At 69.2% G+C, this 57,671-nt stretch carries 38 protein-coding genes and 2 pseudogenes (1 of these 40 running past the window's edge); 14 read left to right on the top strand and 26 right to left on the bottom strand.

Features of this window, described 5'->3' with window-relative positions; all coding sequences use genetic code 11:
- From FV227_RS05360 to bcsN, 7 genes are all read left to right on the top strand, one after another.
- Nucleotides 1-1,191: the end of a response regulator gene (locus FV227_RS05360; RefSeq protein ID WP_147858488.1), read on the top strand. Its footprint begins 1,257 nt before the window's first position; only the last 1,191 of its 2,448 coding nucleotides appear in the window; the start codon falls outside the window, past its left edge; it ends in the stop codon at nucleotides 1,189-1,191.
- Nucleotides 1,192-2,062: 871 nt separating this feature from the next.
- Nucleotides 2,063-2,815 carry a cellulose biosynthesis protein BcsS gene (gene bcsS, locus FV227_RS05355; RefSeq protein ID WP_147725596.1) on the top strand — a complete coding sequence of 251 codons (753 nt, stop codon included), beginning with the start codon at nucleotides 2,063-2,065 and terminating at the stop codon, nucleotides 2,813-2,815.
- Nucleotides 2,816-2,925: 110 nt separating this feature from the next.
- Nucleotides 2,926-5,349, top strand: a complete 2,424-nt coding sequence (bcsA, locus tag FV227_RS05350; RefSeq protein ID WP_147858487.1) for a UDP-forming cellulose synthase catalytic subunit — start codon at nucleotides 2,926-2,928, stop codon at nucleotides 5,347-5,349.
- Nucleotides 5,350-5,352: 3 nt separating this feature from the next.
- Nucleotides 5,353-7,947, top strand: a complete 2,595-nt coding sequence (locus FV227_RS05345) for a cellulose biosynthesis cyclic di-GMP-binding regulatory protein BcsB (RefSeq protein ID WP_147858486.1) — start codon at nucleotides 5,353-5,355, stop codon at nucleotides 7,945-7,947.
- Nucleotides 7,944-9,074: a glycosyl hydrolase family 8 gene (locus tag FV227_RS05340; RefSeq protein ID WP_147727198.1), complete on the top strand. Its 1,131-nt coding sequence runs from the start codon at nucleotides 7,944-7,946 to the stop codon at nucleotides 9,072-9,074. Before FV227_RS05345 ends, FV227_RS05340 begins: the two co-directional genes overlap by 4 nt.
- Nucleotides 9,059-10,999 (top strand): hypothetical protein, encoded by a 1,941-nt coding sequence (locus FV227_RS05335; RefSeq protein WP_147858485.1) that lies wholly within the window; start codon nucleotides 9,059-9,061, stop codon nucleotides 10,997-10,999. The genes FV227_RS05340 and FV227_RS05335 overlap by 16 nt, the downstream gene beginning before the upstream one ends.
- 161 nt (nucleotides 11,000-11,160) lie before the next feature.
- Complete coding sequence (gene bcsN, locus FV227_RS05330) at nucleotides 11,161-12,006, top strand: cellulose biosynthesis protein BcsN (protein ID WP_147858484.1); 846 nt, start codon at nucleotides 11,161-11,163, stop codon at nucleotides 12,004-12,006.
- 61 nt (nucleotides 12,007-12,067) lie between these two features.
- Here the strand turns inward: bcsN and FV227_RS05325 are convergent, their stop codons facing one another.
- Nucleotides 12,068-12,346, bottom strand: a complete 279-nt coding sequence (locus FV227_RS05325; protein ID WP_147858483.1) for a hypothetical protein — start codon at nucleotides 12,344-12,346, stop codon at nucleotides 12,068-12,070.
- Nucleotides 12,347-13,463: 1,117 nt separating this feature from the next.
- On the opposite strand from FV227_RS05325, the gene FV227_RS05320 reads away from it, so the two are divergent.
- Complete coding sequence (locus FV227_RS05320) at nucleotides 13,464-13,790, top strand: hypothetical protein (RefSeq protein WP_243938700.1); 327 nt, start codon at nucleotides 13,464-13,466, stop codon at nucleotides 13,788-13,790.
- 227 nt (nucleotides 13,791-14,017) lie between these two features.
- Here FV227_RS05320 and FV227_RS05315 read toward each other — a convergent pair whose 3' ends face one another.
- Complete coding sequence (locus tag FV227_RS05315; protein WP_147858482.1) at nucleotides 14,018-15,448, bottom strand: lipopolysaccharide biosynthesis protein; 1,431 nt, start codon at nucleotides 15,446-15,448, stop codon at nucleotides 14,018-14,020.
- Between the two features lie 489 nt (nucleotides 15,449-15,937).
- Here FV227_RS05315 and FV227_RS05310 point away from each other — a divergent pair, with 489 nt between their 5' ends.
- Entirely contained in the window at nucleotides 15,938-16,939 is a 1,002-nt protein-coding gene (locus FV227_RS05310; RefSeq protein ID WP_147858481.1) for an NAD-dependent epimerase/dehydratase family protein, read from the top strand.
- Nucleotides 16,940-17,071: 132 nt separating this feature from the next.
- The gene (locus FV227_RS05305; RefSeq protein ID WP_147858480.1) at nucleotides 17,072-18,568 is read left to right on the top strand and encodes an exopolysaccharide biosynthesis polyprenyl glycosylphosphotransferase; all 1,497 of its coding nucleotides are present in this window, start codon (nucleotides 17,072-17,074) and stop codon (nucleotides 18,566-18,568) included.
- An 18-nt stretch (nucleotides 18,569-18,586) separates the two neighbouring features.
- Here the strand turns inward: FV227_RS05305 and FV227_RS29490 are convergent, their stop codons facing one another.
- On the bottom strand, nucleotides 18,587-19,384 hold the full coding sequence (locus FV227_RS29490) for a response regulator transcription factor (protein WP_210246700.1): 798 nt from the start codon (nucleotides 19,382-19,384) through the stop codon (nucleotides 18,587-18,589).
- A 457-nt stretch (nucleotides 19,385-19,841) separates the two neighbouring features.
- Here FV227_RS29490 and FV227_RS05295 point away from each other — a divergent pair, with 457 nt between their 5' ends.
- On the top strand, nucleotides 19,842-20,687 hold the full coding sequence (locus FV227_RS05295) for a response regulator transcription factor (RefSeq protein WP_147858479.1): 846 nt from the start codon (nucleotides 19,842-19,844) through the stop codon (nucleotides 20,685-20,687).
- A gap of 11 nt (nucleotides 20,688-20,698) precedes the next feature.
- On the opposite strand, the gene FV227_RS05290 is transcribed toward FV227_RS05295, so the two are convergent.
- The 4 genes from FV227_RS05290 to FV227_RS05275 form a co-directional block, all read right to left on the bottom strand.
- A complete protein-coding gene (locus FV227_RS05290; RefSeq protein WP_210246699.1) occupies nucleotides 20,699-22,141 on the bottom strand; it encodes an HlyD family type I secretion periplasmic adaptor subunit in 1,443 nt (480 codons plus the stop codon).
- Nucleotides 22,138-24,027 carry a type I secretion system permease/ATPase gene (locus tag FV227_RS05285; protein ID WP_147858478.1) on the bottom strand — a complete coding sequence of 630 codons (1,890 nt, stop codon included), beginning with the start codon at nucleotides 24,025-24,027 and terminating at the stop codon, nucleotides 22,138-22,140. Before FV227_RS05285 ends, FV227_RS05290 begins: the two co-directional genes overlap by 4 nt.
- Nucleotides 24,028-24,205: 178 nt before the next feature.
- Entirely contained in the window at nucleotides 24,206-26,017 is a 1,812-nt protein-coding gene (locus FV227_RS05280; RefSeq protein WP_147858477.1) for a right-handed parallel beta-helix repeat-containing protein, read from the bottom strand.
- Nucleotides 26,018-26,029: 12 nt separating this feature from the next.
- Complete coding sequence (locus FV227_RS05275) at nucleotides 26,030-26,293, bottom strand: hypothetical protein (RefSeq protein WP_147858476.1); 264 nt, start codon at nucleotides 26,291-26,293, stop codon at nucleotides 26,030-26,032.
- A gap of 286 nt (nucleotides 26,294-26,579) precedes the next feature.
- Between FV227_RS05275 and FV227_RS05270 the strand changes: the two genes are divergently transcribed.
- Nucleotides 26,580-27,668 carry an AraC family transcriptional regulator gene (locus FV227_RS05270; protein ID WP_147840778.1) on the top strand — a complete coding sequence of 363 codons (1,089 nt, stop codon included), beginning with the start codon at nucleotides 26,580-26,582 and terminating at the stop codon, nucleotides 27,666-27,668.
- Between the two features lie 173 nt (nucleotides 27,669-27,841).
- Here FV227_RS05270 and FV227_RS05265 read toward each other — a convergent pair whose 3' ends face one another.
- From FV227_RS05265 to FV227_RS05240, 6 genes and pseudogenes are all read right to left on the bottom strand, one after another.
- A complete protein-coding gene (locus tag FV227_RS05265; protein WP_147858475.1) occupies nucleotides 27,842-29,194 on the bottom strand; it encodes a UDP-glucose/GDP-mannose dehydrogenase family protein in 1,353 nt (450 codons plus the stop codon).
- 320 nt (nucleotides 29,195-29,514) lie between these two features.
- Nucleotides 29,515-30,987, bottom strand: coding sequence for a mannose-1-phosphate guanylyltransferase/mannose-6-phosphate isomerase (locus tag FV227_RS05260; protein WP_147858474.1), 1,473 nt, complete (start codon nucleotides 30,985-30,987; stop codon nucleotides 29,515-29,517).
- 224 nt (nucleotides 30,988-31,211) lie between these two features.
- Nucleotides 31,212-32,075: pseudogene (gene rfbA, locus FV227_RS05255) on the bottom strand (glucose-1-phosphate thymidylyltransferase RfbA); the annotation flags it as partial.
- A 100-nt stretch (nucleotides 32,076-32,175) separates the two neighbouring features.
- The gene (locus FV227_RS05250; protein ID WP_147858472.1) at nucleotides 32,176-33,609 is read right to left on the bottom strand and encodes an aminotransferase DegT; all 1,434 of its coding nucleotides are present in this window, start codon (nucleotides 33,607-33,609) and stop codon (nucleotides 32,176-32,178) included.
- Nucleotides 33,609-34,790 (bottom strand): DegT/DnrJ/EryC1/StrS family aminotransferase, encoded by a 1,182-nt coding sequence (locus FV227_RS05245; RefSeq protein WP_147858471.1) that lies wholly within the window; start codon nucleotides 34,788-34,790, stop codon nucleotides 33,609-33,611. Before FV227_RS05245 ends, FV227_RS05250 begins: the two co-directional genes overlap by 1 nt.
- 883 nt (nucleotides 34,791-35,673) lie before the next feature.
- Entirely contained in the window at nucleotides 35,674-36,141 is a 468-nt protein-coding gene (locus FV227_RS05240) for an Lrp/AsnC family transcriptional regulator (protein WP_147858470.1), read from the bottom strand.
- A gap of 125 nt (nucleotides 36,142-36,266) precedes the next feature.
- Here FV227_RS05240 and FV227_RS05235 point away from each other — a divergent pair, with 125 nt between their 5' ends.
- Nucleotides 36,267-38,624, top strand: a complete 2,358-nt coding sequence (locus tag FV227_RS05235; RefSeq protein ID WP_147858469.1) for a transketolase — start codon at nucleotides 36,267-36,269, stop codon at nucleotides 38,622-38,624.
- A gap of 112 nt (nucleotides 38,625-38,736) precedes the next feature.
- Here FV227_RS05235 and FV227_RS05230 read toward each other — a convergent pair whose 3' ends face one another.
- The 6 genes from FV227_RS05230 to FV227_RS05205 form a co-directional block, all read right to left on the bottom strand.
- Nucleotides 38,737-40,059: an MFS transporter gene (locus FV227_RS05230; RefSeq protein WP_147726130.1), complete on the bottom strand. Its 1,323-nt coding sequence runs from the start codon at nucleotides 40,057-40,059 to the stop codon at nucleotides 38,737-38,739.
- A gap of 133 nt (nucleotides 40,060-40,192) precedes the next feature.
- Nucleotides 40,193-41,116 carry a hydroxymethylglutaryl-CoA lyase gene (locus FV227_RS05225; RefSeq protein ID WP_147858468.1) on the bottom strand — a complete coding sequence of 308 codons (924 nt, stop codon included), beginning with the start codon at nucleotides 41,114-41,116 and terminating at the stop codon, nucleotides 40,193-40,195.
- The gene (locus FV227_RS05220; RefSeq protein WP_147858467.1) at nucleotides 41,113-42,330 is read right to left on the bottom strand and encodes a CaiB/BaiF CoA-transferase family protein; all 1,218 of its coding nucleotides are present in this window, start codon (nucleotides 42,328-42,330) and stop codon (nucleotides 41,113-41,115) included. The genes FV227_RS05225 and FV227_RS05220 overlap by 4 nt, the downstream gene beginning before the upstream one ends.
- A 108-nt stretch (nucleotides 42,331-42,438) precedes the next feature.
- Complete coding sequence (locus FV227_RS05215; protein WP_147858466.1) at nucleotides 42,439-43,362, bottom strand: LysR family transcriptional regulator; 924 nt, start codon at nucleotides 43,360-43,362, stop codon at nucleotides 42,439-42,441.
- A gap of 234 nt (nucleotides 43,363-43,596) precedes the next feature.
- On the bottom strand, nucleotides 43,597-44,646 hold the full coding sequence (locus tag FV227_RS05210) for a hypothetical protein (protein WP_147858465.1): 1,050 nt from the start codon (nucleotides 44,644-44,646) through the stop codon (nucleotides 43,597-43,599).
- Nucleotides 44,647-44,870: 224 nt separating this feature from the next.
- The gene (locus FV227_RS05205; RefSeq protein ID WP_147858464.1) at nucleotides 44,871-45,776 is read right to left on the bottom strand and encodes a LysR family transcriptional regulator; all 906 of its coding nucleotides are present in this window, start codon (nucleotides 45,774-45,776) and stop codon (nucleotides 44,871-44,873) included.
- Between the two features lie 91 nt (nucleotides 45,777-45,867).
- On the opposite strand from FV227_RS05205, the gene FV227_RS05200 reads away from it, so the two are divergent.
- Nucleotides 45,868-46,749, top strand: coding sequence for an aldo/keto reductase family oxidoreductase (locus FV227_RS05200; RefSeq protein ID WP_147858463.1), 882 nt, complete (start codon nucleotides 45,868-45,870; stop codon nucleotides 46,747-46,749).
- 62 nt (nucleotides 46,750-46,811) lie between these two features.
- Here FV227_RS05200 and FV227_RS05195 read toward each other — a convergent pair whose 3' ends face one another.
- The 7 genes and pseudogenes from FV227_RS05195 to FV227_RS29685 all read right to left on the bottom strand — a co-directional run.
- A complete protein-coding gene (locus tag FV227_RS05195; protein ID WP_147858462.1) occupies nucleotides 46,812-48,140 on the bottom strand; it encodes an HlyD family type I secretion periplasmic adaptor subunit in 1,329 nt (442 codons plus the stop codon).
- Nucleotides 48,137-49,861, bottom strand: a complete 1,725-nt coding sequence (locus FV227_RS05190) for a type I secretion system permease/ATPase (RefSeq protein WP_147840764.1) — start codon at nucleotides 49,859-49,861, stop codon at nucleotides 48,137-48,139. Before FV227_RS05190 ends, FV227_RS05195 begins: the two co-directional genes overlap by 4 nt.
- A gap of 103 nt (nucleotides 49,862-49,964) precedes the next feature.
- Entirely contained in the window at nucleotides 49,965-52,451 is a 2,487-nt protein-coding gene (locus FV227_RS05185) for a hypothetical protein (protein WP_147858461.1), read from the bottom strand.
- Between the two features lie 315 nt (nucleotides 52,452-52,766).
- Nucleotides 52,767-53,915: a metallophosphoesterase gene (locus tag FV227_RS05180; protein ID WP_147858460.1), complete on the bottom strand. Its 1,149-nt coding sequence runs from the start codon at nucleotides 53,913-53,915 to the stop codon at nucleotides 52,767-52,769.
- A gap of 124 nt (nucleotides 53,916-54,039) precedes the next feature.
- Nucleotides 54,040-55,152 carry an FAD-binding domain-containing protein gene (locus tag FV227_RS05175; RefSeq protein WP_147858459.1) on the bottom strand — a complete coding sequence of 371 codons (1,113 nt, stop codon included), beginning with the start codon at nucleotides 55,150-55,152 and terminating at the stop codon, nucleotides 54,040-54,042.
- A gap of 125 nt (nucleotides 55,153-55,277) precedes the next feature.
- A complete protein-coding gene (gene paoC / locus FV227_RS05170; protein WP_147858458.1) occupies nucleotides 55,278-57,497 on the bottom strand; it encodes an aldehyde oxidoreductase molybdenum-binding subunit PaoC in 2,220 nt (739 codons plus the stop codon).
- Between the two features lie 4 nt (nucleotides 57,498-57,501).
- Nucleotides 57,502-57,671: pseudogene (locus FV227_RS29685) on the bottom strand (xanthine dehydrogenase family protein subunit M); the annotation flags it as partial.

The following is a 57,671-nucleotide window of genomic DNA, read 5'->3' as shown; positions in this document are numbered from 1 at the left end:
CGTTCTTTCGCCGGTCCCGATGACAGTGCAGGCCGCCGCCTGGTCCTGCGCCTCACCGCCGTCGCGCTCAACGGGCAACCGGTCCGTCTCCACGCCTTGACGCGTGAGATCGCCCAGGTCGCCCTTCCCGCGCCGTCCACCGGATCGGTCGCGCCGGGGGCCGTGCTGGCGGAGGTCGGTGAACCGCCGGCCGCCTTCCCGGCACAGGCGATCGTCGCGGGGATCGCGCACGACATCGGCGGCGCCCTCGACGCGATCTGGGCCGACCTGCGCAACATCGAAAACGATGCCGCCTTCGCGGATGACAACGCGATGGAGACCGCACGGCGCGATGTCGCCCGTGGTTCCGCACTCTTGAAGCGCATGTTGGCGCTCGTCCAACCCGACAGCCCGGTCGTGCAGAACGGCGACGCCGCGCGCGTCGTGACCGAGACCGTCGACTTCATCCGCGCGGCGATCTTGCCCGGGCTCGTGCTGACGCCGTGGGCGGGCACCCTGCCGAAGCTCGCATGCGGCATTCGCGAATTGGAAGTCGCCCTGCTCAACGTCGCCAGCGATGCACGCGCCTCCCTCCCGACCGATGCGATCGTGACGCTTTCGGTCGAGGAGGCGTCTGATCACGGCGACGCCCAGATCGGCCTGCGGGCCCGATTCTCGGCCCCGGACGGCTTCCGGGCCGATCGTGGCGTCGCCGCGGTCCGGGGCCAGATGGACGCGATCGGTGGGGCCATCGGCGTCGCGACTGCGAACGCGAGCATCACCATCACCCTGACGTTCCCGATCGCACGGGAGAGCCTTGTGCCATCCGATCCCGCCCGTGAGGCGGAACAGGTCCTGCTCGTCGAGCCCGATGCCGTCCTTCGCGCCTCGACGGCCGAGAGCCTGATCGGTCGCGGCTATGCGGTGACGCCCGTGGCGTCAACGGAGGAGGCGAGCGAGGCTCTCGCCGAGTCCCGCGCCTACGCGGTCCTGCTGTGCGCGCACGCGATGCCGGCGGTGGACGGGGTCTTTCTGGCCGACGTCGTGTCGCGCACGCATCCGGCGACGGCCATCGTGCTGATGGCACCCGACGCGATCCCTCTCCGGGGCAACGCTGCGGTCCAAACACTGCGCAAGCCGTTCAGCTCGCAGGATCTCGTCGATGCCCTCGCCGGCGCGACCAAGCCGTCGCGCCGCGCCGATGCAGCGTGATGCCTGACCGGGCACGGGGACGCCGGTTCGCTCGAAGTCGACGTCCCGATCGCTTGCGCTGATCTGGAGTTGTCCGTCTCCCGACCGGAACACAGCTCCGCGTTGCGGCGGGCTGCACGGTCTTCGGTTCCTGACGACGTCGATCTATCGCGCCGAATGAAGGCGATCGATCCTTTTCACGCCCGTTCATTGATCGAGCGCGTGGAGGGTCTTGATCTCCGCTTCGGCGCGAGGTTCCCTTCGCCGCGTCGAAGCGCCGTGTTGCACGGAATTTCCTAAGTGTAGGAAAAAGGCCACAGGGCGTCCTGCCCGGCCGGCGCAGATTCGCGACGCGCATCCTGTCGCGGACCAGCCGGAAGGAAACATCGTCCCTCTCTCGTCGATCAGGGGGGGCGACATAGCGTATTGCCGGCGGAGCTTTGGATCGTGAGCCCGTCCGGATCGGCGTCCAACCTTCTATCGGCGTCGTCACCGCCGACGAGCGCACCGATGTCACGGAGTCGATTGCGACCGGTGTCGCCACCTCTTGGTTCCGGATCTCCGGGCAGGTCTTACCTGTGCGTGTTCCAGCTCGAAGATTGACTTACCGACAGCTTCCCGTCTGAAACGTTGCACCTGATCGCCTGAGACATTCTATAGGCAGCACGGCCTCAATTCAGCAGCGTGATCCGCGCAGAAAGCCTACAAAGTCAGCAAATTTAGACTGCAGATCTGGGCAATATATCGCCACTACAACCAATGGTTGAATAATCAAAGCACATTTAGAGGTCCCAGATATTGGGCGTTAACCATCCTTTAATCCTTATGAAGCTCTTTGTGCCGCGGGACATCGGCGCGCCGCGATGATCCGCCTGCACCCTCGGACGACATCATGACGAAGATTCGCGCTGGTCTCTGTGTCTTCGGAGCAATTGCGACGTTGGCTACGCCGAACGTCGTCGCGGCGGCCGACTGGTACACCGGCGCGGAACGGGAATCCGTGCAGGACGACTACATCGTCGCGATCGACTCCGCAGCCACCGTGACCTCGAACAGCTCGGCGTTCGGTGTCGTCACCGCGACGATCGCGCCCGTGACCCCGCTCAACGAGAGCGGTCCGCGCATCCGGCTGCAGGGCGTGGCCGGTACGTATTCCTATCCGTCCTCCACCGGCCGCACCGTGCGCGGCGAGCAGGAGGAGGGCACCGCCATGCTGGGCTATGAATGGATCTGGCAGCAGGCCGCGCTCGCCGGTTACGTCGGCGTGAACATCCGCAGCAATTCGCTGTCCGTCATCGATCCGAACAATCCCGTGCTCGGAACCGGCATCGGCGCGAAGGTCGCCGCCGATCTCTATCTCAATCCGACGGCGAACACTCTGTTCGCCGCCAACGCCTCTTATTCGACGCTGTTCAGCGCCTACTATGTCCGCATGCGGGCGGGTTTTGCCGTGGCCGATGGTGTCTTCGTCGGCCCGGAGGCGACGCTGCTGGGTGATGCGTTCTTCAACCAGTGGCGATTGGGCGCTCATCTTACCGGATTCACCATTGGGCCAATGAAGTTCTCCGTTGGCGCCGGCTACGCATATGATCGGATCCAAAAGGGTGGTTATTACACCAGCGTCGAAGGTCGAGCAGCCTTCTGATGAACCTCCGGCCGAAAGACAACCGTTGAGCGCCGCAATCCGGCAGTAACCGTGCCTGCATCCGAGACTTCCGCGATGCGCGACATTCTTTGATTCGAGGAATCGAGCCCGTGACATCCGTCCTCGTGCGTGCAGCCTGGCTTGTGAGTGCTGCCGTGGTGCTGCTTCTGCTGGCACAGCCGGTCGGAACCTCGATCCAGCTGGAGATGAGCCTCGGCGCGATCGGTCTGATGATCCTCCTCTGGCTGTTCGCGCGGGGCCAGGTCGGGCGTTCGGTGTTCCTGGCGGTCGGCAGCCTCATCGTGCTGCGCTACCTCTACTGGCGCCTGTCGAGCACGCTGCCGCCAACGACCGATCCGTTCGGCTTCGCCGCGGGCGTGACGCTGGCGCTGGCCGAGGTCTATTGCTTCTACATCCTCATGGTCAGCCTGATCGTGAACGCCGATCCGCTGACGCGCGCCCTCGTGCCGGCGGATGACGATGCGGACCTGCCGACCGTCGACATCTTCGTGCCGAGCTACAACGAGGACCGGCACATCCTCGCCACGACGCTGGCGGCGGCCCGCTCCCTCGATTACCCGGCCGGCAAGCTCACGGTCTGGCTTCTGGACGACGGCGGGACCGATCAGAAATGCACCGATTCCGATCTGGCGGCCGCGCAGGAGGCGCGCACGCGCAGGGCGGACCTGCAGACGCTCTGTGCGGAGCTCGGCGTCTCCTACCTGACCCGGCGGCGCAACCTGCACGCGAAAGCGGGCAACCTCAACAACGGTCTCCAGAATTCCGGCGGCGAGGTCGTGGTGGTGCTCGACGCCGACCACGTGCCGTTCCGCTCCTTCCTGCGCGACACCGTCGGCCACTTCGCCGAGGATCCGAAGCTGTTCCTCGTGCAGACGCCGCACGCCTTCCTCAATCCCGACCCGGTGGAACGGAACCTCGCCACCTTCGATCGCATGCCGTCGGAGAACGAGATGTTCTACGCGATCGGCCAGCGCGGCCTCGACAAGTGGAACGGCTCGTTCTTCTGCGGCTCGGCCGCGCTCCTTCGCCGGACCGCCCTGGAGGAGGCCGGCGGCTTCTCGGGCGTGACCATCACCGAGGATTGCGAGACCGCCTTCGAGCTCCATTCGCGCGGTTGGACCAGCGTCTACGTCGACAAGACGCTGATCGCCGGGCTTCAGCCGGCGACGCTCTCGGACTTCATCGGCCAGCGCTCGCGCTGGTGCCAGGGCATGCTCCAGATCATGCTTCTGAAGAACCCGATGTTCAAGCGCGGCCTCAAGCCGATCCAGCGCCTGTGCTACCTGTCGAGCATGACGTTCTGGTTCTTCCCGATTCCGCGCCTGATCTTCATGATCGCGCCGCTGCTGTACATCTTCCTCGATATGAAGATCGTCATCGCGAACGTGGACGAGGCGGTGGCCTATACGGCGACCTACATCCTCGTCAATTTGATGATGCAGAACTATCTCTATGGCCGCGTGCGCTGGCCGTTCGTGTCGGAGCTGTACGAATACGTCCAGGGCCTGTTCCTGATCCGGGCGACGGCGGCGGTCATCCTGTCGCCGCGCAGGCCCCAGTTCAAGGTGACGGCCAAGAACGTGACGCTGGACCGCGACCAGCTCTCCCCCCTGGCGCTGCCCTTCTTCCTGGTGTTCGCGGTCCTGCTGACGGGCTGTTGCGTGGCGAGCTATCGCTACCTGTTCGAGCCGGGCGTCACCAACCTGATGCTCGTGGTCGGCCTGTGGAACGGCTTCAACCTGATCACCGCCGGTGCCGCTCTGGGCGTTGCGGCCGAGCGGCGCCAGACTGAGACCAGCCCGTCGCTGGCCGTCGACCGCCGCGCCGTCCTCACCCTCAACGGAATGGCGGTCGACGTGGCCGTCGAGCGCATCTCGAGCGCCGGCTGCCAAGTCCGCATGGATGCCGTGGTTCCGATGCAGCGGAGCACCGACACCAACGCGGGCCTGCTTTCGGTTCCGCCGCGCGACGGGCTGTCCGCGGAGGCCGTCCGGGCCGCGATCCCGGTGCGGCTCACGGCGATGACGGCGTCCGGCGAGGAATCCGTGTGGCGGCTCGACTTCGAGACCCTGCCGCCCGAGGCGTACTTCGTCCTCGCCGACCTCATGTACGGCGACGCGGACGCGATGGCCCGGTTCCAGCAGCGCCGGCGCGGTCACAAGAACCTCCTCGCCGGGATCCTGCAGTTCGTCTGGTGGGGAGTCGTCGGCCCGGTGCGCGCGGCGGCGTACCTGCTCAAGGGCAACCCGGCACCGGTCCCCGCCGCAGCGCCCCAGGTCGAGGTGCCGCTTCCCCGCACGGTGATGATGCATCGCCGGCTCGTCGACGGCGCCCGCGCCGAGCCGGCCGCCAACGTCGGATCGTCGGAGATCACCGTCCGGAGCGCGAAGCCGGTGCCGAAGGTCGAGGATGCGACGCCGGGCTGGCTCCAGATGATGCTGGACGCCGAGAACGCCGCGCTCGTCCGCGACCGCCGGCGCAATTCGGACTCGCCCCACCCAAGCGCCGGCTGAGACATGGCTCAGATTGATCTCCCCTCCGCCCGTGCGATCGCCGCGCGTTCGCTCCGCGGCCTCCGGGCCGCGATGGTGCTGGCGACCGGCCTGCTCCTGGCCCCCTGCGCCGGGGCGCAGAGCTTCCTCGGTCGCGGGGCCCCGCACGCCCTGACGATCCCCGGAGCGGACGAGGCGGCACGCCCCCCGCGCCGGGCCGAGGGCCCGTCGCCGGACGGCCCGGAGGCCGGGACGCCGGTCCCCGTGTCGCAGGCCGCCGTATCGCTGCCCCAGCGCCCGCTTCCCGCCACCGGCGAGAGCCTGCGGCTCAGCGGCGAGGAGGACGCCCTGCAATGGCCGGTCTACGTCACGGCCGAGCAGGCACGCGAGCGGCTGCGGCTTCGCGTCGGCTACCTCGCCGCCATCTCGGTGGTCCCGGAAGCCTCGTTCCTGACCGCGGCGGTCAACGACGTCGTCCTCGGCCGTACGCCGATCAAGGCGCCCGGTGCCGTCAAGGTGATCGAGTTCGACATCCCCGCGGGCGTGCTCAAGGCCGGGTACAATGCGATCGCGATCTCGGCGGTCCAGCGTCACCGTGTGGATTGCTCGCTGGCCGCAACCTACGAGTTGTGGACCCAAATCGACCCGTCCTGGACCGGTCTCGTGATGCCGGCGGGCGTCGAAACCGTGCGGTCCCTGCGCGACCTGCCCGCGGTGGCACCGGATGCGCGCGGCCTCGTGCCGCTGCGCGTGGTGCTCCGGAGCAAGCCGGGGTTCTCGACCTTCGAGAAGATCATCGCCCTGGTGCAGCGCGTCGCGCTCGCGGGCCGCTACGCCCACGTCTCCGTCGAGTTCGGGGCACCGCTCCAGGGGCCTGCGGGCCTCAACCTGGTCATTGGCTCGGCCGACGAATTGCGGGATCTGCCCGGCATCGACGCGGCCCAGGCCGCGACGGGGCAGGCGCTCGTCTTCCTCCCGGCCAACGCGGAGCGGGCCGCGACCCTGATCGTGCCCGGCAGCGGAGCCGCCGAGATCGAATCCGCCGGTGGGGTGCTCACCGCCTCCGCCTCGCGCGTCGCCGAAGGCAGCCCGCAGGGCCTGCGCCAGCTCGCGCTCGCCCGCGGCTTGGAGCTCGGCGGCGGCACCACGGTGCCCCTGTCCCGCTTCGGCGTGCAGAATCGCGAGTTCTCCGGGCGATTGTTCCGGACGGGCTTCGACGTGACCCTCCCCGTCGACTTCATCCCGGCCGACTACGGGAAGGCCATTCTGTCGATGGCGGGCGGCTATGCGGCCGGCCTCGAGACCGGCGCGCAGGTGATCGTCGACGTCAACGGGCGCAACGTCGCGAGCGACACGCTCCCCCGCGCCGAGGGCGAGGTCTTCCGCAGCTTGGCGATGCCGCTGCCGCTCGGCCGCTGGCGACCCGGCCGGAACCGTATCGAGATCACGGCGCGGCTGCCGTCGCGGGCCGACCGGACCTGCGAGGACAGCGGGGTCGAGGCGAAGCGCTTCCTGTTCCTCAACGACACGACGTTGACGCTTCCCCCCCTCGCACGCGCGCTGCGCCTGCCGGAACTCGCGGCGACCGCCAGCGGTGGATTGCCCTACCTTCGGTCCGCGCAACGGCCGCGGCTGGTGGTGCCGACGCCGGACCGCGAATCGATGTCGGCCGCCGCCACCATCGCGGTCCGTCTCGCGCTCGCCGCAGGTCGCCCCATCGACTTCGAGATCGGAAACGAGAACGCGCTTCTGCGCAGGGCGCCGACGGTGGTCGTGGCGCCGGCCCGCGCCCTCGATCCGGAGGTGCTGCGCGCGGTCGGGCTCGACCCCGAGCAGATCCGGCGGATCTGGGAGACGCGGGCGACGGCGCTGCCGTCGCCCGCCCAGCCCGATGCGACCCCGGGCCTCAGCCTCGACCGTCTCCGCAACGACGTGCCGCCGGCCTGCGCCCTGCCGGCGTCCGCCTCGCGGACCGCTCTCGTGATGCCGCGCCGCGCCCGGGACGCGGACAGCGACGGCGAGACCCGCGATCTCGTCTCGTCCTGGAGCACCGCGGTGCGCAACCGCGACTCCGTCGGCGACATGCTGTCGAACGCGACGGGCAGGCTCGGCAGCGCGGCAACCGAGACCATGGCCGCGGCGACGGGGTGGCTCACGGATCAGGTGCGCGAGGATCCGGTGACGATCGGCATCGGAGCATCCCTCGTCGTCGGCCAGGGCATGGCGGGCCACGATCCGGACACGGCGATCACCGTCTTCACCGCACCCAACGGTGCCGCCCTTCAAGCCTCCGCCATCTGCCTGAGCGCTCCTGTCGTGTGGAACCAGCTCGAGGGACGCGTCGCCGCCCTCGACGCCAACGACGGTGCCCTGACCACCTTCGCCGCGCGCCAGGGCCAGATCGTGGAGACAGTTCCGCGGACCTTCGAGAACACGCGCCTCGTGCTGGCGGGGTGGTTCTCGACCAATCCCAACACCTTCGTCCTCACCCTGCTCGCGGCGGCCGTCCTTCTCGGCCTCAGCACGCAGGCGATGCTCCGCGGAGTCGGCCGCAGGAGCCAGCCGATCCCCGACGCGCGGCGGGACGCCGACGGGGACGACCGGGAGTCCGACCGATGAGCCCCTTGCGCCGGCGCCTCGCCGCCCTTCTCCTGGTTCCTCTCCTCGCGCTGCCGGCGGCGGCGCAGGCGCCCGCGCCGCCGGACGGCGTCGGTGAGGCATCGTCCCGCCCGGCTGGACCGCCGACGATGTTCAACGCGATCGGCGATATCGGTGCCTGGCGCAGCTACCGGAGCCGCTTCGTCACGCCCGAGGGCCGCGTGGTCGATACCGGCAACGGCCGCATCAGCCACAGCGAGGGCCAGGGCTACGGCATGCTGCTGGCCGTCGCGGCGGGAGACCGCGACGCCTTCCAGCGCATCTGGGGCTGGACCCGAGCCAACCTGATGGTCCGTCCCGACGCGTTGCTCGCCTGGCGCTGGGAGCCGGACAAGCGGCCGGGCGTGGCCGACGTGAACGATGCCACCGATGGCGACATCCTCGTCGCCTGGGCCCTGGCCGAAGCCGCCGAGGCATGGTCGGACGAGGGGTACCGCCTCGCGGGCCGCCGCATCGCCGTCGACGTCGCGCGGCGCACCGTCCTGTTCAAGGCGGAAGGCGGGCCCCTGCTCCTGCCGGCCATCGCAGGCTTCTCGGCCGAGGACCGGGCGGACGGCCCGGTCGTGAACCTGTCGTACTGGGTGTTCCCGGCCTTTCCGCGGCTCGCCGCGCTCGCGCCGGAGTTCGATTGGGCACGCCTGAATACCGCCGGGCTCGACCTGATGACGCGCGCCCGCTTCGGCACGTCGAGGCTGCCGACCGAATGGATCGCGATGCGCGGCGGCGTGCCGAAGCCGGCGGAGGGCTTTCCGGCGACCTTCTCCTACAACGCGGTCCGTGTGCCGCTCTATCTCGCGATGGCGGGATACGAAGACCGAAAGGCCTACGAACCCTTCGTGAAGCTCTGGTCCGCATCCGGTTCCGCGGGCATGCCGATCCTCGACATCAACAGCGACCAGACGGTGGGCCAGCTTCAGGAGCCCGGCTACGCGGCCGTGGCCGCCCTGGCCGCCTGCGCCGGGACCGGTGCCGCGCTGCCGCCGAGCTTCGCCGAGCCGGCCGTCTCCGAAAACTACTACCCCGCCACCCTCCATCTCCTGGCGCTCGCCGCCGCCAACACGAGGTATCGCTCATGTCTCGGGCGCTGAGACGAGGCGGCGCAGCCCTGTCGCTGCTGGCGGGCCTGAGCCTCGATGTGGCGGGAACGGCGACCCAGGCGCGGGCACAGGGCGCGCCGGACGCGGCGAGCACCGTCCTGCGCGACGACCGGCGCGCGCCGGTGATCCTCGGCGCGACCAGCGCACCGTCGTCGGAGATCGTCGACGAGAGTGGGCTTCGCTACTACGCCGCGCAGCGCCAGAACGAGCGGGTGCAGACCGAGATCGCCCGCCTGCGGCGGCGCTATCCCAACTGGACCGTGCCGACCGACCTCGACACGCTGAAGCCGAGCCCCCCGGAGGAGGCTCCGCTCTGGGACCTCTTCACCGCGGGACGGGTCAACGAGGTGCGCGCGGCGATCGCCGCGCGGCAGGCGGCCGATCCCGAATGGCGTCCCTCGGACGACCTCGCGCGCAAGCTCAACCGCGGGACCCTGCGCAGCGAGGTCAAGGCCGCTGAGGCGAAGGGTGATTGGGACCGGATCCGCGCCCGCGTCGACGCCGCACCGGACACGCTGCGCAACCTCGACATCGACATCGCCTGGACCGTCGCCGAGGCCTACGCGCGCACCGGCTACACGGCCCAGGCCGTCAACGCCTACCGCACCATCCTGATTGGTCAAACCGACACCGCCCTGCGGCTCGCCACCATCCAGAAGGCGATGGCCAACCTGCCGATGGCACAGGTCGAGCCGCTGCTCGCCATGGGCCATTCCGCCGCCGACGGGAGCAGCGAGTTCCAGGCGATTCGCCCCGACGTCACGCGGGCACGGATCGCGGCCGTGCTGCACGAGGAGCCGGCCGGGAAGATCGAACCGGCGGACCTCGCTGCGCTGAGCGACGCCGTGCGCAAGGCGGCGGACCCCGCCGAGCTCAGCCTGCTCGGATGGTATGCCTATCACCGCCGCCAGTTCCGCGAGGCGCTCGACTGGTTCAAGGCCGCCATCGCCCGCGGGGGCGATGCGCGGATCGCGACCGGCCTCGCCCTCTCGCTTCGCGAGCTGGGGCAGGAGCGCGAAGCCGAGGAAGTCGCCTATGCGTGGCGCGGCCCGTCCGTGACCAACGCGGCGCTCTACCTCGACATGATGGGACGCCGGCTGACACGGCCACCGGTCGCGGCCGTCGATCCCGCGCGCCTCGACCGCTTCGCCAAGCTCGTTCTGATGACGACCTCCGGCGAGGGTGCGCAGGCGTTGGGCTGGTACGCCTACAACGCTTGCCAGTTCGAGGCCGCCGCGGACTGGTTCCAGCGTGCGAGCGCGTGGAAGCCCCAGGAAGCCGCCGTTCTGGGCTACGCGCTCACCCTGAGCCGCCTGAAGAAGTCCCGCGAGTTCCTCGAGGTGGTGAACCGCTACGATGGCCTGTTCCCGACCGTGGTGGATCTGGTCTTGCCGGCGCCCGACGCCCAAGCATCGGGACCCTGCGACCCCGTCCGCGACCCGCCGGCCGCGCGGGCAGCCGCCGCCGCTCAGGTTCGCGTCCCCAAGCCGGTCCCGGCGGCGGTCCTCGGCCGGGCGTTGCCCGTGCGGCGCGGCGAGTTTCCCTTGCCCGTCGCCGCCGAGAATCCGTTCCGCTTCCCCGAGCCGTCCGAACGTGGCCGCGAAGCGGACTTTCTGCGCGACGCCAAGGCGCTACAACCTTTGATTGCTCGTCGCGTGCCCGGTGTCCCGGCGATGCCCTACGAACGCTACGGCTTCACCCTGCTGCCGGCCTGGAACGGCATGGACCGTCCGACATCGCAGGCTGCGCTGCCGCTGCCGCCCGCCGGCACGCTGGCCCATGCGGATGCCCCGAACCTGACGCAGGGGGACCCATCCCGCACCGCCGAGGCGCACGACGGCGATCGGTTCGGTCCCTTCGACGCCGCGTCCGACAGATCTCGCACCGATTCGCGCAGCACGGGACTGGACCGATGATCCCGTTCTTATTCCCCGGTGTCGGCCGGCCTCTGCGCCGCTCCGGCAGCATCCTGCTGTTGACCGGTCTTCTGGCGGCCTGCAACACCGCGCAGGAGGCGCGCGGGCGGGTCGCGTTCGTCGCGACGGCCTACGCCTCCGGCGAAGGATCGCCCCAGCGCGTGCCGCTCGTGTCGCTCCCCGATGCCGGGTCGGCCGTTCTCGTCGACGAGTCCCGCGGCCGTGGCGCCCTGCATCAGAAGATCGTCTTCGGCCGCGATGGCAGCAGCCGGGCCGACCTGAGCTTGGGGACCGCCGGCTCGGGCATTTCCGGCATGGCCAAGCCGACGCGGCTCGGAATCGCCGCCGAACTCGCCCAGCTGCCCGACGGGCCGTACCGCGTGTCGCGTGAGCCGGCGCGCAACGCCTATGGCCCGGTGGGCGTCGCGCTGAACGGGCGCTGCGCGTTCGCGTGGCAATGGATCGAGGACCTGCACGGCATCGGATTGGGCGACACGTCGGAGATGCCGGGCCGCATCTCCGCGTCGCTCAGGGTCCATCATTGCAGCCGCGGCTCGTCCGAATCCCTGATCCGCGACTTGTCCCGCCTGCGCCTGGGCGCGGCTCTTCCCGAACGGCTCGCCCGGGCGCCGCGACGCGCACGCCCAGCACGGGCGCCGGAGAAGGTGCAGGTTTCCAGCACGCCGGACCCCGTCGCCACGATGACGCCGCCCGCGGTCGCCCGCCCGCTCGTCACCGTCAATGGCAGCCGGACCCTCGTGAGCATCCCGCCGGATCGGGGCACCGCGGACTATGCTGTCGATTCCGGTCGCCCGGTGGTGCCGAGGCCGGGCGCTGCCGGATCCGAGGCGCTCGATCAGCCGCGCTACCTCACCGATCCTGCGCCGGCACGCCCATCCTCGAGCGCCCCGGCGACGCAACCGCCCCCCAGTCGACGCGACGCCCTGTCGACGGACCTTCCGGCGCAAGCCTATCGCGGGCCGACCCCCCCGCCGTTCGGTTGGTGAGGCCACCGACCACGCTCTCGAGGAAGACGAGGGCGGCCGAAACCGATTCCGGCCCGAAACGTCAGTATCCGATTCGGGCGACATCGACAGGAAATCCCTGCCGTGTCGTCCGTGTCCGATAGCAGATGTAGCCGTAGGGACCGTACCATCGGCTGCCGTTCCAGCACGGACGCTGCAGCGGTCGCAGGTCGATGATGCCCGGCTCCGGCCAGCCTGCCGAGGCGTAGATCGGGGCGGGCCGCGCGACAGGCTGATCGATCGGCTGTGCGCTCACCGCGGATCCGAACAGCGGCGTCAGGCAAAGGATCGATAGGGCGCGTCTCATGTTGCTTGCATCCATCGTGGATGGTCCTTCGCCTGAGATTTTCTCGTCAACGCTCGGCGCCCATGGATGTTCGACGTCGGTTGCATCGGCAAATCAGCGGTTCCGTCTGCGCGATCGATGGTCCCGACAGACTCGGAAGCTGAAAACTCATTCGTGGTCGCGCGGCGAGGGCGGGGCGAGCGGATGGCACGGAGCCGCTTGGTTCGGCTGGTCGGAGGATGAGCTCGGGCGAAGGCGAAGGGTGGCTCGGCGACGCATGCGGACGGACGGTGTGGCGACGCTTCCGCCATTGCCCCATCACGGAAACCGACCTCCTCGCGCGTGCAGGACAGCACGGTGTGAGCCGTCCTCCCGCGTTCCGCTGTTCGGGCTCGAGCCATGCGGTCGCTCTATGCGAAAGGCCGAAGCTCGAGGCGGGGAGGGATGTTGAGCGTCACCGCGACTGTGACGCCGGGCGCGATCTCGCTTCAGGTTTGCCGGGTCACGTCGGGACCGGAGGAGTTCGCGAGCGGATCACGCTCGCGATCGGCGATGTGAAGCCCTTTCCGATCGCGCTGAGTCGCGCCGGGCGCCCACGTCCCAGTGAGGGCCACCCGTGCTTTCCCGCCTGCGTGGCGGACGAGGTCGACGCGTCGCCTCGGCAGAGTACCCCGGTCCGCGAGCCATGGCCGGTCTTCTCGATCGGCCCGGAAAAGCCCGCCGATCCGGTCGAGCGGTACTCCCAAAGCCCAACTCCATCGCTTCCGCGTTCTGCGGTAAGTATTGCGCGTCGTACCAGAGTGGTCCTCTGTCTAGCTCATCGCGTTCGACAAATCAGAATTCATGCCTCCGGCGCGCGCGGAAGCCGTCTCTCCCTATTTGGTCGGGTCCGTTCGAATGCGATACTCAACGAACCTGCGAAGCACGGCCCGAACGTGCTCTCGAACCTGTCTGCATCTGATGTCGTCGGCCTCTGACCGAGGCCCATCCTGCGGTGCGGCTTCAGTGGGCACGATTTTCACGTCCTCATATGGAGACAGGTCGCGACGACTACGGCCTAAGCCGTTCGGCGCAGGCAACAATAGATACGCTAACTTGCGGGCAAAAATTTCATCAAAATACGTAGGCCGCTGTCGGATGCGCGCTTGTGCAAATGCGGATGGCGACATGGTTAAGCCGTCCTGATGCGCAACGCGGCAAAGTCGGCTGTTTACGACTCGGTAACGAGCCTGGGGCCAAAAAATTTGAAACTCGGGAGGTCGGTTTGCCGCAACGCTTTCGCTTCGATCTTGAGAGCAGCCACATCGCGATCCGGGACGAAGCCGGCGTGGAAGCCGACAGCCTCGATCAGGCGATCGAGCAGGCGGAGGCTGGGATCGAGGAGATGCGGGCGAGCGGTGAGATGCCGCCTTCCAGCGAGACCTGGGAGCTGGTGATCCGCGACGAGGACGGCGTTGAGCTGAAGCGTCTCCCCGTCTGACCCTTGCCGACGGATAGGAAGCGCCGATCCTCGCTTGCTGCGGTGCCTGCGGACGAGAGAAGGCGTCCCGCCGGGAAGGGCGTCCCCCGCCGGCACCAATGCAACACCGCGTCGGCGAGCGGCGGGGTTGCCAAAGAGCGCCGGACACGGTGCCGGTCGCGGCAAGCGTCAAGTTCGCAACCGCCCATGGGGCGGCTCGGCCGGCTTCGGCAGGGGCCCGTGTCTCGTCAGATGACCTGTCCGACACGGTCCTCGAGGAGCATCCTCTTCAGGATCATGTGGCTGGCGACCAGGCGCGCGATTGCCGAGATCAGCGTCGCCGCGGCCGCACCCATCACGCCGTAGAGGATGATCAGCGGGAGGCCGACGACGATCGATATCGCCACGCCGATGCCGTTGATCACGACAGCGGTTCGCGGGGCATCGATCCCGTGCAGGAACGAGCACACCGCCTCGGTCGCGTAACCCGCCATGAACGCCAGGACGAGCACCCTCACAGGGCCGGTGAGGTCGAGATAGGGTGAGCCGGCACCGTAGAACGCCGACAGGATGAGCCGCGGCTCGATCAGCGCGCTGCAGTACAAGGCGAAGATGACGGGCGCACCCAGGAGGGCGCAGTTGCGTGCCGCGTTCCAGGCGCTGGATCTCCCGGACAGGTGCGCCCGCGCCGCGAGTTGCGGGATCAGGTTGAGCAGCGCGAACAGGACCGGGTTTGCGACGTTCAGGACGTTGAGCGCCGCCTGATACGACGCCGTCGAGCCGGCACCGTAGGCGAGGGCGAGCGTCCAGCTCAAGATCTGAAAGCGCGTGATGCCGAGCACGTTGCTGGTGAGCGAATACCGCCCGATCTGCCAGAAATCCTGCCAGGTCCCGGCGAGCCCCGCTGCATTCGGCATGGTCAACCGCGCTTGGCGCGCCTGAACGCAAGCCGCGACGGCCGACGTCAGCGCCATCACCCAGAAGATCGCGGACATGGACAGGGATTCGACGTACCAGAACAGCGATACGACCACCAAGGTTTGGCCGAGGTAGCTGATCGCGTCACCGAGGATGGCGTCTCGAAACCGCAATTCGGCGAACAGGGCGCGGCGGCAATACTCCTGGAACTGCCAGCACAGGAAGTAGGCGATGGCGGCCAGGGCCAGGTCCGCACGTCCGTTGGCGAGGTTCACGACCGCGAGGCCGATGCAGAGCGGGATGCTGAGCGGTACGAGGATCAACAAGCTCGTATGGATCAGCGCCCTGCTCTTGTCCGGGAGCGCGACGCTGCATCTGACGGTCATCGGATAAAAGACCAGCGTCGTGTTCACGACCTGCAACAGGAACAGCACGCCGAACAGGATCGAAACGTGCCCATACTCCGATGGTGGAAGATGGCGCGCGAGCATGATGTTGAGGACGAAGGTCCCCAAGCTGACGATCGCCTGATCGATCAGAGGATATCCGGCACCGGTCGAGCGCGCCTTGATCCAGGTCGTCTCGATCCTCGATCGCCATGTCTGCCTCGAAAGCCCGGTGTGAAGCGCTGAAGTATCGCCGACGGCGGAGGCGGACGGATCGGATGCTGGCGGCATGGCTGGAACCCGTGCGGGACGCGGTGACCGGCGTCCTGTCGGCTCGACGTCTCCGTCGAACGGTCTGGCACGATGCCGCGTCACGACCCCCGCGACCGAGGTCCGGGGCGGCTCGAACCGAGGTCGGCGTCGTGATGTCTTCGAACGACGATGATGATCGACAGGCAGGAACGCGTCCGTTCATGCTGGGAGCTCGAGCACGGACGGAGCAGCGGCGACACGCGACGGGAGCGATCGACACTCCCTGCCGATACTGTATCGCAGCGTCCAAGCAGCAAGAAGCGTTCGCTTCGTACTAGCCCTCCTGGCTACTGCGCCCTGGTCCACCTCGGACTTCCGAACCATGCCCGCAGCCATGCTGCGATGATGTCGCCGCACGCGGGTGTCGTCCGGCGACGCGCGGACCCGATGAATCATGAAAACCGTCCATAGCAAGCCAAGCAACGCGGTGCGGATCTTCGCTTGCCGTACCAGCATTCCAGGACGGCGAGAGGGAGTAATACCTGTTAGAGATGGATGTTGACGTATCGTTAAACATACTCTTCGGCGTTGCATTCGCTGGGAGAAGAGACAATGTCGAGCCGACGCGTGCTTGTGACCGGGGCCGGAGGATTCATCGGGCACCATCTGGTGACGTTCTTGAAAGCGAAGGGCTATTGGGTTCGCGGCGTCGACATCAAGATGCCCGAATACGAGACGTCGCAAGCCGACGAATTCGAGGTCCGCGACTTGCGGGATCCCGACGCCTGCCGAGCCGCGGTCAAGGGCATCCACGACGTCTACCACCTCGCCGCCGACATGGGCGGCATCGGCTACATCACCTCGTCCCACGCGGGCATCACGCTGAACAACACCAAGATCAACGTCGGCATGATCGACGCCGCTCGTGACTTCGGCGTCGAAAGATTCCTCTTCTCGTCGTCGGCCTGCATCTACCCGCAGTACCTGCAGCTTCAGCCCGATGTGACCCCGCTGAAGGAAGCCGACGCGTTTCCTGCCGATCCCGAGGAGGGCTACGGGCTTGAGAAGCTGTACATGGAAAAGATGTGCCAATATTTCACCGAGGACTATGGTTTCGCGACGCGCGTTGTCCGCTTCCACAACGTCTACGGACCGCTCGGCACCTATGACGGCGGACGCGAGAAGGCGCCGGCCGCGATCTGCCGCAAGGTGGCGCTCAGCCAGGACGGCGGTGAGATCGAAATCTGGGGCGACGGCCTCCAGACCCGGTCGTTCATGCATGTCGACGATTGTGTCGAGGGCATCTACCGGATCATGGGATCCGGTTACGACAAGCCCCTCAATCTCGGAACCGACGAGCTGATCTCGGTCGACGGGCTCGTCGATCTCGTCTCGTCGATCGCCGGGAAGCGGCTGTCCAAGCGTCACGACACGTCGCGCCCGCAGGGCGTGCGCGGCCGCAACAGCGACAACAGCCTGCTCCGGGAGGTCCTCGGCTGGGAGCCTCGCATCCTCCTCGCGGAGGGGCTCGTCCCGACCTACCGCTGGATCTCCGGCGAGCTCGAAGCTCAGAGCAGCCTGCAGGCCCCGATCCCGGCGGTCGCCGCCGAGTAGCGAGGAACGCGCGTGGGCATCGATCCCGATGCCCACGCGGCCACGCCGCATCGGCATGCGCCGTGGACCGGGCGAGCCGCCCGGTTCGTCGCGCTGCCGTCGATCCCCTCTCCGAGACCGAGATCGCGCTCAATGGCCACGACACTCCCGACGTCCGACCTCAAATCCGCCGCCGCCTCGCCCCTCGTCACGCTGCGGGGAAGCGGCCGACCTCTGCGCAGGACCGACGCGCTGGCGCGCTGCCTCGGCGTGGCGCTCGCTCTCGTGTCCGCGGACGCCGCGGCGGCGGCCATGGCCGTGGCCGGCGGCATGCTTCTGACACGGCAGAGCATCTTCGCCGATGCCGCCGGCATCTCGGACGTGATCGTTCTCCCGATCCTCGCCTGCGCGATTTTCGCCCTGTCGGGGCTCTACGGCGGGTACGACCCGAGCCCTGCCGAGCGCCTTCGCCTGCGGACCTACAGCGTGCTCGCGCTGGCTCTGAGTTCCCTGGTCTTCCTGAGCGGATACGGCCTCACCGCAGGGTCCGCGATGAGCCTGACCGTGACGACGCTGCTCCTGGTCACCCTGGGCTTCTACGCGGAGGTCGCCGTCCGAGGCTTCCTGATCCGGAAGGGGGTTTGGGGGGCGCGGACCGTGATCGTCGGCACCGACGCGTGCGCTACCGGCTTGGCAACGACGCTGCTGGCGCAGCCGGAGCTCGGCTTCAACCCGATCGGCTTCCTCGTCGATGGCGCCCGGAGAACCGACGCGACGCAGGCCGGGCAGGCCGTCGCCCTCCTGCCGATCCTGGGCGCGATCGAGGAGGTGCAGAACCGATCGTCCGTCGAGGTCGCGATCTTCTGCTCCTCCGCCGATTTCGCGGCGAGCGACATGGCGCAAACCGGCCCGCTGCCGTTCCCGCGGGTCGTCGTGGCCCAGCAATCGCAGGATCTCCAAAGCCTGTGGATGCAGACCAGGCTGCTCGGCAGCACCTTCGGGTTCGAGATCCGCCGGGATCTCTACAGGCCGCGCAATCTCGGCCTGAAGCGCCTGGCGGATCTGGTCCTGACCTGGCCGCTCATCGTTCTGATCGCACCGGTCGTCGCTCTCCTCGCGCTGCTGATCAAGTGGGCCGATCCGGGGCCCGCCTTCTACGTGCAGCAGCGGGTCGGACGAAACGGCAGGCCGATCGGCGTGCTCAAGCTTCGCAGCATGTACGTCGATGCCGAGCAGCGACTGAAGGACCATCTCGCTGCCGACCCGCAGGCCGAGAGCGAGTGGCTGCGGTTCTTCAAGCTGAGGCACGATCCGAGGATCCTGCCCTGGATCGGCCAGTTCATTCGGCGGGCGAGCCTCGACGAGCTGCCGCAATTCTGGAACGTCATACGGGGCGAGCTCAGCCTCGTCGGGCCGCGGCCGTTTCCTTCGTACCACACCGACGGTTTCGATCGCCGCTTCCAGGCTTTGCGGCGCAGCGTCCCGCCGGGCCTCACGGGGCTCTGGCAGGTGTCGTCGCGCAGTGACGGCGACCTGGCCGTGCAGCAGAGCCAGGATACGTTCTACATCCGCAACTGGTCGATCTGGCTCGACTTCTACATCCTGCTCGCCACGGTGCCGGCGATGATCGCCGGGTCGGGTGCCCGCTGAAGCGGGCGCCTTTCTCTCTCAGTGAGCGTCGGCGAGCGACGGGTCGGGCTTGGCACCGACCCGTTCGGCCTGCTCGGGGCGGGAAGCGTGGCCCAGGGCCCAGATCGCCGCCTGGGTCCGGTTCTGCACGTTGATCTTGCGCAGAATGCTCTTCACGTGAATCTTCACCGTCGACTCCGCGATGCCGAACTGCCGGGCGATGTGCTTGTTGGAGATGCCGTCCGTGAGGCATCTGAGAATGTCCGCTTCCCTGCCGGACAGGAACAGGCGCTGTTCCGTCGGCGCCGCCTTCAGGGGCTTGGGCTCGTACGGCGTGCGACGCGACGCCAAGTACTTGGCGAAGTTGATCGACAGGACGCCACCGTCGCCGAAGACGACATCCAGTGCCGTGATCAACGCGGAAGGGCTGATGCCGGCGCTCAGGAAGGCGTGCGCCGGGATGCTCATCGCGTCCGCATAGCGATCGGGATCGTTCTCATCCACTAGCACGACGATACGCGCCGCCGAATTTCTGGACCGCAACGCCGAAACGATCTCCGCCAGCTCCGTGCCGTGTGCTGCATCCGTGAAGATGATAAGCTTCGGGCTGGTATCCTGCAGATGATTCGAGCAATCGAGGTGTGGTAATTGAATGATGTTCCGATATTGATGATCTTCGAGAATTCTACGCAGTCCTTCGCTGTAAAATCCTGACGGTCCGATGATCAGCGTCGCTATCGACCGGCTTGGATGCTGGTCGGTGATCTTGAGCCTGCGCTGTGCCGACGCAGCTGCTGGCGCTCTGATTCGGCTGAGTCGTAGCCCTTCGGACATCATCGCCTCGCGAATTTGAAAGACCGGGCATCTATAAAGAAAGAGAATGGAAATCCTGGAGGATAAGTCAATTCTAAAATGGAGCCACCGAGATCCGATTAGGGCTCTACATCGCGGGTGAGAAAACAGTTGTCGCAATTTTTGCATGCCCCGAAGAGCGAGGGCCGAGCATCGGGCACAACGTTTGCGGCGGAAATGTAACTTATGATGGTCGCCCCGGGCGCCCCAACTAGTGTTTCGACAACAGTTACGAACCTCCTCGATTCGCAGGATCGAACGCTCGGCACAGGACGTGCTCGGGATCGCACACGGATCGACATCGGCATCCGGATGCCGCCGCCTGCGCTGCATGGCGCATAGTACTTTGGGAGGACCAAGCTGGCCTTTTGAGACATATGGAGAAGGACCGATTTGATTATATTCGACGGTCACATGTCAAAACTGTCTTAGGCAGGCTCTCATGGCTGTAGAGAAGCGTAAAAGCGCGCGGTCCTCCGTGCCGCGGCCGGTGAATCGCCGTCGGACGGACGAGATCGTCGAGACGGCCCTGGTCGAGCCGAACAGCCTGTTTCGAGAGGGGATGGAACACATCCTGGCTCGAACGCGATTGCAGGTCGTCGCCAAGACCGACACGCTCACCGCTCTGCTGGCATCCTCGACCGGGCACAAGGCGCCGCGCCTGGCCATCCTGGCGATGGAGGGAGTGGACGCGCCCTCGACCGCGACCATCGGCGCGCTGAAGGCCCGGTATCCGGATTGCCGTATCGTGTGCCTGATCCAGGGCGATCATTCGGATGCGAGCGTCGACCTGCTGAAATCCGGCGCCGACGGCGTCCTGTTGCGGTCGATCGGCGCCGACGCCTTCGTCAGATCGCTCGAGCTGGTGATGCTGGGAGAGCGCGTGCTTCCCGCGGCCGCCCTGTCCGCGGCCTGTTCCGGCGAGTGTCGAGAGGCGACGCCCGCTCATGCGCCTCTTCCGGACGGCGATCAGCCCGGCAAGCCGGAGCAGGCGCCGCGCTACTGCAATCTGTCTTCTCGGGAACTCGCCATTCTCCGATGCCTCGTCCAGGGCGAGTCCAACAAAATCATCGCCCAAAACCTCGACATCGCCGAAGCCACGGTCAAGGTTCACGTCAAGGCCATTCTTCGCAAGACCCACGTTCAGAACAGGACCCAGGCCGCCATCTGGGCCCTCAACCATCTCGCCGACTGCGAGCCCTCCGATCTCGAAGGGGCGGCGAATGGCAGCCACGGCCAGGTCGCGCCGGTTCTTCTGCCCGGCGATGGGTCTATCCGCGTAGCCTAGGCCGGGCGCGCTCAGTTCTCGCGCCAAGCCTTGGCGACCTGATCCGCGAGCGGTTTCGTCAGGAAGGAGATGACGGTGCGCTCCGTCGTCTTGATGAAGCTCTCGACCGGCATGCCCGGGCGCAGCTTCGCCTTCCCGAGCCGCCTGCTCTCCTCTTCGCCGATCGCGATCCGGGCGGTGTAAACGTTCATGCCCGACTTGGCGTCCTTCGTCACATCGGGCGAAAGCCGGTCGACGACGCCGTTGATCTCGGGGGTGGTGCGCTGGTCGAAGGCGGTGAATCGGAGCACGGTCTGCTGTCCGACATGGACGTGGTCGATGTCCTCCGGGCGGATCTTCACGTCGACGGCGAGCGCGTCGGCTTGCGGCACGATCAGCATCGCCGGCTCGCTCGGCGTGACGAGGCCGCCGATGGTGTGCACGCTCATCTGGTGGACGATGCCGTCCTGCGGCGCGCGCAGATCGATGTGACGCAGCGCGTCCTCGGCGACGACTCGCTTTTCCACGTACTCGGAGGTCTTGGCACGGATATCGGCGAGTTCCTTTGCGACCTCGGCGCGCATATCCTGGTCGATCTGGAGGATCTGCAGCTCCGTCTCGCTGATCTTGCCCTTCGCCTGCGCGATCGCCGCCAGGAGCTGGCCGCGCTCGCCGTCGAGGCGGGTCGCCTCGCGCTCCAGCGCCGTCACCCGCGAGACGGGGATCAGGTTCTTCTGGCGAAGCTCGCGCAATCCCCGAAGCTCGTTCTGGATCAGCGCGATCTCACCCTCCTTCGCCCGAGACTGGTCGTTCAGGCCCGTGATCTCGTGGTTGAGCTGGGCGACCCGCTCGTTGAGCTGTGCTTTCTGGCCGCCGCGGGTCGCGCGCCGGATGGTGAAGAAGGCGGTTTCTCCGGCGATCAGGTTCGCCACCGTCGGGTCGGTCTTCGCGCGCTCGAGGAACTCGGCCGGGAAGATCAGCCCGTCGGCGCCGCGCTGTTCCGCCTCGTCGCGCGCACGGCGCGCCGTCGTCTCGTCGAGCGACTTGACGACGATGTCGAGGTTGGCCCGGATCTGGGTGTCGTCGAGGCGCACCAGCACCTGCCCGGATCGCACGCGATCGCCCTCGCGGACGTTCAATGCGCCGACGACCCCGCCCACCGGGTGCTGGACCTTCTTCACCTCCGATTCGACGACGACCTGCCCGGGCGCGATCACCGCGCCCGAGAACGACGTCAGGCAGGCCCAACCACCGATGCCGAACACGAAGATCCCGGACAGGATCGCGGCGGCTCGCAGCTGACGCAGCAGCGAATCGTAGCTCGGGCTTCCATGGGCGCCCGGCGCCGGGACGAAAACCTCGGCCAGGGCGCGCAGGCGTCCGGCCGCCGTCCCGATGCCGGCGCGCGCACGGGACAGCGCGAGGCGAAGGCGCGGCTCGAGCGAGCGGGCTAGGCCTGGGACAGTCCGAATCATGCGCGGAACCGTTGCTGTGCGGCGGCGAAGGCCGGCCTCGGCGCGTCGGCCCGGGCGGGCACCTTCGCCGGCGGAGCGGTCGTCGGGACGGCGGTCGGGCGAAGGAGCCGGCCGAGAACCTCGTCGCGTGGACCGAACTCGGCGATGCGCCCGTCCGCGAGAGCGAGAATGAGATCGACGGTCGCCAGCACGTTGGGACGGTGCGCGACGACGATCGAGATGCCGCCGCGCGCGCGAACCCCGTGCAATGCAGCCGCGAGCGCGGTCTCGCCGGCCACGTCGAGATTGGCATTGGGCTCATCGAGCACGACGAGGAACGGGTTGCCGTAGAGCGCCCGCGCCAGGCCGACCCTCTGGCGCTGGCCCGCCGACAGGCGGACGCCGCGCTCGCCGATCGGGCCGTCGTAGCCGCCCGGCATCTGCACGATGGTGTCGTGGAAGCCGGCGGCCTGCGCCGCTTCGATCACGGCGTCCGCCGACGCGTTCGGGTCGAACCGGGCGATGTTCTCGGCGATGGTCCCCTCGAAGAGCTCGACTTCCTGCGGCAGGTAGCCGATGTGGCGCCCGAGCGCCGAATTCGACCACTGGTCGAGGGAGGCGCCATCGATGCGGACGCTGCCCCTGACCGGCGACCAGACGCCGACGATCGCCCTCGCCAGCGAGGACTTGCCGGACGCGCTCGGCCCGACGATGCCGAGCGAGGTGCCCGCCTCCAGGTCGAGGCTGATGTCGGACAGGACCAGCCGCTGGATCTGAGGGGGCGTGACGCTGACGGCCTGCAGGCTCAAGGTCCGGTGCGGCGCCGGCAGCTGCAGCGGCGTCGGCATCACGGGCAAAGCGGTCAGGAGCACGTCGAGCCGGCGCCAGCTCTGCCGGGCCGCGACGAAGCTGCGCCAGTTCGCGATCGCCAGTTCCGCCGGCGCCAGCGCCCGCGAAACCAGGATCGAGCTCGCGATGATGATGCCCGAGGAGGCTTCGCCCGAGATGACGAGGCAGGCGCCGAGCGCCAGCACGCCGGATTGGAGCGCGAGCCGGAAGACCTTGGATGCGGAGCCGAGGCCGGTGGCGATGTCGGCGACGACCTGCTGCGCGTCGAGGAAGCGGCGGTTGGCGCCGGACCAGCGCCGGATGAAGGTGTCGCGCATGCCCATGGCGGCGAGCACTTCGGCGTTGCGCTGCCCGGCTTGGGCCAGGCTGCCGCGGCTGGCCGCGTGTTCCGTCGCCTGTTGCATCGGCCGCCGGGTCAGGCGGTCCGTGACGATGGTCAGGGCCACCAGCACGCCGGCTCCCGACAGGGCGGCGAGGCCGATCAGCGGATGGAACAGGAAGCAGATCAGGAGGTAAAGCGGCATCCAGGGGAGGTCGAACAATGCCCCCGGGGCCGGGCCGCTGAGGAAGCTGCGCAGGGCATCGAGATCGCGCACCGGCAGCAGCCCGTCGTCGGGCATGCGCCCGACCAGCGGCGCCCGGATGGTGGTCTCGAAGACGCGGACGCCGAGCGACTCGTCCAGCATGGCGCCGACGCGAACCAGCGCACGCGCGCGCAACACCTCCAAGGCCCCCTGGAACACGAACAGGGTCAGCGCCAGCAGGCACAGACCCACCAGCGTCGCGATGCTGCGGCTCGGAATCACCCGATCGTAGACCTCGAGCATGAAGAACGATCCGGTCAGGCACAGGATGTTCACGAGGCCGCTGATCACGGCAAGCCCGACCAGGGCGCGGCGGGCAACGACGATCGCGGAGGCGATCTCGGAGCCCCCGGCCGGCAGCCGGGACGCCGCGCGGGGATGTGCAGGCTGCGGTTTCACGAACACCACATCACCGTCCTTGCAGTCGATGGAGGAGGATTTCGGGTATGCGGGACCGGCGGCGTCAGCTGCCATCGCCCCGCGGATCGGAGCGATCCTGATGCCGGGTGCGCTGTGCGCCGCCCGTCGCCGTGCCCCTCTGCCCGAGCGGAGCGAGAGGGCGGTCAGGCGTTTGGTCGCTGGAAATGCAGCGCGCGTCGCCGGGGAGGGCCGATCCGATGACCGGCCCCCCGTCGTGTTCGTCTCGACGGCGTCAGCCCCAATGGCCGCCCGCAGAGGCGTGGTGGAAGTGGTCGATCGGCGTCGCGGTCTCGGCCCCGGCGTGATTCGCCCAGTGCTGCTCGGCCAGTCCGGCGTAGTGCTGCAGCGCGTTGCCGGCCACGGCCTGCCAATCGACATGGCCGTCCAGGCGAGCCGAGATGGCGCTGGCGACGGACGGGTCGACGCCATGGTCGGCCAGCAGATCGGCCCAGGACGGGTGCGCGTCGCTGGATGCCGAGACGGGGCTCGTCGGCGTCGCGCCGCCGCCCCGTGCCTCCGTGCCCCCATGGCAGTGCGCCAAGCCACGACCGGGGTCGTGCTGGTCGGTGTGCGGCGCACTCCCCGTCGCGGATGTTTCGTCCGGGGCCGCCGGGACGGGGGGCGTCCCATCGCCGATCCCCGCGCCGGGCTGCGCGGTCACGGGCGCCGGAGCCGTGGAGCCGGTCTGCTCGGGAGCCGCCGGCTGCGCGGTCGCCGGCGACGCTGGCTCCATCGCGACGGGGGTGGAGACGACGGGCGTCGAGGCCGGATCGGCGGATCCCGCATGCTCCGGTGCCGCCGGGGCGGTGGTCGCGGGCAGGGCGGGGTCGGCCGCGACGGGAGGCGTCTGGGATCCCGGCTCGCTTGGTGCCGGCGTCTCGGGGGCGGGCGTGAACCCGACGGGCACGGTCTGCGCCACCGGGATCTGCGTCGAGATCGTCGCACCGGCATCCTCGCCGGCGGTCGTTTGGAAGCCGCTGAAATCGTAGCCGGTGTTCACCCAGGAGAAGTGCTGCCCCGAGGGGTCGGCGTAGTGGTACGCGTTGTTGGCGAAGCTGTTTCCGCCGTTGCGCAATCCGGCCTCGTCGAAGTCGGCGACCGAGCCGGAGACGCCGGCGCCCGGCGTGCCGTCGACGATCACGTTGTCATGGACCGCGTTGCCGGTGGTGGTGTGCGGGCCGTACGCGCCCGATCCGCGGTCCTGCTGAATCAAGGTGATTCCGTTGCCGCCGGTCGTCGCGTCGACATGGTTGCCGTAGACCTCGACGTTCTTCGAGTTCTGGATCTGGATCTGACCGTCCCACAGCCAGGGCGCCGTCGGGCTGCCGTTCCCCGTCACGACGTTGTTGCGGATCGTGGCGTCGTAGCTGATCTCGTGGCTGATGCCGCCGGCGAGATTGTTGACGACGGTATTGCCGTCGTAGAGTGTGTGGATATTGTCGATATCGGTCCAAAGGCCGTAGCCGTTGTTGTCGTGGGCATAATTACCCAAGACCTGGAGGTTGGTCGTCTGGGCGAACTTGCTGCCGCCGCCCTCGAAGCCGGGATCGATGCCGGCGAAATATCCGTTGTGGCCGATCTCGTTGCCTTGGACGAGAATGTCGGTGCCATTCGCGCCGAGACCCATCTGGCCGTTGTCGTGGATGTTGTTGCCGACGATCTTGCCGTCCGTTCCAACGTAGGCACCGAGGGCGTAGTTCAGCCGGATCTCGTTGTTTTGGACCACCCATCCCTGGGCCGACGGGTCCCATCCCACGGCCGCGTGCTGCACCGGCGGGTCGTACTTCTCGATGACCAGGTTCTCGACGGTCACGCCCTTGGCTCCGCCCGCGAAGGCGAACGGGCTCACGCCGGCCTCGACCTTGTGGCCGGCGGGATCGTCCTGGAAGTAGATCTTGTCGGCGGCGTAGTCGAAGTAGAACTTGCCCGGCGCGACCTTGCCGAGCGAATCGACGGGCGAGAGCGGTTTGTCGTCGATGAAGAACGTCTCGGGATAGCCCGCACGCTCGGCACCGGGAATGCCCTTGTCGGTCGAAAGACGCATGCCCTCCTGGGTCTAGTCGCTCGCGACCCAATTCGCGCCTTCCTTGGTGAAATCCGTGATCTGATGCGAACCGTTGAGAATCGCACCTTCCTGACCGATGAAGTGGTCGTTGTCCTTCAGCGTGACCGACTGCATGCGATGCTCGCCGGCCTCGATCCAGAAGGTCGATCCCGCAGGCGCGGAGTCGACGACGGATTGGATGTCCACGCCGACCGGCACCACGATGGCGCCTGCAGGCATGCTGGTAGAAGTAATCCCAAAGGTCTGTGACGCCACTATTGCGCTCCCGATCAGCTGAGGGTTCTCGTTGACGTGCAGGCCGAGCGACGTCTAAGTTTCTCTCAATACTGAGAGAAACCGTATTGCGTTCGCGGTTGCGCGGACGCTCGATGTAGCCGGCTTGACCATTGGATACGCCCGCCATGGACTCGCTGTCTTGTCTTTTCGCGCCAGATATTTGCGACGTCGCGCCTCGGCGATCTCGAGCGATCCCGGCCACGAACTTTTCGTCGGCTGCATCCGCTCTCGTTCCTCTCGTAAACCCGATCCGTGAAGCGGTCGCATGACGGACCTCGGCGCAGCGCTGCCACAAGATCCGTCCCTGAGCAGCACGGCCGTCGCGCTCGCGGTCGAACGGCTCGTCCTGGCCGGGTTGGAGCCCGATCCGCTGCTTCGTCAGGCCGGCCTCGTCGGCGCGGATGCGGACATGCCGGTGCGCGGCGACGCGGCCGAGAAGCAGGGCGTCTTTCTCGATACTGCGGCCGACGTGCTCCAGGACCGGTCGCTCGGCCTGCACATCGCCCAGGATTACGAGCTGCGCCGGTTGGGCCTGTTCTTCTACCTGATGGCGTCGTCGGAAACGGTCGGCGAGGCGCTGAGCTGCTTCGAGCGCTACGTGCGCACGCAGGATGCCGGGCTCGACGCCTCGTATCGCCAATCCGACGTCGCCCTCACGGTGGCCGTGCGCCCCCTCGACGTCGGCTTGGCCCCCAGCCGGCATCTTTCGGAATTCCTGATGCTCTCGCTCTATCGACTGGTGACGTCGTTCACGCCGGCGACGCCGCTCGGCGTGAGCTTCGTCCACGTCCATCCCGAGACCGCCGAAGACACCGAGACCTCGTTCGCCGCACCGGTCGACTTCGGCGCATCGGAGAACCGGATCGCATTCGCAGTCGACATCGCGAATGCGCGCCTGCCGAGCTTCGACCCCTACCTCCACGGGTCGCTCGTCCGTCAGTTCGAGCATGCGGCCGAGGCGGCGCAGGCGGAGCCGAAGTTCCTCTGGTCCGACGTCAAGAAGGCGATGGCGCCGAGGCTCTCGAACCGGACGGCGACCATGGCCGACATTGGGCGCGACCTCGGGATGAGCACCCGCACGCTGTCGCGCCGGCTTCGCGAGGAGGGCAAGACCTTCAGCGGGGTCCTGGACGAGCTGCGGGCCGAGCTCGCCAACTACTACATCCGGATCAAGGGTTTGCCGATCACGGAGATCGCGTGGCTGCTGGGTTATCGCGAGGCGAGCGCGGTCGTCGTCGCGTTTCGGCGCTGGACCGGCCTGTCGCCGACCGAGCTGCGGCGACGGAACGAGGCCATGACGATGGTGCGCAGCGCAGCGGCTCCGGACGAGAACGCGAGCGGGCCATCGCACTGACGGCCGCGTAGCTGCGCCGTTCGCACAGCCTCCGGTCCGTTAATTCGGAAGAACAATCGGGCTCGTCTCGGGGCGCCGGAACAACGGAAGGGATGGTTGCCCGCTCGGTCACGACGAGGAACGACCGGACGTGAGACGCCCCGGTCGCGTGACGCGCGACCGGGGCCGTGCCGTCACCCCGCAAGCGCCAGCGGGACCACGCGATCCGGCTTGCCGGCGTCGGCATCGCCCTTCCCGACGCCGACGTAGCGGAAGCCCGCCTTCTCGACCCGCTCGGGGCCGTAGACGTTCCGCAGGTCGACGAGGATGGGCCGGGCCATCGCGCCGCGGAGGCGATCGAGATCGAGCGCACGGAACACGTCCCATTCGGTGACGATCACGACGGCATCCGCATCGACCACGCAATCGTACGCGTCGAGGCAGTACGAGACGTTGGCGATCATCGCGCGGGCCTGATCCATTCCTTCGGGATCGTAGGCACGGATCCGCGCGCCGGCATCCTGCAGCGCCGTGATGATCGAGATCGCCGGCGATTCGCGCATGTCGTCGGTATTCGGCTTGAAGGTCAGCCCCAGGATCGCGATCGTCCGCCCGCGCACGCCGCTGCAGGCCGCGATGACCTTTCGGGCGATGATGCGCTTGCGATGATCGTTCGAGGCGGCCGCGGTCTCGACGATGCGCATGGGCGCCCCGTGCGCCTGCGCCATGGCGATCATCGCCTGGGTGTCCTTCGGGAAGCAGGAGCCGCCGAAGCCGGGCCCGGCATGCAGGAACTTGGCGCCGATCCTCTTGTCGAGGCCGATGCCGTGCGCGACGTCCTGGACATCTGCGCCGGCCTGCTCGCAGAGGTCCGCGACCTCGTTGATGAAGGCGATCTTCGTGGCGAGGAAGGCATTGGCCGCGTACTTCGTCATCTCCGAGCTGCGCCGGCCCATGAACAGGATCGGAGCCTTGTTGAGAAACAGCGGCCGGTAGAGCTCCTCCATCACCGCCCGCGCGCGCTCGTCTTCGGCGCCGACGACGATACGGTCCGGCCGCTTGAAATCGTTGATCGCCGCCCCCTCCCGCAGGAACTCCGGATTCGAGACGACGGCGAAATCGAGCTGCGGCCGCAGCTCCCGGACGATGCGCTCGACCTCGTCGCCGGTCCCGACCGGCACGGTCGACTTCACCACGATGACGGCGTAGCCGCTCAGCGCCACGGCGACTTCCCGGACGGCATCGAAGACGAAACTCAGATCGGCTTGGCCGTCCCTGGCGCGCGCCGGCGTTCCGACCGCGATGAAGACCACCTCGGCCGATGCCACCGCCGTCGCGAGATCCGTCGAGAAGCTCAGGCGCTCGTCCGCGAGATTGCTGGCGACCATGCCGTCCAGATGCGGCTCGTAGATCGGCAGGACGGCGCGTCTCAGAGCGGAGATCTTGTCGGCGTCGCGATCGACGCAGACGACGGTGTGTCCGAAATCCGCGAAACATGCGCCCGAGACGAGACCGACATATCCTGATCCAATGACGGCGACGCGCATCGTACCGACTCCTCTCGTGAGGTTACCCAGGCCAACGCCACGTCGGCGGCGTCGAAGACGACAAGTGAAAGAATGATGTCCGCAAATATCGTCGGACGACAGGGCGGGTATTGGTCTATTTGGAACAAGCCGATCACTCCAGCGGGCAAATAGCGTGTAGCTCTTTTGGAGATAAGACCGTGCTCGTTGCTGGTGATGCGGCGTGGTTCGACACGGGCGGTCGGAAAGGGTGGCACGGGCTCGCAGCCCGATCGCGAGCGTGGTGCGGTCGTCGCCGCTCCGCTGGCGGCGTCACGCAGCCGAGACGTACGGCGATATCGCTACCGCCCGTAGACATCCTCGACGCGGACGATGTCGTCCTCGCCGGTGTAGGAGCCGACCTGGACCTCGATCAGCTCGAGCGGGATCTTGCCGGGGTTGGTCAGGCGGTGCAGCGCGCCGATCGGCAGGTAGACCCCTTCGTTCTCATGCACGAGGATGATCTGCTCGTTCAGCGTGACCTCGGCCGTGCCCTTGACGACCACCCAGTGCTCGGCGCGGTGGAAATGCTTCTGCAGCGAGAGCCGTCCGCCGACCTTCACCATGATGCGCTTGACCTGGAAGCGCTCGCCGATGTCGATGCGCTGGTACCAGCCCCAGGGCCGGTACATCCGCCGGTGCGCGTCGGCCTCCGGGTGGGCCTTCTTGCGCAGGCCGGCGACCAGTTCCTTGACCCGGCCCGACTGCGCCTTCGAGGCGACCAGCACGGCGTCGGGGGTCGCCACCACCACCACGTCGTCGAGGCCGACCACCGTGGTCAGCCCCTCGCCCTCGCTGTGCACCAGGCTGTTCGAGGTGCCGACGAGCTCGACCCGGCCCCGCAAGGCGTTGCCCTGCTCATCGCGGTCGAGCACCTGCCAGACCGCGTCCCAGGTGCCGACGTCCGACCACGGGAACGACACCGGCAGCACGCCGGCGCGCGTCGTGCGCTCCATCACCGCGTAGTCGATCGAGATCTTCGGAGCCTCGGCGAAGGCGGCTGCGTCGAGGCGGACGAAGTCGAGATCGGTGGTGGCCGCATCCACGGCCGCCCGGGCGGCGCCGATCACCTCGGGCACGTGCGCCTCGAGCTCGGCGATCATGGTGTCGGCCCGGAACAGGAAGTATCCGGAATTCCAGAGCGCGCCTTCCGCGATCAGATGCTCGGCACCGGCCAGGTCCGGCTTCTCGACGAAGCGCTCGACGGTGTGCAGGCCGGGAAGCTCCTCCAGGCCCGCACCGGGCCGGATGTAGCCGTAATCGCGCGCCGGGCGCGTCGGCTCGATGCCGAGCGTCATGATCATGCCCCGTCGCGCGCCTTCGGCGGCTTCGGCCACGGCCTGCCGGAAGCCCTCGGTGTCGCCGATGACGTGGTCGGCGGCGAGGATGAGCACGACCGCCTGCGGGTCCGTGCGGGCCGCGTGCACGGCCGCGACCGCGACGGCGGCCGCCGAGTCCCGTCGTTCCGGCTCAAGCAGGATGTCGGCGGCGACGCCGCATTGTGCCAGCTGCTCGGCGACAATGAAGCGGGCATCCGCGTAGGTCAGGACGATCGGCCGGCCGAAGACCGGCGTATCGGCCACGCGCAACGCGGCGGCCTGGAACGTCGAGGTATCCGGGTTCACCAGCCGCGAGAACTGCTTCGGCATGCTCTCGCGCGAGGCCGGCCACAGCCGCGTGCCGGAGCCGCCGCACAGGATCACCGGGCGGACCGGGCTCTTGCGATCGCCGTGCTTCGTCAGGGACAGCACGCTCGGAGACACGTGGTAGGTCATGGCGACTCGATCCGGATCGGAAGGGTTTCGGCAGCCTCGCTGACGATGAGACCGATCCGATCTGCAGGGCTTGCTGAAGAACGGCATCGGCGATCGCGCGCGGGGCTCCATGCGCGCGATGCTGCTCACGCGACGCGGATGTCGCGGTGATGGGGCGCCGGTTCGCGCGGGAGGATCTGGCCCGGGGCCTTCACCATGAGATGGATCGGCTTGGCCGGCTGCTTGTCGCGCGCCAAGCGGAGCAGGTTCTGGCCGTAAGGGGTCTTCGCGAAGAGCTCGCCGCGGGCGACGAGTTGCTCGTGGCTGATGAAACGCTGCCGATAGGCGATCTCCTCGAGGCAGGCGACCTGAAGCCCCTGCCGCCGTTGCAGCGTCCGCACGAACTCGCCGGCTTCGAGAAGGCTGTCGTGCGTGCCGGTGTCGAGCCAGGCATACCCGCGCCGCAGCAGCTCTACGTGCAGCTCGCCGCGTTCCAGGTAGGCCTGGTTCACGCTGGTGATCTCCAGCTCGCCCCGGGCCGAAGGCCTCGTCGCCGCTGCGATGTCGAGCACCCGGTTGTCGTAGAGATAGAGCCCGGTCACGGCCCAGTGGCTCTCGGGCCGGATCGGCTTCTCGACGAGCTTTTGCGGCCGGCCGCGACCGTCCAGGGTGACGACGCCGTAGGCTTCGGGGCCGTCGACGTGATAGGCGAAGACGGTCGCCCCGCGCTCGCGCATCGCCGCGCGGACGAGCAGGTTCTTGAGGCCGGCCCCGAAGAACAGGTTGTCGCCCAGCACCAGGGCGACCGGGTCGGTTCCGACGAAGTCGCGCCCGATGATGAAGGCCTGGGCCAGCCCCTCGGGCTTGGGCTGCACCGCATAGGAGAAGCGCAGGCCGAACTGCTCGCCGGTGCCGAGCAGCTGCTGATAGCTGCCGAGGTGCTCGGGCGCGGAGATGATCAGGATCTCGCGGATGCCCGCCAGCATCAGCACCGAGATCGGATAGTAGATCATCGGCTTGTCGTAGATCGGGAGCAGCTGCTTGTTGATGGCCAGCGTCGCCGGGTGAAGCCGGGTCCCGGACCCTCCGGCGAGGACGATGCCCTTCATGGCGACCCACTCCTCCTGCTCGACGGCGCCCCGCCGGGGACGCGATCACGATCCGAAACATCCGAAGCTCCGCCGGGACGTGCCCGAAGCGATCCAGGCCTCACCGCGCCGCGGCGGCCGGTCTCAGGTCGGGCGCCGCACCGATCCCCGCCGCCTGCTCCAGCACGTGAAGGTCGAGCGCGAACGGCGATGGGGGCGCGACGTCTTCGCGCGCGGCGGTCAGCAGATTGTCCAGCAGCATCGAGCCGACGGCCGTCTGCCAGAGCCACAGCCCGTTTGCCTGGCCGACGAAGCTCGGTTCGCCACCGAGGGCACCGGCCGGCCTGAAGCCGGCGGCGAGACCGATCCCGAACACGCCGGCGACCGGCCGGCCCTTCGCGTCGAGAACCCGACAGGCACCATCCACGGCGGGGCGGGGGGACGTGTTTCCCGTCAGGCGGATCGGTGCACCGCTCGAATCGAACAGGGGCAGCAGTCTCGGTCGATAGCCCAGCGCCGCGACGATGACGTCGGCCTCCTCGAGAAGGCGATGCGCGGGGGCCGGATCCGCGCCGTCGATGAGCATCGGAACGACACGCGGGTCCCCCGGCCGCCCGCCGATGCGTCTGACGTTCATGATCAGGTCACGGGATTCGGTCCGGAATCCGGCGAACCGGAAGACGAAGCCGCTCACCGGGCAGATGTCGCAAGGCTCGAACTCCGTATAGCCGTCGGCCAGAGCCGCCTCGGAGGACGGATAGAAGATCCGCAGCGGGCGCCGATGCAGGATCTGGATGCTGCCGGGCCGCTTCGTCTCCTCGGGCAGGGTTCTCAGGAGCAGCACCGCCGTTGCGACCGCGCTCGTGCTGCCGCCGACGATCGCGATGCGCGGCTCGGTGCGGCCCAGCAGGAAGCGAGCGAGGCGCTCCGTGCCGCCCTGTCGCAGGACATCGTCGGATTGCAGGATCTTGCCGGCGAATGTCGGCAGGAGCGGCCGGCCCGCGACCGGCTCCTCAAGCAACCGCGCCGGATCCTGTGCGCCGCCGGTGGCGAGGAGCAGCGTGTCCGACACGACCTCGAAGGTCGTGCCCATCGTCCTGCTGCAGGTTTTCGTGTGCCACAGCCCGTCCGCGTCGCGGTGGGCGCTCGTCGCCTCGTGATCGACGAGGACCAGCCCCCCGGCATCCAGGATCGCCTTGTGGAGGACCTCGCCGATCAGGACCATCAGGGCCCCGGCCTTCTCCAGCGGGATCGAACCCTTTCCGTAGCCCCGCAACTCCCGGCACAGGGGATGGTCGACCAGCTGGCCGAGCCGCGGGTCGGCGTGATCGGTGACCGCGGTGAGGAAGGTTTCGGCCGTGCTGTCGGACCAGATCGCGTAGCGCCCCAGGCGTCCGGCTCCGAGGATCGGCCCGGCCTCGATGACGGCGACGCCGCCGGCGAGGATCTCGTCGAGGCGCCCGTCTCGCGAGGCCGCGACGAGGGGCGCGAGCGCGGCCGGGCCGCCGCCGACGATGGTGGTGCGAAACGGCGCCTTCGGCGCACGCCGGGCCATCACGCCACCTGCTCCCGAGCCTGGGCGCCGCAGGCCGTGCGAAACGCCTCGCAGATCCGGCCGACATCCGCGACGGTGAGGAAATCCGAGAGCGGGAGTGAGACGACGTGCGCGCTGAGCGCATCGGCCACGGGAAGCGCGCCGAAGGCGCATCGCTGCTGGAAGTAGGGCTGCTGCCCGACATGGGGGCTGAAGTAACTCCCCGTGCCGACGCCCATCCGTGCCATGTCCGCACGGATCGCGTCCCTGCTCGCGGCCGATCCGACCGGGAGCAGCACGGGCATGAACTGATAGACGATGCGCTCGCCCGGCGCCTGCTGCATCGAGAAGTCGCGCAACGCCTCGCGATACGCGGCGCTGAGGATCTGCCTGTGCCGAGCGCGTTCCTCGAAATCGCCGAGGCGGACGAGGGCGCCGAGCGCGGCGACCTCCGACATCTTGGCGTTCATCCCCGGCAGCACGGCCGAGCGCTCGCTGTCGAAGCCGAAATTCGCCATGCTCCGCAGGAGCGCGATCGTCTCGCCATCGGTGCTGTAGATCAGTCCGCCCTCGCCGACGCCGAACGGCTTGGTGCCGTGCATCGAATAGACGATCATGTGCGGGGAGCCGGTGCCGAAGGCTCGACCGAGCTGGTCGAGGCATCCGAGCGAGGCGGCGGCGTCGATCACGATCGAAACACCGTGTTCCTGCGCCAGGCGATCGTAGCGCGCGAGATCGATGCACGCCCCGAAGGTCGCGTACGGCATGATCGCGACGACCTCTCCGGCATGGGCCCTCAAGGCCTCGTCCTCGGCGATCCGGCAGGCGCACCAATCCGACGGATCGACGTCGATCAGCAGCGGCGTGAGGCCCGCCCACAGCGCCGCATGGGCCGTCGCCGCAAACGTGAAGGCCGGCATGATGACGTAGCGCGCGGTCGGCCCGGACCGTTCGGCGGCCAGCTTCAACGCCAGCATCAATCCGCTCGTTGCATTGCAGACGGTGAGGCACGAACCGACGCCGCCGAAGACGTTCTCGATCATCGCCGCTTCGAGTCGCGTATTGGTCGGCCCATAATTGCTCAACCAACAGGATCTCTCGATCTCTTGGAGCTCGCTGACGTGATCGCTCAGGCGAGGCGCATCCGGCTTCGTGAGGGGCAGATAGTTCGCTGCGATGGTTTCCAGCGCTCGCACTGTCATGGTGAGACCTCAGAATTACTGAATTCGCCTTGATCGTCGTTCGTGAGAACTGATCCCCGACGCGAGAAGCATGGCGGCAGTATTTTTTCTATTCAACTCACAGAACGCCTATATTATTGACTAGCCCAAAATCGCTCGGAGGCGGATATCAGGCTTCATGATTTGGAGAGATGTCGGGATGACAGCAGAGCGATCGAGTGACTGCGAATTCAATCAATTATCGGCCGTATACAGCTGCGGAATATTGGAAAAATTCACCTGCAGGTTCCTCGGCACTGTCACGCGCCGTCGCGGGCCATCGCGCGCGGCCACGGCTCAGGGGTCTTCCGCCGACCGTTCCTCAGCGCGACCACGGAGGGACGGGGCATCGCCGAACGCGTTCGCACGCGCAAAAGGATTAGGGTTGGCGCCGATGATGTATCCGTTTCGGCCCAAGGGAATACGTCCATCGGGAACACCGCGAAGATCGCCGGTGTCTCGCAGGATGCCGTCCGCGCGGCCTGAAAGGCCTCGATGGTGTCGTTTCACGCGAAGATGGCCCGCATTCGACGGGTCCCGATTCTCTTTGAATACCGAGATTGCCGGATCCGGGCGATGCGGTTGCCCTTCGTCGCTTCGTCCGAGCCGATCCTGTCGAAGGCGACGGCGCCGCGCCGCCCGCGGCGCTGCCCGACGGGGTGACGATTGCTTCAGCCCCCCCACATCCGGCACGGGCGGGCGCCGCTGGATGGATTGGTAATGACGTTCTGTCGGACCATGGCGGTCGCAACAGGCCTTCCGAACCGCCCCGGCGCAAGGCCGCCCGGTCGGTCCATGGGGAAGCCGGTCCGATGGGCGACGGTCCGGCGACCGAGCCCTTCGCTTCCACGCCGGCCGCGCGCGGTCAGACCGGAAGCACGTTGGTGTACTTCACCTGGCCCAGGGCGAAGCTCGACTCGATGGATCCGACCCCGTCGAGGCGGGTGAGCTTGTCCTTCAGGAAGCGCTCGTAGGCGGCGAGATCCGGGACGACGACGCGCACCAAGTAGTCGTGCCGCCCGGTCATCAGGTAGCACTCCACCACCTCCGGCCAGCGCGCCACGGCCTCGGCGAAGCGGTCGAGTTCCTCCTCGCGCTGGCGCTCGAGCTTCACCGAGGCGAACACGCTGATCGGCAGGCCGACCTTGGCCTGATCGACCAGCGCCACGTAGCCCTTGAGGATGCCGGCCTCCTCCAGCATCCGGATGCGGCGCAGGCACGGGGAGGCCGAAAGGCCGACGCGGCCGGCGAGATCCTGGATCGTCACCCGCCCGTCGCGCTGCAGCTCGGCCAGGATCTTCCGGTCGATCGCATCGATTCGTCGATCCTGCATGAACTCACCTCAAGGTCCCGCTGGATTAGCGGATCCTGCCGAGATTTGCGCTCGGCACGCCGAGATTGGCAATTCCTGCCGCGTGCGTGGTGGCATCCTCAGGCCATCTCCGAGAGGCCGAACCGATGCACAGCGACCCGCGCCTGCCCTGCCTGACCGAACTGGAGCGCAAGGCCCTGTGGCTCTCCACCTGGATGATCCACAACGCCAACCACCTCCGCCCGAATCCGGACGGCATGAAGGTCGGCGGCCACCAGGCCTCGTCGGCTTCCCTCGCGACGATCCTGACGGCGCTCTACTTCGCGGTGCTGCGTCCGGAGGACCGCGTCGCGGTCAAACCCCATGCCAGCCCGATCTTCCACGCGATCCAGTATCTCGCCGGCAACCAGACCCGCGCGAAGCTGGAGACCTTCCGCGGCTTCGGCGGCGCGCAATCCTACCCGTCGCGGACCAAGGACACCGACGACGTGGACTTCTCGACCGGCTCCGTCGGCCTCGGCGTCGCGCAGACGCTGTTCGGGTCGCTGGTGCGCGACTACGTCCGCGCCCACGGCTGGGGCCTCGACCGGCCGGAAGGCCGGATGGTGGCGCTGGTCGGCGATGCCGAGATGGACGAGGGCAACATCTTCGAGGCCCTGATGGAGGGCTGGAAGCACGGCCTGCGCCGGACCTGGTGGATCATCGACTACAACCGCCAGAGCCTCGACGCGGTGATCCGCGAGGGTCTGTACACGCGCTTCGAGGAGATCTTCCGCTCGTTCGGCTGGGACGTCGTCGTCCTGAAATACGGGTCTCTGATGGACGCGGCCTTCCGCGAGCCGGGCGGGGCGCGGCTGCGCGCCTGGATCGACACCGCGCCGAACCAGCTCTACGCGGCCCTGACCTTCCAGGGCGGCGCGGCCTGGCGCCGCCGCCTCAAGGCGGACCTCGCCGACGACGCCGACGCGCTGGCGCTGATCGACCGCCGTTCGGACGCCGCCCTGGCCGCGCTGATGGGCAACCTCGGCGGGCATGACCTCACCAACCTGATCCGGGCCTTCGAGGCGGCCGACAACGATCGCCCGACCGTGTTCATCGCCTACACGGTCAAGGGCTTCGGGCTGCCGCTCGCCGGCCACAAGGACAACCATTCCGGGCTGCTCACCCCGGCCCAGACCGCGCTGCTCCGCGAGAGCATGGGCGTGCGCGAGGGGCGCGAATGGGAGCCGTTCGAGGGGCTGGCGCTGCCGGACGCCGAGCTGCGCCGCTTCATCGACGCGGCGCCGTTCTTCGCCGAGGGGCCGCGGCTGCGCACGGCGCCGCGCCTGCCGGTGCCGGCGGGCTTCCCATGCCCGCGCCAGCCGACGCAGTCGACGCAAGCGGGATTCGGGCTGATCCTCAACGAGCTGGCGCGCTCCGACGCGCCGATCGCGGAGCGCATCGTCACCACCTCGCCCGACGTCACCGTCTCGACAAACCTCGGCGGCTGGGTGAACCGGCGCGGCCTGTTCGCCCGGGAGGAACTGCGCGACCTGTTCAAGGCGGAGCGCATCCCCTCGACCTTCACCTGGGACTTCTCGGCCAAGGGCCAGCACATCGAGCTCGGCATCGCCGAGATGAACCTGTTCCTTCTGCTCTCGGGCCTGGGCCTGTCGCACAAGCTGTTCGGCGAACGGCTGATCCCGATCGGCACGCTCTACGATCCGTTCATCTGCCGCGGCCTGGATGCCCTGAACTACGCCTGCTACCAGGATGCCCGCTTCATCCTCGCGGCGACGCCGTCGGGCGTGACCTTGGCGCCGGAAGGGGGCGCCCACCAGTCGATCGGCACGCCGCTGATCGGGATGGCGCAGGACGGGTTGTCGAGCTTCGAGCCGGCCTTCGTCGACGAGCTGTCGGTGCTGATGGCGCACGCCCTCGACCATGTGCAGCTCGAGGGGCCGGAGGGCGGCTCGGTCTACTTCCGGCTCTCGACCCGCAGCATCGCGCAGCCGCAGCGCACGATGACGCCGGCCCTGTCCGACGCAATCGTCGCCGGCGGCTATTGGCTGCGCGAGCCCGGCCCGAACGCGGAGATCGTGGTCGCCTATACCGGCGCCGTCGCGCCCGAGGCGATCGAGGCGGTGGGCCTGATGGCCGAGGACCGGCGCGACATCGGCCTGCTCGCCGTCACCTCCGCCGATCGGCTCCATGCCGGCTGGACGGCGGCGCAGCGCGCCCGCGAGGGCGGCGACCGGACGGCGCGGAGCCACGTCGAGGCCCTGCTCGCCGGCCTGCCGCCGCATTGCGGGCTCGTCACGGTGATCGACGGCCACCCGGCGACGCTCGGCTGGCTCGGTGCCGTGCAGGGTCACCGCACCCGGGCGCTCGGCGTCGAGCGCTTCGGCCAGACCGGCACCGTCGCCGATCTCTACCGGCACTACGGCCTCGATGCCCGCGGCATCGCCAAGGCTGCCCTGGCGCTGGCACCCGAGCGGCCGATCCGCAACCTGCGCATCGCCTGAGCGCCGCACGTGACGCTGCGCGACCCGATGCGGCTCGACATCGGCGTGATCGCCCGGGCTCCCGCGCAGGGCGAGATCTCGGCGGGTGTGGGACCGCCGAGGACCGGCCGGATCAGGGATTGCGGTCGTTGCGGCGCAGGCTGGCGGGCGATGCGAAGATCAGCAGGCCGGCCGCGACCAGGCAGAGGATGCCGATGCCGTAGAGGGCGGGCGTCGTCGAGCCGGTCAGGTCCTTCACCCAGCCGACCGCCACGGGGCTGACGATGCCGCCGAACTGACCGAGCGTGTTGATGAGCGCGATGCCGCCGGCGGCCCCGACGCCGGTGACGAGCTTGGCCGGCAGCGTCCAGAAGGTCGGGATCGAGGCGACGATGCCGGCGCCGACCAGCGCCAGGGCGATCATCAGCGGCACGATCTGCTTGTCGAACAGCCCGGCGGCGAAGAAGCCGATGGCCGCCGCCACCGCGAGGCCGGCGACGAATTTCGGCCGGTCGCCGGAGGCGTCGGACAGGCGCCCGATCACGACCATGCTGATCGCGCCGCAGATGTAGGGGATCGCGGTGAGGAAGCCGACCGAGGCCGCGGTGCCGCCGGTGGCGGTCTTGATCAGGTCCGGCCCCCAGAAGTTCAGGCCGTACGAGCCGACCTGCAGCAGGAAGTAGACCAGGGCGATGAGAAGGAAGCCCGGCTGCCTGATCGCGCCCCAGAGCGAGTGGTCGCCGATGTCGCGGTTGTGGTGGGCGATCTTCGAGGCGAGCAGGTCCTTCTCCGGCTGCGTCAGCCAGCGCGCGTCGGCGATCCGATCGTCGAGACGCAGGAACACCAGCACGCCCAGCACCAGGCAGGGCAGGCCGCCGGCCAGGAACAGCCATTGCCAGCCGGCGAGCCCCGCCGTGCCGTTGAGGCCGCCGAGGATCAGCCCCGCCACCGGCGCCCCGAAGATGCCGGAGAAGGCCGAGGCGACGAACATGAACGAGGTCACGCGGCCGCGGAACGAGGCCGGGAACCACAGTGTCAAGTAATACAGGATGCCCGGTGCGAAGCCGGCCTCCATCGCGCCGATGATGAAGCGCAGCAGGTAGAAGTGCCACTCGGTGCTGATGAAGACCATCAGGGCGGTGGCGATGCCCCAGGAGATCATGATCCGGGCGATCCAGCGCCGCGCGCCGACCTTGTACAGCAACAGGTTCGAGGGGACCTCGAAGATCACGTAGCCGACGACGAACATGCTCGCCCCGAGCCCGTAGGCGACGTTGCTGAAGCCGAGGTCGCTCTGGAGCTGGAACTTGGCGAAGCTGATGTTGATCCGGTCGAAGAACGCGAACATGTAGCAGACCATGATCAGCGGCATCAGCCGCCAAGCGGCCTTGCGGACCACGCTGCTCTCCGTGATGACGTCGAGACCCGCGAGCGGGCCGGTCGTGGCGGCGGTCATGGTTTCCTCCTGGAACGGGGCGGCGGGGGCCCCCGCCGGCCGGTCGCGGACGACCGTCGGGCAGGATGCGCGCGAGCACGGCGGAGCCGCCTTCTCCGAGAGGCTTCCGACGCGGATCGGTTCGGTCGGCGGCTCACGCCGCCCGGGGAACCGGGTGCAGATCGCAGGGGCGCCCGGCCTTGGCGACCTGGCCCGGCACGTCGTGGCCGACGAGGCGCGGCAGGTCGCGGGAGAGGCCGAGCAGGGCCTCGAGGTCGAGGCCGGTCTCGATTCCCATCTCGTGGGCCATGCTGACGAGGTCCTCGGTGCAGATGTTGCCCGTGGCGCCCGGCGCGAACGGGCAGCCGCCCAAGCCCCCGAGCGCCGCATCGAACCGGCGCGCGCCGGCGCCGTAGGCCGCGAGCACGTTGGCGAGCCCGAGCCCGCGGGTGTTGTGGAAGTGCAGGGTCAGCCGCTCGTCCGGCACGATCGCCAGCGCGCGGGCGACCAGGCGCTCCACCTGGCGCGGGTTGGCCATGCCGGTGGTGTCGGCGAGCGTCACGCCGGCGATGCCGAGCGCGAGGTATCGCTCGACCTGTGCCATCACCTTGTCGGCCGGCTGGTCGCCCTCGAAGGGGCAGCCGAAGGCGGTGGCCACCGTGGCGTTCGTCGACACGGGTGTACCCTTCACTGTCTCCATGATCCGGCCGAACCCCTCGATCGAGGCCTCCGGGCTCATGCCCATGTTGGCGCGGTTGTGGGTCTCGCTCACCGAGGCGACGAGGTTGACCTCGCCGACGCCGGCCGCGAGCGCCCGCTCGGCGCCTTTCGGGTTGGGCACCAGGGCGACGTAGACGGTGCCGGGCCGCCGGGCGATCCCGGCGAAGACCTCGGCCGCGTCGCGCAGCGCCGGCACGGCCTTCGGCGAGACGAAGGACGAGACCTCGATCCGCGAGAAGCCCGCGGCCGAGAGCGCGTCGATCAGCCGGATCTTCTCGGCGGTCTCGACGTAGCGCGGCTCGATCTGGAACCCGTCGCGGGTGGCGACCTCCTGGATCAGCATGGCGGTTTCGGTCATTGCACGGCTCCCTCGCGGCGCAGGCGCTCGATGGTCTCGGCGTCGCGGCCGAGGTCGGCGAGCACGGAATCGGTGTGGGCGCCGAGCGCCGGTCCCTGCCAGCGCACCGCCCCGGGGGTGCCGGACAGCTTGGGCACGATGCCGGGCATCTTCACCCGGGTGCCGCCTGGCAGCTCCGCGTCGAGGATCATGTCGCGGGCGCAGTAGTGCGGGTCGGCGACGATGTCGGCCACCGAGTAGATCCGTCCCGCCGGCACGTCGGCCGCCGCGAGCGCTGCGAGCGCTTCGTCCACGGTGTGCGCCCGGGTCCAGTCCGCGATCACGCCGTCGATCATGCCTGCCACCCGCGAGCGGCCGTCGTTGCTGCGCAGCGCCGGGTCGTCGGCGAGGTCGGGCCGGCCGACGACGGTCATCAGGCGGCGGTAGATCGGGTCCGAGTTGCCGGCGATGACGACGAAGCCGTCGTCCTTCGTCGGGTAGGTGTTCGAGGGCGTTATGCCGGGCAACGCCCCGCCGGTGCGGGTGCGGACCTCGCCGAGCAGGTCGTATTCCGGGACCAGGCTCTCCATCACGTTGAACACGCTCTCCACGAGGGAGACGTCGATGACCTGGCCCTGGCCGCCGGCGGTCTTGACGTGGAGCAGCGCCATCAGCGCGCCGATCACCCCGTGGAGCGAGGCCAGGGTGTCGCCGATGCTGACGCCGACGCGGGCGGGCGGGCTGTCCGGGCTGCCGGTGGTGAAGCGGATGCCGCCCATCGACTCGCCGATCGCGCCGAAGCCCGGCCGGTCGCGATACGGCCCGGTCTGGCCGTAGCCGGAGATGCGCACCATCACGAGCTTGGGGTTCAGCTCCGAGAGCACGTCCCAGCCGAGGCCGAGCTTCTCCAGGCCGCCGGGCCGGAAGTTCTCGACCACCACGTCGGCGCTCCGCACGAGGTCCTTGACCACCGCCAGCCCATCGGGCGCCTTCAGGTTGATCGCGATCGACTTCTTGTTGCGAGACTGCAGGTACCACCAAAGCGAGGTTCCCTCGTGCAGCTTGCGCCACTTGCGCAGGGGATCGCCGTCCCCCGGCGACTCGACCTTGATCACCTCGGCGCCGAACTCGGCCAGGATCTTGGTGGCGAACGGTGCCGCGATCAGCTGGCCGAGCTCGAGGACCCGGATCCCGTCGAGCGGACCCTTAGGCGATGCTTCGCCGGTGCCTGGCATGGCCGTTCCCTCCATTGTCTTTGGGTCGATCGGTATTGGATCGGGTGCACGCTGTCCAAACGCGATGCATCACCCCGCGTTCTCCGAAGGCGAACGCAGGCGCCCCTCTCAATCCCCGCCTGCCCGGCGCAGGTGATCGAACAGGACGGCCGCCGCCGGCGATTGCGTGCCCGGGCGGACGACGAGGCTCAGGGTCCGCCGCGCCCACGGGTCGGTGAGCGGCACGGCGACGACGTTCATCTGCGGGCCGAGCAGGGCGTGCACCCGCTCGGGCACCACGCCGAGCCCCATCCCGGCCTGCGCCATGCGGCAGATCGCGTCGAAGCTCGGCACGTGAACGCGCAGGCGCAGCGGCCGCCCGAGGCGGCGGGCCTCGTCGCGGAGCGTGCCGTAGATCGAGCTCTCGCGGTGCATGCCGACATGGTCGTGGTCGAGGGTGTCGGCGAACGCGACCGCGTCGCGGCCGGCGAGCGGGTGGCCGGCGGGCACGACGAGCACGAGGCGGTCGCTCCGATAGGGGTGGGCGACGAGGGAGCGCGGATCGGTGCTGCCGGCGCAGATGCCGAGATCGGCCGCTCCTTCCTCCACGCCGGCCACCACGCCGCCGCTCGGCCGTTCCTCCAGGTCGATCCCGATGCGGGCCTGCGCCGCCAGGAACGCCTGCAGGTCCTCGGGCAGGAACTGCACGATCGCCGAGAGGTTCGCGAGCACGCGGACGAAGCCGCGGAGCCCGCTGGCGTGCTCCGCGAGCTCCAGCGCGATCTGCTCGGCGGACCCCAGCATCCGGCGGGTGTGGTGCAGCAGCGTCTCCCCGGCGGGCGTCGGCCGCATGCCCCGTGGCTCGCGGATGAGCAGCTCGCAGCAGAGCGCGCGCTCCAGCTCGGCGAGCCGCTTGCTCACGGCGGAGGGGGCGATCGCGGCCCGGCGCGCCGCGCCGTTGAGCGTGCCCTCCTCGCAGATCGCCGCGAACAGCCGCAGCGTCTTGAGGTCGAGGCGGTTCAGAATGAACGGGGTCGGCGATCCCTCCGACATGGTCCGGCCGCTCCCGTGATCCGATCGATCCGACCGGCGGACCCCGTGCTGCGATCCTGATCGCGCCCGGACGCTCCGGCAACGGGCCAAGCCTGAAGCACGCGGCCCGAGCCGCGTCCGGGCTCGGCGTCACGGGGGGCTCCACAAGCCGTCGGATCCCGTCGAGGAGTACATGATCCCGACGGGCGAGCGAGGTCCGGCCGCGCTTCGGTGAGACGGGCCGGACCGGGCCGCTCAGCCCGGGATGATGCGCTCGTCGAGCTTCCGGTCCACGATCTCGACCGTTCGGTCGATCTCGGCATCCGGCATGTCGAGCTGGTGCGAGATCAGCTTCAGCAGCAGATCGACACGCTCGATGTAGGGCGCGCCGCTCTCGACCGCCCGGGCGGCCGACGAAGGCTTCAGCAGGCCCTCGGCCGCCTTGGCGTACTTCTCGAACGGGACCTGATCGCTCGGGTCGGCACCGAGCCGTCGGGCCACCGCGTCGACATGCTCGTAGATCGTGCGGGACAGGGGGAGGTCGCCGTGCACCGCGTCGCGGATCGAGCGCGGCGCCTGGGGCGTGATGCAGCGGTAGTTGCCGGTGAGCAGCATCGACCACTTCGCCAGGGGCACGAACAGCGAGTCGAACACCTTGAGCTTGACCGGAACGTCCTGGCCCTCGACGCGCACCGCGTCGATGTCCGCCTCGAGCTCGCGGAGCAGCGCGTTGTGCGCGGGATCGGCGAAGGTCGCCGCCTTGAAGTTCGTCGGCAACCCGACATGCAGGACGTTGGCGCCCTCGTCGGGCGGGCGGAACGCCTGCGGATCGGGCGAGCACAACGACATCAGGCCCGGCTCGAAGCGGTCCCAGACGCCGGCATTCGTGTAGGCCTCGCGCAGGTCCATCTTCGCGAGCGCCGGGATCCGATCGAGATACGGCAGCGGCGGCATGTTCATGATCGACAGGCACGGCAGCTTGGCCGCGGCGATCTTGATCATCAGCACGCGGATCGTGTGGTTGTTGTACTGCGGCTCCTGCATCGCCAGGCCGACGAGATCGTAGCGCGAGACGTCGACGTCCTCGGGCGGCATCGCGTCGACCTTGCCCGGCAGGTCACGGGAATGAAACGACCGGTGCGTGGCCTCGTCGCGCAGCTTGATGCGGACTTCGGTGCCCTGGCTGTTGATCAGGTCCGCGGTTTTCCGACGGCAGACCAAGGTCACATCATGCCCGGCCATCAGCAGCTTCGTCGAAAGCAGCGAGCCGTATGACGCCCCCAGGATCAATATTCTGCGCGGCATGGTTTCATCCCTGAGCGTTCGGTTCTTGTTTTTGCGCCGGACGAGGGCGCGGCTTGTATCTGGTATACGCAGCCGCCCGGCTCGCACGCAAGCGGCCACGCTCCGGCGGGACAGGCGGTCCCCAGGCTCGATCGGCGACGGCCCTCGGGTGCTCGGCGGGGTGCGCTCGCGTCGTGCCGGCGCGCCGTGCGCCCCTTCCGCTCGCCGCGCGGCCGCGCCCGCGATCAAGCGGTCTTCGGGTGCCTGATGAAGTCGACGAAGGCGCGCAGCGGGGCCGGCACGAGTCGCCGGCCCGGATAGTACAGGTAGGGCCCCGAGAAGCGCGGCCACCACGCTTCGAGGACCGGTTCCAATGCCCCGCTGGCCAAGTGCGGCCTCAACCAGTCCTCGAACAGGGTGATGACGCCGGTCCCCGCGATCGCCGCCTCGACGGCAAGGTCGGTCGCGGCCCCGACGCGCACGAGCAGCGGCCCTGCCGGATCGACCTTCACGGTCTCGCCGTCGCGCTCGAACTCCCAGGCCATCTCGACCCCGCTCGGGAAGCGGCCGCGCAGGCAGGCATGGCCGAGGAGGTCGCGCGGATGCTCGGGCCGGCCGTGACGCGCGAGGTAGGCCGGCGCCGCAGCGGTCGCGAAGCGCTGCACGCGCGGCCCGATCGGAACCGCGATCATGTCCTGCTCCAGGCGCTCGTCGTAGCGGATGCCCGCGTCGCATCCGGCGGCGAGCACGTCGACGAAGCCGTCCTCGGCCAGGACCTCGAGACGGATCTCGGGATAGGCGGCGAGGAAGCCCGGAACGATCGCGGGCAGCACGAGGCGCGCGGCGCTGACCGGCACGTTGAGCCGCAGCGTCCCGGCCGGCCGGTCGCGGAAGCCGTTCACCACGTCGAGCGCCGCCTCGACCTCTGCGAAGGCCGGGCCGAGCCGCTCCAGCAGCCGTTCCCCGGCTTCCGTCGGCACCACGCTGCGGGTCGTGCGGTTGAGGAGGCGGACGCCGAGCCTGTCCTCGAGCCGCCGAACCGCCTCGCTCAGGCTCGACGCGCTGGCGCCGCTCATGCGTGCGCCCTCGCGAAAACCCTGCCCGCGCGCGACGACGAGGAACGCGTCGAGATCTCCGAGAGCGGCCTTCATCGTTCGCCCATCCGCACAGCTTGTGCGGATTGTGCCCCATTCTCGCGCACGGTCGCAACGTCCAGTTAGGTCGGGTCACAGGAGAAGCACCATGTCCCTCATCGATCAGGCCGGCACGTTTCGGATCGGCCACCGTTCCGTGAAGCGCCTCGGGTACGGCGCGATGCAACTCGCCGGGCCGGGCGTCTTCGGACCGCCCAAGGATCGCGACGCGGCGCTCGCCGTGCTGCGCGAGGCGGTCGCGAGCGGCGTCGACCACATCGACACCAGCGACTTCTACGGACCCCACGTCACCAACCAGCTGATCCGGGACGCGCTCGGCCCGTATCCGCACGACCTCACGATCGTCACCAAGGTGGGCGCGCGGCGCGGTTCCGATGCGTCGTGGAACCCGGCCGCGTCCGACGCCGACCTCGCGGCGGCCGTCCACGACAACCTGCGCCATCTCGGGCTCGACCGGCTGGCGGTGGTGAACTTCCGGGCCATGCTCGGCGACGGGCACGGGCCGGCCGAAGGGTCGATCGAGGCGCCGTTGACGGCGCTGGCCGAGCTCCAGCGGCAAGGGCTGATCCAGCACATCGGCCTGTCCAACGTGACGCCGACCCAGATCGCCGAGGGACGCCGGATCTGCGAGATCGCGTGCGTGCAGAACCACTACAACCTCGCCCATCGCGGCGACGACGTGCTCGTCGACGCGCTGGCACGGGACGGCATGGCCTACGTGCCGTTCTTCCCGCTCGGCGGTTTCAGCCCGCTGCAATCCGCGGGCCTGTCCACGGTGGCCGAACGGCTCGATGCCACGCCGCTGCAGGTGGCGCTCGCTTGGCTGCTGCGCCGGTCGCCCAACATCCTGCTGATCCCGGGGACCGCGTCGCTGGCGCACCTGCGCGAGAACCTCGCCGCCGCCGCGCTCCACCTGCCGGACGACGCGCTGGCGGACCTCGACCGGGTCGGCACCGCGACCCAGGCGTGATCGACCGGGCGGCGGCAGGCCGCATCGGCGAGCCTGCCGTCCGCGACGGGGGAATCGGTCGCCTACTTCTCGCGGAACGCGCGGCGTGCCTGATCGACGAGGGGCTTGGTCAGGTAGGAGAGCACGGTGCGGTCTGCGGTGCGGATGAACGCTTCCACCGGCATGCCGGGCATCAGCTTGGCGCCGTCCAGCCGGCCGAGCTCGTCCTTCGTCACCCCGAGGCGCACGAGATAGTAGAAGCTGCCGGTACGCTTGTCCTCGCTCACGTCGGCGGCGATCCGGGTCACGCGTCCGTTCAGCTCCGGCGTGGTGCGCTGGTCGAAGCTCGGGAAGCGCAGGCCCGCGGCCTGGCCGGTCTGGAGCCGGTCGATGTCCTGGGGGGCGACGCGCACCTCAACCACCAGGGAATCGGCCGTCGGAACGATCAGCATGATCGGCTCGCCCGGCGCGATCACGCCGCCGCGGGTGTGGACCGACAGTTCGTGCACGTAGCCGGTCTGCGGCGAGCGGATGTCGATGCGCTGCAATTGGTCGAGGGCGGTGATCTTCTGCTCGGTCAGGGTCGCGGCCTTGGCGCGGTTCTCCGCCAGCTCCTTGGCGACGTCGCTGCGCAGGTTCTGCTCGAGCTGGATGATCTGAAGCTCGGTCTCGGAGACCTTGCCCTTGGTCTGCGCGATGTTGGCAACCAGCACGCCGCGCTCGCCCTTCAGCCGGGAGATGTCGCGCTCGAGGCTGGTCAGGCGCGTCAGCTGGATGAGGTTCTTCTTCCAGAGTCCTTCGACGCCCTCGTACTCGCGCCCGATGATCGCGGTCTCCTGCTCCTTGGCGACCGACTGCTCGACGAGCCCCTTGATCTCCTCCTTGAGCTGCCCGATCCGCTCGCGCAGCTGCGCCTTCTGCCCCTCGCGGGCGTCGCGGCGGAAGTGGAACAGCTTGCGCTCGCCCTCGACGATGCGGGCGACCTCGGGTCCGGCTTCGGCGAGGCCCTTGGGGAACGCGACCTCGTCGCGGCCGTCGCGCTCGGCTTCCAGGCGTGCGTTGCGGGCGGCGATCTCCCACAGGCTCTTGGTGACGCTGTCGTAGGTGGCTCGCGCCGTCGTGGCGTCGAGGCGGATCAGCAGGTCGCCGGCCTGGACGCGCGCGCCTTCCTCGATCGGCAGCTCGGCGACCACGCCGCCGGTCGGGTGCTGCACCTTCTTGATGTTGCTCTCCACCACGAGCGAGCCCGTGGCGATGATCGCGCCGGACAGCTCCGTCGCCGCGGTCCAGGCGCCGGCGCCGGTCGCGACCGCGATGATCGTGGCGACGCCGGCGATGTGCCGGCCCAGGGAGCGCCGGGTGTCGCGCGTCGGATCCGGCTCGGGCCGGTTCGGCGTGTCAGCCTTCGTCATGCGACCCTCGTCGGTGTCTGCCGGGTGAGCGCGCTCAGCTGCGCCAGGACGTCGTCGCGGGGCCCGTGCAGCTGCACGCGGCCGTCGCCGAGGACGAGGATGCGGTCGACCGCGGTCAGCGCGCTCGGGCGGTGGGCGATCACCACGGCGATGCCGCCGCGGGCGCGTACCGCCTGGACGGCGGCCGACAGGGCGCGGTCGCCCTCGACGTCGAGGTTGGAGTTCGGCTCGTCGAGGACGACGAGGAACGGATCGCCGTAGAGCGCGCGCGCCAGGGCGATCCGCTGGCGCTGGCCGCCCGAGAGGCCGAGGCCGCCGGCGCCGACGCGGGCATCGTAGCCGCCGGGCAGGCGCAGCACGACCTCGTGGACGCCGGCCGCCTTCGCGGCGGAGAGCAGCGCCTCCGGGTCCGGCTCGGGATCGAACCGGGTGATGTTCTCGGCGATGGTGCCGTCGAACATCTCGATGTCCTGCGGCAGGTAGCCGATCGAACGGCCGAGGGCGTCGGGGTCCCACTGGTCGATGGCGGCGCCGTCGAGGCGGATCACGCCGCGGCTCGGCCGCGCCAGGCCGACGAGGGCGCGGGCGAAGGTGGACTTGCCCGATCCGCTCGGGCCGATCACGCCGAGCGCGCTTCCGGGGGCGAGCGCCACGTTGACGTCGTGCAGCACCAGCGTGTCGGTGCCCGGCACGGCGATCGACAGGGCGGTGACGCGCACGCTCTCCCGCGGCGCCGGCAGCGGCGTGAGGGCGGCCGGCTCCCGCGGCGGCAGGAAGGCGACGATGCGGGTCCAGGCCTGGCGCGACGCCGAGAACGACTTCCAGTTCGCGATGGCGAGATCGACCGGCGCCAGCGCCCGGGCCGAGAGGATGGTCGCGGCCAGCATCACGCCGGCGGTCGCTTCCTCGCGCACCACGAGGTAGGCGCCGAGGCCGAGGATGCCCGATTGCAGCACGGTGCGCATCAGGCGCGCCGTCGCGCCGAAGCCGATGGCGAGGTCGTTGCCGTCGGTCGCCACATCGAGGTTCCGGCGCGCCCGGGCCTGCCACAGGGTCGCGATCCGCGCGCGCATACCGAGCGCCGAGAGCAGCGGCGCCGTGCGGTGCGCCATGTCGGTGAAGGCGCGTCGCTCGCCGGCCACCCGGACGCCCTCGCGGGTTGGGCCGGCCGAGGCCCAGTCGGTCAGGATCGTCAGCAGGCACAGGACTACCGCGCCGCCGGCGATCGCGGTGCCGAGCCAGGGATGGAACAGGAAGCAGACCGCGATATAGAGCGGCACCCACGGCAGGTCGAAGAAAGCGGTGAACGCCATGCTCGACAGGAAGCCGCGCACCGTGTCGAGGTCGCGCAGCGCCTGCGGGCCGTCGTCGCCCCGCGGCGTCTCCGACCCACGGACCAGCAGGGTCCGGAAGATCCGCGCGCCGAGGCGCTCGTCGACGAGGCGCCCGAACCGCGACAGGATCCGGGCGCGGAACACCTCCAGCACGCTCTGGATCAGGAACAGCATCAGCGCGATGCCGGCCAGCCCGACCAAGGTCGCGATGCTGCGGCTCGGCAGCACCCGGTCGTAGACCTGCAGCATGAAGATCGGCGCGGTCAGCATCAGCAGGTTGATGAGGCCGCTGACGATCATCACGGTCGCCAGCGAGGCGCGCCCGGCTCTGGCGGCAGCCCAGAACTCCCGGCGCTTGGCGATACGCAGCACACGTTCGTCGATCACGAGACGGTTCCCCGGCTTGCAGGATCAGGCAGAGACGATTCGGCAGGGCAAGTCGGCGGAAGAGGAAGCCCCCGCCGCGTTGGGCGGCGAGGGCTCGGACGGGTCAGAGGCCGAGGAGGTGGATCCCGGTCGTCGCGGTGTGCGGCGTCGGGTCGACATGCGCGGCGTCGACGTGGCCGCCGAGATCGATCGCCGCGATCCCGAGATCGAGGGGCAGCCCGTGCGAGGCTCCCGCATCCGCCGATGCGGTCGCCGCGGGGGCGACGTCGAGGAGGTGGCCGACGAGCGCGTCTCCGCCCCCGCCGCCGGCCTGCGGGAAGACGATGCCGTCGCCCGAGAGCAGGCCGGCATGGAGCAGGCCGGGCTGATCGGCCGGCACCGCGATCGCGCTCGCCTGGACGGTGTGGGCCGGGTCCGCGCTCGGGGTCAGCACCGCGAGATTCGCCGCCGGCGTCGGCGTCGCCGGGCCGGCCGCCACGTCGATCAGGGGATGGGTCCCGGCATCGTCCGCCGCACCGCTGGTGAGACCGCCGAGGAGGCCGCCGACGGGATTGGATGCGCCGCCGGCGCTGCCCAGGATGCCGGTCACCGGCGAGAGAACGCCGTCGAGCGGCGTGCCCGCGCCGGCCCCGCCGACACCGCCGAGGGCCCCCGTCACGGAGCCGAGGACGCCGCTCGCGGCGTCCGCGACGTGCCCGAGATCGCCCGCGACCTGCCCGACCGCCGCCGGTCCGCTGCCGGTCAGAACGGCACCCGGCAGGTTGGCGACGTCCGTCAGCAAGTTGCTGGTGTCGCCCAGCTCGCCCAGCCCGACGGTGTTGCCGAGCCCGATCACCGAATGGATGGGATCGTTCAGGACCGGCACGTCGTGGCCGATCTGCTCGAGGCCGGCATGGATGCCGTCGATGACCCCGTTGGCGAGGTCGCCCACCGGCTGCAGCGGAGCGCCGGCGCCGAGGAGCGCACCCGTGGTGCCCGTGCCGGCGGCGCCGGTCAGCCCGCCGACGACCGACGTGACGGGAGTCAGGAGCCCGTCGACGGGCGTGCCGGTCGCGATCCCTCCGGCACCGAGACCATCGAGGCCGCCGAGGATCCCGGTGGCGGAGCCGACGACACCGCCCGCGGCGTCGACCACGTGCCCGACATCGCCGACGATCTGCCCGATCGCCGCCGGTGCGTTTCCGCTCAGGATCGCGCCCGGCAGGTTGACCGTGTCCGTCAGGAGGTTGCTGGTGTCGCCGAGCTCGCCCAGCCCGACGGTATTTCCGAGCCCGATCACCGAATGCAGCGTGTCGTTGAGGATCGGCACGTCGTGGCCGATCTGCTCGAGGCCGGCATGGATGCCGTCGATGACCCCGTTGGCGAGGTCGCCCACCGGCTGCAGCGGAGCGCCGGCGCCGAGGAGCGTGCCCGTGGCGCTCGTGCCGCCGCCGGTCAGGCCGCCCAGTCCGCCCACGAGACCGGTGACGCCTCCGAGAAGACCTCCGGCCGCGTTCGTCACCGCGCCGACATCGCCGAGGATCGGCGACAGCGCCGCCAGACCCTCGCCGCCGAGGAGATTGCCGGGCAGGGCCACGACGTCGGTCACGAGGTTTCCGCTCTCGCCGAGATGGCCGAGGCCGATCGTCTCGCCGAGGTTGGTCAGGCCGTGCAGCGCATCGTTCAGGAGCGGGATCTCGTGGCCGATGTTCTCCAGCGTCGCGTGAATGTTGAGGACCGCGCCGTTGGCGAGGTTCGTTACCGGCGCGAGCAGCCCGTCCCCGGACAGCAGGCCGCCGGCGCTCGCCGCACCGGTCAGCGAGCCGACCAGCGTATCGACCGACCCGAGAACGTGGCCGAGATCGCCGAGGACCGGCGTCGCGGATTGGAGGCCGCCGCCGCCGAGGAGGGAACCGGGCAGGGTGGTGACGTCGGTCAGCAGGTTGCCCGCGGTGTCGAGATGGCCGAGCCCGAGGGTTTCGCTGAGGCCGGTGACGGCGTGGATTGGCCCATTGAGAACCGGGATCTGGTGGCCGACGGTCTCGAGCGTGGCGTGCACGTCGAGGACGGCCTGGTTCAGGATGTTGGTCGCGGGGCCGAGGATGCTGCCGCTGCCGACGAGGCCGTTGCCGGATGCCGGCACCGCGCCGACCATCTCCGCCAGCGTTCCGGCGGCGGCGGCGACGCCGCCGGCATCGGTCAGCAGCGGACCGACCGCCTCGGTGCCGGTCGGGTTCGCGGCGACGCCGCCGAGATCGGTCAGAAGGTTTCCGGTCTCCCCGAGATGGCCGAGCCCGAGGGTCTCGCCGAGGTTGGTCAGGCCGTGGAGCGGTCCGTTCGCCGGAGCGACCTCGTGGCCGACCTCCTCGATCTGGGCGTGCGTCTGGAGGACGACCTGGTTGGCGGTGGCCTCGATCGCGTCGGGAAGCAGCGAGGCTCCGGTCTCCGTCGAGCCGCCGTCGACCGCGCCCTCGATCAACGAGGCGATCGGGCCGAGGCTTCCGAGCTGGCCCGTCGACAGGGCGGTCGAGGACAGCAACGCGCCGGGGCCGGCGAGCCATTCGAGCGAGCGGGTGGACGAGCCGAGCACGGAAAGGGGGGATGCGGACATGAAAACCTCCAGGTTTTCGATGCAACCCGATCTGCAACCATCGGTTGCATAATCCCGGTTCCGTAGTAAATGCTGAGCGAACGGTGAAGCCCCTCCGAGCGTCCGGGAACGACGACTGTGGTTCGATCCGGGTTCGACATCGCCGAGTCTCGGGGCGTTCGGTAGGTCGTGAGTAATCTCCACTCTATCCAGACGAGCGCTTCGCGAGGACCCGACGGCCGGCCGATAGATCGGCCGCGTGATCGGGCGACGATCCAAGCCGGCTGCTGGGTGCATCCCGAGGATGATCGTCGATGGGGGTGATCCGACGTTCGCCTATCCCGGCGCCAGGGGCCGAGCGGGATCGATGGACGCGTCGGCGCGGCGCAGCGTGATGCGCGTCAGCTCGGAAGGTCGGCCGAGCCTGAGGGCGAAGCCCGGCCACAACGCCGTGCCGTTGTTGACGTAGAGCGTCATGCCGCCGACCCGGTAGCGGCCCGAGACGAAACCGTCGTTGGCGCGGGCGAACAGGCGGTCGAACCCGCGCATCGTCCCGCCATGGGTATGTCCCGACAGCTGCAGCGCGACGCCATGCGCGGCCGCCGCCCGCGCCCCCTTCGGCTGATGATCGAGCAGGAGGACGGGTGCGTCCCGCGGTGCCCCTGCGAGCGCGGCGTCGAGGTCCGGACCGGGGTGTCCCGTATGCGGCGCAGACCGATCGGTCACGCCGGCGAGCACCAGGGCGGCGTCGCCCCGCCTCAGCACCGTATGCCGGTTCGCGAGCGCCGTGAGGCCGAGTTCCGAGTACCGCCGCATCCAAGCGGGGTAGTCGAAGAAGTATTCGTGGTTGCCGGGCACGAACCAGACGCCGTCCGGTGCACCGAGCCGGTCCAGGGGCTCGACGTCGGCGCGCCGCGAAGCCGGGGCGCCATCGATCAGGTCGCCGGTGATGACGATGAGGTCCACGCCGAGCCGGTTGGACCGCGCGACGACCTCCCGGGTCCAGGATGCCGGGAAGAGCCGGCTGATGTGCAGGTCGGTCAGCTGCAGGATCGTGTAGCCCTCGAAGGCGTCCGGCAGGTTCTCGATCGCGATGTCGACGTCCTTGAGCGCCGGCACGCGCACGGCCTGCTGGACGCCGAGCGCCGACAGGAGCATCGCCGCCGTCGCGGCCGCGTAGCGCCATCCGGCCGGAATCGCCCAGCCGCCCAGGGGCAGCGAGACCAGCGCGATCACGTCGAGCGCGAGCTGCATCACCGCCAGCAGCAGGATGGCGCCGAAGGCCCAGTTGAACAGAACCACCAGCCACCGCGGAAACTCGGGCGCGAACACCGAGCCGGAGGAGAGGCGGCACCACAGGTGATACTGGGAGGCGACGAGCAGCAGCACGGCGATCCCGGCCTTCGCGGCAGGCGGGCCCGGCAGCGGCCAGAGCACCCGGGTCACGACGTACAGGCAGGGCAGGCTAAAGATCAGATGGAACATGGCGTTCCGGCTACGCTGAAAGCCGGGGTCCGGGCCAGTGCCGATGCGGGGAAATGCCGGCTTCGGCGCAGGTCGGGTCGTCGCGGCACCAGTCAGGCCGGCCCTGCATGAGCGCGCCGGACCGTCACGCTGCGGTCAGGCGCGGGATCGCGGAGCGCAGCCGGGAATATCCGCGGTTGGAGAGCGGCCACGCCGCCTCGTCCCAGGGGCGCCGCACGCGCACGACCGCCTCGGGCAGCATCGCCGCCGACGGGCCGACGGGCGCCCAGGCCGTGACGACGGGTAGCCCGGGCGACCAGCCGGCGTCGGCCGGTCCCGCCTCGCAGCCGAAATGAGCGGCCGCCCGGTCCAGCGCATCCTGCATCGCGGCGTGATCCGCCGACCGGACGCGCTCGGACGCCCCCTCGGCATGAGCGAGCATGCCACCGATCCGCACGATGCGCGCCTCCCCGAGCGGAAGGCTCTCCGGGTGCAGGTCGTCGAGATGCAGCAGCAGCGCGACGTCGCCGGTCGGCGGCATGGCGGCAGCCGGCAGAGGGACCTCGCGCGGTGGCATCGCCTCGTCGAGGGCGTCCGGGTACTCGTCGAGCCCTTCGGGATCGAAGCGGTTCTCGGTGTAGCGCCGGATGTTCTCGGCGCGCGCGACGTAGTGCTTGCCCCGGGTGTGCAGCCCCGCCACCCAGCGCCAGGACAGCGTGTTGCTCGCCGGATCGCCGTCGACGAGATGGCGCATGAAGAAATCCGCACCCAGCGCCCAGGGCAGGCGCAGGGTGAAGATCCAGATCGAGGCGAACCACATCCGGGCGTGATTGTGCAGCCAGCCGGTCTCGACGAGGTCCCGCGCCCAGTCGTCGAAACCGTCGATGCCGGTCCGGCACGCGATCGCGGCCTCGTAGGTCCGGCGCAGGCCGGGCTCCGCGGCGAGCCGCGCCCGATCCGCCGTGGCCAGCGCGAGGGCGTCGGTCCAGGCGGTCGGGTGGGTCTCGAGATGGCCCTTGAAGTAGGTCCGCCAGAAGACCTCGGAGACGAACTTCTCGGCGCCGCCGTCGCCGAACGCGGCCTGGGCGGCGGCCACCACCTCGGCTTCCGTGATCAGGCGGCGCCGAAGGTAGGGCGAGAGCGCCGACGTGGTCGGCCGCGCGTCCGGTCCGCGGTCGGTGTTGCGGGCACCGGCATAGTCGACGGCGGCGTCCGCGAGGAAGGCCGACAGGCGGTCGAGCCCGGCGGCACGGGTCATGGGAAAGCTGCGATCCATGCCGTCGAGCTAGCGCGGCGGCGCACCGGCATGGATGCGACCGATTTCCCGAACCCCGGCGGAGGCCGCCGGGGCGTATCCAGTGTCGAGCATGGCGCGATCGTGCGTCAGGCCGCCTCGGGCATGCGGTCGAGGAACTTGTCCAGGGTGAGCGGATAGTCCCGCACGCGGATGCCGGTGGCGTTGTAGACGGCATTCGCCACCGCGGCGCCCACGCCGCAGATCCCGAGCTCGCCGACGCCCTTGGCCTTCATCGGCGAGGACATCGGATCGACCTCGTCCAGGAAGATCACCTGCTGATGCGGGATGTCGGCGTGCACCGGCACCTCGTAGCCGGCGAGGTCGTGGTTGGCGAAGAATCCGCGCTTGGTGTCGACCGCCAGTTCCTCCATCAGCGCCGAGCCGGTGCCCATCGTCATGCCGCCGATGACCTGGCTGCGGGCCGATTTCGGGTTGAGGATGCGCCCGGCCGCGCACACCGCGAGCATGCGCCGGACCCGGATCTCCGCCGTGTCGGCATCGACCCCGACCTCGACGAAATGGGCGCCGAAGGTCGATTGCTGCTGCTTCTTAGAGAGGTCGCCGAACTCGATGGTATCCTCGGCCGTCAGCTCGCCCCGGCTCCCGGCCTCGCCGAGCGGAACCGCACGGTTGCCGGCCCGCACCTGCCCGTCGGCGAAGACCGCGTCGTCGGAGTTGATGCCGAGACGCTGCGCCACCGCCTCGCGAAGCTTGACGCACGCCGCGTAGACGCCAGCCGTCGACGAGTTTCCGCCGAACTGGCCGCCCGATCCCGACGAGACCGGGAAGGCGGAATCGCCGAGCCTGACCGCCACCTTGTCGAGGGTCACGCCCATCATCTCGGCGGCGGTCTGCGCGATGATGGTGTAGCTGCCGGTGCCGATGTCGGTCATGTCGGTCTCGACCGTGACGGTGCCGGCTCCGTCCAGCCTGACCCGCGCGCCCGACTTCAGGACCATGTTGTTGCGGAACGCCGCGGCCATGCCGACGCCGACGAGCCACTGCCCGTCCCGCACCTGGCCCGGCCGTGCATTGCGCTTGGACCAGCCGAAGGTTTCGGCCCCCAGCTTGAGGCAGCCGACGAGGTCGCGGTGGGAGAACGGGCGCTTCGGGTCCTGCGGGTCGACCTGGGTGTCGTTGCGGATGCGGAATTCCACAGGGTCGATCCCGAGCTTCTCCGCCATCTCGTCCATGGCGACCTCCAGGACCATCAGGCCGGGCGCCTCGCCCGGCGCCCGCATGGCGTTGCCCTCTGGCAGGTCGAGATGAGCGAGCTTCATCGCGGTGAGCCGATTGGCACCGGCGTAGAGCAGCTTGGTCTGGCTCACCGCCGTCTCGGGATCGCCGTCGGGCAGGTTGCCCGACGTGCTCTCGTGGGCGATGGCGGTGATCGTGCCGTCCTTGGTCGCGCCGATGCGCACGCGCTGGATCGTGGCCGGGCGATGCGTGGTGTTGTTGGCGATGAGCGGGCGGGTCAGCGCCACCTTCACCGGGCGCTGGAACGCCTTGGCGGCGAGGGCTGCGAGCACCGCGTCGGCCCGCACGAACAGCTTGCCGCCGAAGCCGCCGCCGACGAAGGGTGAATCGAGGCGGACGTTCTCCTTCGGCACGCCGAGGATCTTGGCGAGGCTGCCATGGCCCCAGCCGATCATCTGGTTCGAGGTCCAGAGCGTGACCTTGTCGCCGTCCCAGGCGGCGATGGTCGCGTGCGGCTCCATCATCGCGTGGCTCTCGTCGGCGGTGGTGTAGCGCTCGTCGAGTGTCACCGGCGCCTGCGCGAACGCTCCCTCGAAATCGCCGACGCGTTCCTCGCCGTCGCCGCCGCTGCCCTCGCTGCTGTCGCCGGGCACGGGCGGCGCGCCCTTCGCCTCGGCCGCGAGATCGAACTTGCCGGCCTCGGGCGCGTAGTCGACCGTCACGAGAAACGCCGCGGCGCGGGCCTGCTCGAACGTCTCGGCGACGACGACCGCGACGGCCTGGTGGTAGTGCTGGATCTCGTCGCCGCCGAACAGGTAGGCGGCGTTCATCATGCCCCGCTCCAGCCGGGGATGCTCCAGGGTCGTCACGACGCCCATGACCCCGGGCGCCGCCTTGGCGGCCGCCGTGTCGATGGCGCGGATGCGGCCCTTGGCGATGCTGGACCCGAGCACGTAGCCGTAGGCCTGGTTCGGCACGACGTCGTGGCGCTCGTAGGCGTAGGGCGCGGTGCCGGTGGTCTTGTACTTGCCATCGATGCGGTCGGTCGGCTTTCCGACGACCTTGAGCTGGTCGATCGGGTTTTGGCCGGCGGGCTGGTCGAACTTCATCGCTTTAGGCCCTTGCTTGGTTGAGCGCCGCGGACAGGGTCCGCTCGGCGAGCGTCAGCTTGTAGGCGTTCGCATGGGTCGGCGCGGCGCCGGCGAAGACCTGCTCGGTCACCGCCTTGGCGCCCCGCGGCAGGTCGGCCTCGGCCGCCTCCACCCGCCAGGGTTTCGGCGCCA

Origin of the sequence: Methylobacterium sp. WL119, assembly GCF_008039875.1 — a bacterium.
Lineage (GTDB): Bacteria > Pseudomonadota > Alphaproteobacteria > Rhizobiales > Beijerinckiaceae > Methylobacterium.
Note: the sequence above shows the minus strand (reverse complement) of the source record. Positions and strands in the feature narration are given on the sequence as shown.

Bases quoted from the DNA above. Each gene is read 5' to 3' on its own strand.
- bcsS (WP_147725596.1), top strand. From the start codon at position 2,063: ATGACGAAGATTCGCGCTGGTCTCTGTGTCTTCGGAGCAATTGCGACG.
- FV227_RS05345 (WP_147858486.1), top strand. From the start codon at position 5,353: ATGGCTCAGATTGATCTCCCCTCCGCCCGTGCGATCGCCGCGCGTTCG.
- FV227_RS05340 (WP_147727198.1), top strand. From the start codon at position 7,944: ATGAGCCCCTTGCGCCGGCGCCTCGCCGCCCTTCTCCTGGTTCCTCTC.
- FV227_RS05335 (WP_147858485.1), top strand. From the start codon at position 9,059: ATGTCTCGGGCGCTGAGACGAGGCGGCGCAGCCCTGTCGCTGCTGGCG.
- FV227_RS05325 (WP_147858483.1), bottom strand. From the start codon at position 12,346: ATGGATGCAAGCAACATGAGACGCGCCCTATCGATCCTTTGCCTGACG.
- FV227_RS05320 (WP_243938700.1), top strand. From the start codon at position 13,464: ATGCGGATGGCGACATGGTTAAGCCGTCCTGATGCGCAACGCGGCAAA.
- FV227_RS05310 (WP_147858481.1), top strand. From the start codon at position 15,938: ATGTCGAGCCGACGCGTGCTTGTGACCGGGGCCGGAGGATTCATCGGG.
- FV227_RS05305 (WP_147858480.1), top strand. From the start codon at position 17,072: ATGGCCACGACACTCCCGACGTCCGACCTCAAATCCGCCGCCGCCTCG.
- FV227_RS29490 (WP_210246700.1), bottom strand. From the start codon at position 19,384: ATGATGTCCGAAGGGCTACGACTCAGCCGAATCAGAGCGCCAGCAGCT.
- FV227_RS05295 (WP_147858479.1), top strand. From the start codon at position 19,842: ATGGCTGTAGAGAAGCGTAAAAGCGCGCGGTCCTCCGTGCCGCGGCCG.
- FV227_RS05290 (WP_210246699.1), bottom strand. From the start codon at position 22,141: ATGATTCGGACTGTCCCAGGCCTAGCCCGCTCGCTCGAGCCGCGCCTT.
- FV227_RS05285 (WP_147858478.1), bottom strand. From the start codon at position 24,027: ATGGCAGCTGACGCCGCCGGTCCCGCATACCCGAAATCCTCCTCCATC.
- FV227_RS05280 (WP_147858477.1), bottom strand. From the start codon at position 26,017: ATGCGTCTTTCGACCGACAAGGGCATTCCCGGTGCCGAGCGTGCGGGC.
- FV227_RS05270 (WP_147840778.1), top strand. From the start codon at position 26,580: ATGACGGACCTCGGCGCAGCGCTGCCACAAGATCCGTCCCTGAGCAGC.
- FV227_RS05265 (WP_147858475.1), bottom strand. From the start codon at position 29,194: ATGCGCGTCGCCGTCATTGGATCAGGATATGTCGGTCTCGTCTCGGGC.
- FV227_RS05260 (WP_147858474.1), bottom strand. From the start codon at position 30,987: ATGACCTACCACGTGTCTCCGAGCGTGCTGTCCCTGACGAAGCACGGC.
- FV227_RS05250 (WP_147858472.1), bottom strand. From the start codon at position 33,609: ATGGCCCGGCGTGCGCCGAAGGCGCCGTTTCGCACCACCATCGTCGGC.
- FV227_RS05245 (WP_147858471.1), bottom strand. From the start codon at position 34,790: ATGACAGTGCGAGCGCTGGAAACCATCGCAGCGAACTATCTGCCCCTC.
- FV227_RS05240 (WP_147858470.1), bottom strand. From the start codon at position 36,141: ATGCAGGATCGACGAATCGATGCGATCGACCGGAAGATCCTGGCCGAG.
- FV227_RS05235 (WP_147858469.1), top strand. From the start codon at position 36,267: ATGCACAGCGACCCGCGCCTGCCCTGCCTGACCGAACTGGAGCGCAAG.
- FV227_RS05230 (WP_147726130.1), bottom strand. From the start codon at position 40,059: ATGACCGCCGCCACGACCGGCCCGCTCGCGGGTCTCGACGTCATCACG.
- FV227_RS05225 (WP_147858468.1), bottom strand. From the start codon at position 41,116: ATGACCGAAACCGCCATGCTGATCCAGGAGGTCGCCACCCGCGACGGG.
- FV227_RS05220 (WP_147858467.1), bottom strand. From the start codon at position 42,330: ATGCCAGGCACCGGCGAAGCATCGCCTAAGGGTCCGCTCGACGGGATC.
- FV227_RS05215 (WP_147858466.1), bottom strand. From the start codon at position 43,362: ATGTCGGAGGGATCGCCGACCCCGTTCATTCTGAACCGCCTCGACCTC.
- FV227_RS05210 (WP_147858465.1), bottom strand. From the start codon at position 44,646: ATGCCGCGCAGAATATTGATCCTGGGGGCGTCATACGGCTCGCTGCTT.
- FV227_RS05205 (WP_147858464.1), bottom strand. From the start codon at position 45,776: ATGAAGGCCGCTCTCGGAGATCTCGACGCGTTCCTCGTCGTCGCGCGC.
- FV227_RS05200 (WP_147858463.1), top strand. From the start codon at position 45,868: ATGTCCCTCATCGATCAGGCCGGCACGTTTCGGATCGGCCACCGTTCC.
- FV227_RS05195 (WP_147858462.1), bottom strand. From the start codon at position 48,140: ATGACGAAGGCTGACACGCCGAACCGGCCCGAGCCGGATCCGACGCGC.
- FV227_RS05185 (WP_147858461.1), bottom strand. From the start codon at position 52,451: ATGTCCGCATCCCCCCTTTCCGTGCTCGGCTCGTCCACCCGCTCGCTC.
- FV227_RS05180 (WP_147858460.1), bottom strand. From the start codon at position 53,915: ATGTTCCATCTGATCTTTAGCCTGCCCTGCCTGTACGTCGTGACCCGG.
- FV227_RS05175 (WP_147858459.1), bottom strand. From the start codon at position 55,152: ATGACCCGTGCCGCCGGGCTCGACCGCCTGTCGGCCTTCCTCGCGGAC.
- paoC (WP_147858458.1), bottom strand. From the start codon at position 57,497: ATGAAGTTCGACCAGCCCGCCGGCCAAAACCCGATCGACCAGCTCAAG.